The following is a 57,671-nucleotide window of genomic DNA, read 5'->3' as shown; positions in this document are numbered from 1 at the left end:
TTAATTCTATTTCATTGCCATTGTCATCATAGTATTTTGTAGCTCCATTGTCAGAGGTTTTTTTCCAATTAACATGAATTGCTTTTCCTTCTGTGATGAAGTATCCATCATACTCATCGTCAACACATCCAAAAGCAAGATAGCCTTTTGCATCTCTTGTTTCGTGATAAGTAAACTGTACAATTACATTTTCAAACTTTAATTGCTCACCAGTTGCACCATCTTTTTGTGCTGAACCATATAAAGTCTTATAGTAAATTCCCTCTGTCGCATTGTATTCTAATGCAGACTGGGTATATGGAAATGCTGGTGTTAAATCAACTTTAGTAGCTTCTAGCGCACCCGTTGCAGATGCGAGAGTGTTTGGTTCATCCTCTTTTGCAAATTTAAAGTGATCTTCATCAAAGTACTCACTTCTATGCTCTAATGAATACTTAAGGGAATTCGCATATTCTACAATCTTAGGTCCTGATATATATGCATTATGAGGTGCTTGTTTATCTGTTGTACGATAAAAAGCTCCTGCTCCTGGTGCTGCTGTCATACTATTAACAGCACATCCTGTGATATTATCTACATAATCTCTAGATACAATATCTGCAAGATAATATGGACCACCAAAATGTACTAAAATAGAATCCCATTCCAATGCCCAGTAAACATAGTAATCACGGCAACTTCTTACATTACCTAGCTGAGATATATTCTGCCAATCTTCAATGATTGCCATCTGACGGGACATATTTCCTTCTTCCATACATTCATATAAAATCCCTGCATTACCAATACCATATTGAGGCTGTGCTGCTTTATCAGTTGGAAGCATAATAGCAATAGGGCGACTATCTACAACTGCTTTATCTAAAATTTCATTTGTTAAAGCACTTCGTTTCTTTCCCTCTGGAAGTACTTCTTCCTTTGATTCTTCCACGACAGGCTCTTCTGGCTCCTTAACCTCTTCCACTGGTTTTTCAACCGTTGCTGGTTCAACAGGTTCTTGCGTTGCTTTTGAACCACATCCAGCAAACATTAAGGTAGCAGTCATTGCTGCTAAAAAAACTATTTGTAATTTTTTCATAGTTCTCTCTCTTTCTCAATCGTATTCCAGTTTATATTCTGGTTATAAACTGCTATGAAATTATTAAAATAAGTATTAGTAAATTACTCTTACTTGCATGTGCGAAATATTGAATCAAAACAACTTACTAATATTCATTTGATAAAATAATACCAAAAGAAATTTAAAAATTCAATATTTTTTCATTACTTTCTATTTTTGTAAGATTTTCTTAAAATACTTATATTTTCATAATATGTGTAATTGTGTAAAAAGTGAATCCATAAATATCCTTTTGTTCTAATATCAAATAATAAAATTTAATAATAATATGTAAACAGCAAGGCTTTTCACCTTGCTGTTAGCTCCATACATTCATCTGTTTATATGAAACAAATGATTTTATTTTTGAACAATATTTACAATGCGTCCAGGAACATAGATTTCTTTTACAATTGTACCTGTAAGTTTATCTGCGATTTCTTCTTTTGCTTTCGCAATTACATCCTCTTTTGCTTCTTCTCTATTGATTGCAATGGTTCCTTTTGTCTTTCCATTTATTTGAACTGCAATTTCAATGGTGTTTTCCACTGTCTTTTCTTCATCAAATTCTGGCCAGGTTGCTTGATAAATCTTACCTTCAAAGCCTAATATAGACCATAATTCTTCCGTTATATGAGGAGCAACTGGATTAAGCAATGTGATAAACGTTTTAAATTCACCTTTGGTTACTTGGTTCTTTTTATAGAACTCATTAATCAATGCCATCATAGAAGCTATTGCAGTATTGTATTTTAAGCTTTCAAAATCTGCACTCACTTTCTTTATTGTTTGATGCATTTTTGTCTCTAAGTCAGAGGAATATTCCAAATCATCTGTTATCATATCTTGAAGCTTCCACACTCTATCTAAGAAACGTCTGCATCCTTTTACTCCGTCTTCTGACCATGATGCACTTAGTTCAAAAGCTCCAATAAACATTTCGTAGGTACGAAGCGTATCTGCGCCATATTCCGTAATGATGTCATCTGGATTTACTACATTTCCACGTGACTTTGACATCTTCTCACCGTTTTCTCCTAAAATCATACCATGGGATGTTCTCTTTTGGTATGGCTCAGATGTCGGAACAATCTTGTTATCGTATAAGAATTTATGCCAAAAACGTGAATATAATAAATGAAGTGTGGTATGTTCCATTCCTCCATTGTACCAATCAACTGGTAACCAATAATTTAATGCTTCTTTGCTTGCAAGCGCTTCGTTATTATCTGGATCTGTATATCTTAAGAAATACCAAGAGGATCCTGCCCATTGAGGCATAGTATCGGTTTCTCTTTTTGCAGGTCCGCCACAACATGGGCAAGTTGTGTTCACCCAATCGGTCATAGCAGCAATTGGTGACTCGCCATTATCGGTTGGCATATAACTATCCACTTCTGGAAGTTCTAAAGGAAGTTCACTTTCTTCTAGTGGTACATATCCACATTTATCACATGCAATGATTGGAATTGGTTCTCCCCAATATCTTTGTCTTGAGAATACCCAGTCTCTTAATTTAAAGTTAACTTTCTTTTCTCCAATACCTTTTTCACTTAAGAACTCAATGATTTTCTTTTTGGCATCCGCTACTTCTAAGCCATTTAAGAAATCAGAATTTACTATCGTTCCAGTTGCAACATTGGTAAATGCTTCATTTTGAACATCTCCACCTGCTACTACCTCTATGATTGGAAGCCCGAATTTTTTTGCAAATTCCCAGTCTCTTTCATCATGAGCTGGAACCGCCATAATCGCTCCTGTTCCATAAGTCATTAATACATAATCAGAGATCCAGATTGGTATTTCCTTTCCGTTAACTGGATTAATTGCAGTAAGTCCATCCAGCACAACTCCTGTTTTTTCTTTCGCAAGCTCTGCACGTTCAAAATCGGATTTTTTGGCTGCCATTTCTTTATATTCAACAACAGCATTCCAATTTTTTATATCCTCTTTATATTTTTCAATCATTGGATGTTCTGGTGATACAACCATATAGGTAACACCAAATAAAGTATCTGGTCTTGTGGTGTAGATTCTTAACTTTTCTTCTTTTCCCTTAACGATAAAGTCAACTTCAGCACCTTCTGATTTTCCGATCCAGTTTTTCTGTGACACTTTAACTTTTTCCACATAATCAACGCTGTCTAAGCCTTCAATCAGTTTATCTGCATATTCGGTAATTTTAAGCATCCACTGACTCTTAACTTTTCGAACCACTTCAGAACCACAACGCTCACATACACCATTTACTACTTCTTCGTTTGCAAGTCCAACTTTACAAGAGGTACACCAATTAATTGGCATTTCTGATTTGTATGCTAGTCCTGCCTTAAATAGCTTTAGAAAAATCCATTGCGTCCAGTGATAATAATTTGGATCTGTTGTATTGATTTCTCTGTCCCAGTCAAAGGAATATCCAAGTGCGTGTAATTGTTCTTTAAATCTTTGTACATTATTCTTTGTAACAACCTTTGGATGAATTTTATTTTTAATTGCATAGTTTTCCGTAGGAAGTCCAAATGCATCCCAACCCATTGGATATAAAACATTATATCCTTGCATTCTTCTTTTTCGTGCTACAATATCAAGTGCCGTATACGGTCTTGGATGACCTACATGAAGTCCTTGTCCTGATGGATAAGGAAATTCGACTAAAGCATAGTACTTTGGCTTTGAGTAATCATTTTCTACCTTAAATGCTTTCTCATCATCCCAAACTTTTTGCCATTTTTTTTCTACAATCTTGTGGTTATAAACTTCTGACATAAAACTTCTCCTCTCAACTAAAAAAATCCCTCTCATCTCATCAATAGAGACGAAAGGGAATATTCGCGGTACCACTCTAATTCATTTTACATAGTAAAATGCACTCTGTATTCTATAACGGGAACAACCGCCCTAATCTACTACCTTCAATTAAGGAACTCCGAGGCGAGTTGGGAGCTTTCAGGTACTATCTCACACCAACCGATAGTTCTCTGTAACCTTATTTCTCTTAATACTCCTCATCACAGTCTGTATCTATATCTTTACAATATTGATATTTTATCATATGCAATTCATTTGTCAAGAGTCTTTCACATATATTCGTGTTATCGAAAAAATTATTTATTTCTCTTCTTTAAATCTTCCATTAATTTTTTAACACTTCTTCTTTTTTCCTCTGTTTCTTCCTTCTTTACTACAAAAAATCCATTTTCCAATGCTAGGCAATCTCCGTCTTTCGCTTCAATCGGAAGCTTATACCTTGGAATATTAATTATCTTATCCTCCTGTATACAGACAGCAAACTTGCCTTCAAATCTATCAATTATCAATCTCATTCATTATCTCCTCGTACATTTAACTCTTATTACAAGAATACACAAAAAAACTTTATTTGTAAATCGCTAAATAGTACCAATCGATTGAACCTCCTATTTCACAACATGGTTAGTCGCTTCTACAAATTCCAATAGTTTATCATAAGCCTTCTTTGAATCAATTATCTCTGCTGCCATTTCTACTCCTTGTTTTAGTGTAATTTTGTCAATCCCAAGATATAAACACATGCCAGCATTCATAAGAATAACATCTCTTTTTGCTCCTAGTTCTTTTCCTAACAAAATATCTTGACTTATTTTGGCATTTTCTTCTGGAGTTCCCCCTATAAGTTCTGATAATTCGCAAGACTTTAACCCAAAATCTTCTGGTTTAATGGTGTAATTGGTTATATTTCCCTCTCGAATTTCATACACCATTGTCTCTCCTGTTAATGTTATTTCATCAAGTCCATCTTTTCCGCATACAACTACTCCTCTTGTGACTCCTAGATTAGCAAGCACAGATGCCAAGGGTTTTGCAAGCTTTGGGTCATATACGCCTAATAGTTGCATCGTAGCAGCCGCTGGGTTAGACAGCGGACCTAGAATATTAAACACCGTCCGAATACCTAATTCTTTTCTGACTGGAGCGGCATACTTCATGGAGGAATGATACACTGGGGCAAACATAAAGCAAATCCCAATATCATTTAATATCTGTTCATTTTGTGTTGGGGTGAGCATTAAATTAACTCCCAACTTTTCAAGTACATCTGCGGCTCCGCTTTTACTTGATACACTTCTATTTCCATGTTTTGCAACTGGTACTTTTCCTGCTGCAACTACAAATGCACTTGTAGTTGAGATATTAAAGGTGCCTACCTCGTCTCCGCCTGTTCCTACAATGTCTATAACTTCTCTTTGTGGTGTAATTTTGATCCCTTTTTCTCTCATAACCGTTGCAAATGCCGTAATCTCTTCAATGGTTTCGCCCTGCATCCTTAAACCCGTCAAAAATGCTCCCATTTGTGCCTGTGTGGCTGTTCCATCCATCATTTCTTCCATAACACTTTTTGCTTCTTCAAACGTTAAATCCTTGCCATTAATTAGTTGATAAATCGCTTCTTTAATCATAATATTAACTCCTTTCATCATGGGCATATTATGCATGGAGGGGTATATATTACATGGTACTTTTTTATATAATAAATAATTCGAAGAACTTTTCTATTATACAAAAAAAAGCTTCTGCCCCTATAATAGGGACAAAAGCTAAACTTCTGCGGTACCACCCAGTTTGATGTATAAACATCCACTCTTCCTTACGCACAAACATGCATACCTTGTTGTTAACGGATAAGGCTTCCGTCAGCGTCTACTTCCAATTGGTTTCAAGCTGCCCTCACAAGTCCATTCATCATACCATTGTTACTATCTTTCACCACACGATAGCTCTCTGAAAAACAACGCATATCATTACTACTCTTGCTCCACGGTTTAATCCTTTACTTTGCTACAGTATAGTATGATTTTTTCGTTTTGTCAACGATTATTAACTGATTATACATTGATTTTATTTGGTTTAAACGCAAACTTTATTCGATTCATTGCTTCCTCTAGCACTGACCTTGGACATGCTATATTAATCCTTTGAAACCCTTTTCCCTCTTCTCCAAACATCGTTCCATGATCAAGCCAAAGCTTTGCTTTATGGACAATCAGGTTTTCAATTACCTCATCTGGCAATAAAAGTCCTCGAAAGTCTAGCCAGATTAAATACGTTCCTTCTGGTTCTATTAATTTTACTTCTGGTAATTCATGTGTTAAAAACTCTTTCACGTAATTCAAATTATCCGTTAAGTACTCTTTCACGTGAATCAACCAGTCTTTTCCACCTTGATAGGCTGCCTGACATGCAATAATTCCTGTCAAAGAAGGCCAATCGTACCCTGTTTTTACAATTTCTCTTCGAATGCTTTTTCTAATCTGCAAATTGGGAATCCATATATTTGAGATTTGTAAGCCTGCCAGATTAAAAGTTTTTGTTGGTGCAGTACAAGTAATTGTAATTTCTTCATAGGCTTTATCTAATTTGCTTAAAACAGTATGTTTATGTCCTTGGTATACATAGTCACTATGTATCTCATCCGATACTATTGTCACATTCCGTTTCAAACAAATATCTGCAAGCTTTTTTATTTCTTCTTTTGTCCACACTCGCCCTACTGGGTTATGGGGATTGCAAAGCAAAAATATCTTTACATTATTTTGTACTATCTTATTTTCAAAATCCTCATAATCTATTTCATATCTTCCATTTACTAATCTAAGAGGACTATTTACCAATTTCCTGTTATTTCTTTCAATCACCGTGGTAAATGGATAGTACACTGGTCGTTGAATTAAAACACCCTCTCCTTCTTTTGTCAATGCCCGTATTGCCATTGCCATTGCAAAAACAATACCTGGAGTTACCAAAAGCCACTCTTGCTTCGGATTCCAATCATAATGATTAACATACCAGTTTTGCACTGCCTGATAATACTCCTGATTAATTAAAGAATATCCATATACGCCCCTCTCTGCTAGTTCTTTTAATTTGTCTGACACAATGGGAGGAGATAAAAAGTCCATATCTGCAATCCAAAGAGGTAGCAAATCGTCTGGTTTCTTAAATTTAGCTGCTCCGTCATACTTGATACTATATGTATTTTTTCTGTTAATTGGTTCATCAAAATTATATTGCATGGCTACCTCCTTTTTAACGAAATACATAAACGGCAATCTGATTTCACTCAAATTACCGTTTATTCGTATCTATTATGATATTAGAATCAAATTAATCAAACAATGGAGTGGACAAATATCTCTCCCCTGTATCTGGAAGAACTGCTACAATTGTCTTTCCTTTATTCTCTGGTCTTTTTGCTAATTGAATTGCTGCATAAAGAGCTGCACCAGAAGAGATACCAACCAAAATACCTTCTGTCACACCAATTAACTTTCCAGTAGCAAATGCATCATCATTTTCAACGGTTAAGACCTCATCATACACTTTTGTATTAAGAACTTTTGGTATAAAGCCTGCACCAATACCTTGAATCTTATGAGGTCCTGGTGTTCCTTTTGTCAATACTGGTGAACTTGCTGGTTCTACTGCAACCACTTTAATATCTGAGTTCTTACTCTTTAAATATTCACCTGCTCCTGTTACAGTTCCACCAGTTCCAATACCAGATACTAATATATCAACTTTACCATCGGTATCATTCCAGATTTCAGGTCCAGTTGTCTCAAAATGAATCTTTGGATTTGCTTCATTAATAAACTGTCCAAGAATAATTGCATCTGGAATCTCTTTTACCAACTCATCTGCTTTTGCTATTGCACCTGACATTCCTTTTGCACCTTCAGTTAGTACAATCTCAGCACCATATCCTTTTAAAAGTTTTCTTCTTTCAACACTCATAGTCTCTGGCATAACAAAGATTGCTTTATATCCTCTGGCTGCTGCAACAGATGCAAGACCAATACCAGTATTTCCACTAGTAGGTTCAATAATTGTTGATCCTTCTTTTATTAATCCTTTTTGTTCTGCATCGTCTATCATTGCTTTTGCAATTCTATCTTTAACACTTCCTGCTGGATTGAAATATTCAAGTTTACCAAGTATCCTTGCTTCCAAATTCTCTGAAGCTGCTATTTTTTTTAAATCAACTAAAGGTGTTCTACCAACTAATTCTGTAATATTACCATAAATATTTGCCATGATTAAAACCTCCTATTTTTTCCCGTTTTTATTCGATTTCTTTTTTCATACTTACTTAGTATGAATACTATGTTTAATTTATACAACATATTTGACAATAAGTCAATAGATATTTTGAATTTTTATAATATGTTTAAATATTGTTCACATTTGTAATACTAAGGCATATATTAAAACAACTTTATTATTGATAGAAGGTGATATTTTGGCTATCCGCATTTTTATTGATCAGGGTCACAACCCAATTGGTTACCACAATAGCGGAGCAGAAGGCAACGGAATTTATGAATCAGATATTAATTACATGGTAGGACGATATCTTGCTGATTTACTGGCAGCTGACCCACGTTTTGAAGTTCGTACTTCTAGAACTACTCCAACGGAAGTTCTTGGTACGGATAACTTATCAAGTCTAAATGAACGTGTAAATATGGCAAATGAATGGCCAGCAGATTACTTTATTAGCATACATGTAAATGCAAATGAAAATCCTAACATTAATGGTTCTGAAGTATATGTCGCATCCTTATATAGTGAAAGTTATTGGCTTGGAGATGATATTTTACGTGAAATAGTGAGAAGGTTAGGTACACAAAACAATGGTATCATTATCAATCCTACTCTTTATGTTCTAAGAAGAACAAATATGCCTGCGATATTAGTTGAACTTGCGTATATCACAAATGCTTCCGACGCTTGGAAACTTGCGAATCAGCAATATGCTTTTGCATATGCAATTTATAGTGGTCTACTCAATTATTTTGGTCTAAGCCCTCTATAATATTCATGTAATTTGCAAAAATTTAAAACTCAAATCTATATCTATTAGTATATTAATTTTTTAACATTATAGTATTCATTTCTGATTCATTTTATAGGTTCTTAAATGCTTGTATAGCCTAATATAATTGGCTTTCAAGCATTTTTACTGTGGACAATCGATTTGCTGTTTTATTAAATTCTTATAGACGAATACCGTTCTTTCAGTTACAATATTTAAATGAGTGTAAAAAATAAAATTGAAACATAATATTGTGTGATGTTGATAAAATTTAGGAGAAAGAACTATGGGATTTTTAGGTTATAAAAAGGGTGAGATAAGACAATATAATTTCAAGCGTAATTCAGGGTTATGGTTTATTATAGTTGGCATTGTAATTATTATATCTGCTTATTTTGGTGGAGAACAAAAAATAAATCCAGTCATTTTCACAGTTGGCTATATTGTCGGATTCTATATCTCAATCATTAATCGAAAAGTATCGAACAAATTATCAGTCGGAGCTTCCTCAAAATTTCAAGATAATATGGGAATTTTAGCAATTGTGATTTTATTTCCTCTCATGTTTGTATTCTCTGGCCCATTTTTCCCGATGCAAAATTGGAGAATGATTTGGTTAGGCACATTCCTTGCCGTAGGTCTGCATATTTTCCCGTTCTATTTTGTTCACGGTATCTCCATGGTAGGACTTGCTATATTATGTTCGGCAAACGCAATACTTGGAATGTTTCTGACATCTGTTCCATTTATAGTATTTGCGTTTATTGATGGAATTATAAAAATAGTATTTGGAATTTATCTTTTATTTTATTCAAAACAGACTTCAAGTAGAAAATAATTCAGATTTCACTGTAATCGTAGGATACACCTCTATCAAAAAAGGATATACTAAACATAGTACATCCTAAAAAACTACAAAATTGAATAAGCAATATTTCTTATTTTGCGAATCAATGCTGGATTTGTATAACCACTTCTTTGTAACATCATTACGATTGTTAAATTCTCCATAGGATTCACAGTTACATATGGACCAGTCCATCCGTCCCAACCAAATTCACCAATCGAGCCAAGTGTCTGCGCTTCTTTTGGTTCTTTATAGACTCTCATAAAATTTCCATAACCATAACCAATTGAGGTATCAAATGAAGCAGTAGATAATTGATCCTTTGAAAGGTGGTTTTGCTGAAATAATTCAATCGATTTTTTACTTAGTATTTTTGCATCTTTAAATGTTCCGTAATTTACAAGCATTTGGGCGAAATTATTATAGTCGTTCATCGTTGAAACCACTCCTGCACCTGCTGATTCAAAGCTTGGTGGTTTTAAGCAACTTGTTAAACATAAATGTCTGTCCTTATCAATTACGAGTTTATTGTCTTCATATTTATATAACTGGGCAAATCGTTCTTGTTTATCTGGTTCAACATAAAAACCTGTATCCTTCATGTCTAAAGGCTCAAATATATATGTTTGGTAAAAGTCTGAAAGACTCATTTGTGCTGTTTCTTCTATAACCGCTCCCATTACATCAACACTAAGACCATATCTCCATTGTTTACCTGGCTGAAAGGCTAATGGTTGCTCTGCTATTAATTTGCATAACTGCCTTGTTGAGATTGCTTCTCCATGTTCTAATCTTTCTTGTATCTCATCAAACAATCTTTGCATATAAGTTCCTGCATCGTCTTGATCTGGATATACAATTCCTGAAGTCATATGAAGCAAATCTTTTATTAAAATCTGTCGCTTCGCCTTTACTAGTCCATCATCTTTTAGAACCATCATATTCTTAAATTCAGGCAAATATTCTGATACTGGTGCTAAAATATCAATGAGTCCTCTTTCCACTTGTATCATGGTTGCAACCGCAGCAATCGGTTTACTCATAGAATAAATTCGAAAAATAGTATCCTCTGTAAAATGACGCTGATTTTCTATGTCCGCATATCCCAAACATTTATGAATCACTTTTTCCCCTTGATAAATGACGCTAATTCCTGCTCCTGCTAATTGACCATTGTTAATTTCCATGTTAAGGATATGTTCCATGGATTGTTCTGCATTTTTTATTCTACTACTCATGCATTTGTCTCCTCCCCCTGCATAATTTATATACTTAATAGAAATATACTTTGCTTAGTAATAAATTATAATAAAACGTTTATAGGAGAAATACTGCTATGCAATACTTCTCCTTGTAATTAATTTAGTTCTATTGTTGATGTCTTACCCGCTACTGTAACCGTTAACGAAACAGACGTAATATCTTTACCATAATCTTGTGGTATTTCAATTAATAACACTACATTTTTTGATGCATGTGCTTCCATTTCTTCGTATAGAGTAGATAAATCATTGCTCAAAAGCGATGCAAAAGAATTAATTGGTTCATTGCCATTAATAGAAACTTTTAAACTCGGACTCATTGACAAAACATCACAAATCTTGGTTTCATCCGTTGTATTTTCAACTCTAAAATTCATTATTAGAAATTCATTATTATCTAAGCTATTAGCGGTATAGCTATTCCCTGCACTAATATCTTCTAAATGTTGACTATAAAGAAAGCCCTCATATGTTATTTGAAATCCATCTAACTGCAGTAATTGTGAGATACTTTCCTCTTGAACCTTTACTTGTTCGTCTTGTGTTTCTTGTGTTGTTGCTTCCTGGTTAATTGCTTCGTTTGTCATCATGTCATTATCAAGATCATTTGCTTTTTCTTGGACGGCGTCTTCTTCTGATTTAACTAACTCAGCATCCGTATTCACTAATTTCTTTTTATAGTTCTTATCATACTTTAACGTAATATTTGCAGCATAAGCAGCAATTGCTTCGCTTTCTTGTTGGGTAAGGTTTGTCTGTTGTACACATCCACTCAAAACAATAACCGCCATTAATATAATACATATTTTCTTCATAAAACTTCCCCTTCTTCGTATCTTGCTATCAATTTTCTTTGGTAGGTACTTCTATTTATTTTAACACTTTTTGATATTTGAAACAATAGCTATCCTTCTAAATATTTTGTGGTTGATTGGAGTCTAATTCAAACCAAAATTCAACCCCATTATCATAATTGATAACGCCGCACTTTTTGTTGAGTGAGTCCATAATCGCCTTTACAATAGAAAGTCCAATTCCACTTCCTCCATATTCTCTCGTTCTTGCTTTATCTACTTTGTAAAATTTAATCCATATATTATCAATGTCTTTTTCTGGGATCTTTTCTCCTGTATTAAAAACAGATACTCGAATCGTATTTGTCTTTCTCGTAATTTTCACATCAATAATTTTTTCATTGGCTACATGATTTAGCGCATTACTAAAATAATTCGTAAATACTTCTTCTATCTTAAATTCATCCGCCCATACATAAATCGGATTTTGTTCTTTGAATATTACTTTTACTTCTTTTTGCTTTATTAAGATATCGGAAGACTGTATAATGCCTTTGATTAAGGTGGTGATATCAAATCGTTCTAATGTTATGACATCATTACCAAACTCGATCTGATTAAGCGTCAATAGTTTTTGTACCATCTTATTCATCTTATTTGCTTCATCCATGATTACATCACAATAAAACTCTCGGCTTTCTGCGTCATCATTGATACACTCTTTCAAACCTTCTGCATATCCTTGCACTAATGCAATTGGAGTTTTTAATTCATGAGAGACATTGGATAAAAATTCTTTTCGCATTTCATCAATTTGTTCCTTCTTTTCAATGTCAGTCTTTAACTCATTGTTAGCCGTTTTTAAATCTGATATCGTTTGCTCCAAAGTTTCTGACAGTTGATTGATGTGGTTACCAAGAATTGCTATTTCATCATTTCCACCACGCGTGTATTTTGCTTCAAAATCCAGATTTGTCATTCGCTTTGAAATATGTGCAAGCTCTAAGATTGGTTTCGATATTTGTTCTGATACATTCCATATGATTAGGGCACTTATCATAACTGCAAAAAGACCAATATAACCTAAAAAGCGATTTGCGATTTGCACACTTTCTCGAATACTTTCAAGTGCCGTTCTCATTATAAACCAGTTTCCATTTTCAAAGCTACCCCAAATCTCTAGGTAATCTGTATTTATCCGACTATCTCGTGTCTTTTGAATAATATAATTTTGTCCATTTCCTTCGCTTAATATGGATACAACATCTGAATTTTTCCCATAAATATTATTGAATAATTGTGTTTTTAATATATCTTTTTCGTTTACAGTCGTCATCCTAACCTGACCACTTGTATTCATTACTAATATAGAGATATTTCCAGTGGAAGCAATCTTTTGTAATTGAAGATAAAAATCTTCCGTTAACATACTTCCTTCATTACCAGCTTGATTAATGAAACGATATGCACTAAGAAGCACATTTTCTTTGTTTTCTATATAATATCGCTCTAAAAACGAATTATTTATAAACCAATTCAAGAAAATCGTACTCGTCATTAAAATAATAAATATGGATGCAATTTCTTGTTTCAACGACCATCTCATTATTCTACCTCGAACTTGTATCCCATTCCCCAAATGGTTTTGATATAGTTCCCTTTCTCACCAAGCTTGTTACGCAATTTTTTAACATGCGTGTCAATTGTTCTTGCATCTCCAAAATAATCATAATTCCATACGCTGTTTAAGATTTTTTCTCTGGATAATGCGATTCCTTGATTTTCAATAAAGTAAGTTAACAATTCAAATTCTTTAAAACTTAGTTCTACCGCCTCTTGATCAATATATACCATATGCGCTACTTTATTGACTTCTATACCACCAACTTTAATCACGTCTTCTTTATTTAATACATTTGCGCGTCGAAGAAGTGCTTCTACCCTGGCAACAAGTATTTTAGGGCTAAAAGGCTTGGAAATATATTCATCCACTCCAAGTTCAAAGCCTTGTAATTCATCACGCTCATCACCTTTTGCAGTTAACATTATTATTGGAACTTTTGAACTCTCTCTTACTTCTCTACATACCTGCCAACCATCAATTTTTGGCATCATAACATCTAATATAATAAGGGCAATGTCTTTTGCTGCGTAAAAATGTTCTAAGGCTTCGGCACCATCTGCTGCTTCAATCACTTCATAATCTTGCTTGACTAAGAAATCTTTCACCAATTTTCTCATTCTGCTTTCGTCGTCCACAACCAGAATCTTTAATTTCTCATGACTCATAATTTCGCCTCCAATTTATTTTTCTTTTAGCTTATTCTCTCTTTCCGTTAAATCCTGCTCCCAAGAAGCATATTTATCAATAAGCTTTTCTTCGTAATTAAGTATGTTTACCTGATTGGATGTCTTTGCAATAATGATCATCCCCACTATAACAAGAACTAAAATCACATTCGTTAATAACGCTATTTTTAATCGTTCACGATATGCTTTTTTTGAATTACTAAATACCATAGCGATTTTATCTACTATATTTTTTTTAGAAACTCCTTCATGCAAAGGTTCTACTGGAATTTGAGATACACTATTATTATCAATCTCTTTGTTTTCTAGCAGATATTTTTGTAACTCAATTAGATATTTCATCCCAATCGGGGTATGAAACAGCCCCTCTGCAACTATTTTATTGTATACTACTAAGACTGATTTTGGATTTTTCATATTTGTCTTTTTCTTAAGGTATTCTACACCTTTTAATTCATTTTCAGCCACTAACATATCTTGTTTGGAACAAAAAGCAAATCCCTCCAATTCAAACTCGTTTTTCCTCTCTGTCATAATATCTCTCCTACGTATCATCATTTCATTCTATTTGATATTTTAACAGATTTTATAACAAAATTCTATTTATTTACTATACTTTACTATAGAAATCTATTTGATATCAAGTTAGTTCACACATTCTTTAAACTTAAATCATCAATTTTTTATAATTAGAATTTACTTATTCTTACTGTTTAATTTTTATATATTAACAAACACTACTTAAGGAGGTGATGATATTATGATCAATAACGAAGAATTGCCAATTGGATTTACTATGGAACTTGTCATGCATAGTGATGTTTTAAATCAATTTTCTAAGCTACCAAAAAGTAAGCAAGATGAATTGGTAGAAGGTGCTAGAAATATAAAAACAAAGGAAGCCATGCAAAGCTATGTATCTAATATGAAGTTTTATTAAATAAGTACTTCGTCTCTCTCTTTTGCTTTAACAAGGTAAAACCGTCTCTTAATTAGCAGTTTTACCTTGTTATTTTAATATAAATAATTGTATATTTTTTCAAACAATATATTTAATATGGAATATTACTTCATACCGAATAATTGTTCCGACTGAAACATAACATAGTTAATGTGGCTTGTGACTTCTTTTCGTTTACTATTTACTCTGATATGTTCTATATATTTTGGGAATTCTAATAAATAAATATACATATTTTAAAAGTATCTGATAGTATCAAATGAATTATACATTTTAAACTAACATAACGAATAGAACAAGCTATTACATAGAGACATAATTGAATAAGCATTGTAGGAGGAATATATTATGGACGTAAAGGAATTGAATGTACTAATTAGTAAATCAAATCATATCGTGTGTTTAAGTGGAAGGGGCATGTCATATGATTGTGGTTATCCAGCATATTGGACACAGGACTATTCATATTATTTTGAGAATAAATATAAAAAATCTTTGGATGAAGTGTTTCACATTGGATTCTATTCAACACGAAACAAGGAATTCTTTTCAATATTTAAAGAAGAAATGCTTCAATACAAATGCAAACCAAGCCTTGCCTTTTACAAACTTTCAAGTCTTGAAAAGGAAGGAAAGTTAAAAGCCATTATAACAAAGGGTATCTTTGGTCTATCCAAGCGTGCAGGCTGTAAAAATGTTATTGATCTGTATGGTAATATTTATGAAAACTTTTGTCCAAAATGTGGTCAAAAATATTCATCAAAGTACATTATGCAAAGTAAGGGGATTCCTAAATGTCTAGAGTGCCAATCTCCCATTCGACCTGAGATTAAAATGTTTGGAGAAATTATTGATAACAACAAGCTTACTAAGGCACATGATGCAATTGCCACTGCTGATCTTCTTCTAATATTAGATACTGGTTTTAATGATGAATTTAGTGATTACTTGTGTCATTATCACGGTTCTAAATCTGTTCTTATCAAAGAGCATCCACATGAAAGTGATAGGAAAGCAAATCATATCATCTATGACAAGGCAAGAAATGTTCTCTCCAAGATTAAAGAGGATGAGAAATTACACATTATGTATGATAATCTAGATGTTGTTAATAAATAAACTAAAAAATGTAAAAAATGGATTATAAAATCAAGTTGACACAAAAATATTGTTCGTTTATAATAAACTTACGTTTGCATACCAACAACCTAGGGGGTTGTACTGGTTTCGACGGGGGTTTAGAAGTTTAGGTAGCCATTCGCGGTGCGGGACCGCGTCAATAATCCGTAAAATAAATATAAACGCAGACGAAAATTTAGCGTACGCTGCCTAGTGGCAGCAGTCGACCTTAAGCCACTCGCTGCTTAAGAGCTCGGCTTCGAACTTGCGAGGCACTTTGTTTCCAAAGCTTTGAGGAAATAAAAGATTTCATGAAGCTACTAAAATCCAAAGCCTGTCATTAGGCGGTGGATAGAGGGAATGTTAATATAATGACTGTAATGGGAGAAGCCTTAATGGAAGAACTTTCGGACAGGGGTTCGATTCCCCTCAGCTCCATATTTAAGTATCCACATCAGAGTACTTTATGCCAATTCGGGCTTCGTACTTCACAAGGATAAAATTTACGTTTTATAAAAAGATAAAAACCTCTACGATTATGTAGTAGGTTTTATTTTTTTCTGAAACTATATTAGAATACCCTCTTCAATGTAGTGCCTATTAGTTATCTTTCGCTCGCTTTGCCAGCTTAACAGGGCACGAGCATAAAAAGAGGGGCTGTGCACAATTGCTTAGTGCGAGCCCCTAAAACATTTAATTATCTTACCATCATTCTTTACTAAATTGTTGTAACAAACGAATAAAATGATTTGCTTCACGCAGTACATGATCGCCTAAAAGCGGTAAAATAATACTACGTATCTTACATTCTGCAATCCCCTCTGTGCCTGCTGCTTTAAAGTCACGATACTTCATAGTCTGTGCTAGTGTTACGTCCGTAATGCCTTCTATCGTCATATCCGTGGCATTTCGCGCACTTTGCAATAAGTCAGCATAATCCTGGGCAAAATCATTTGATGTATTAATAAGATCAATTTCCGTTGGATCAAGTAATCCCCTAATAAATAAAGCATGTTCTAACATAATTTGATCCCAAAATAGTTCAATATCTTTTATGTTATCATCGATACTTTCTCCATTCTCTAATGAACAAATGTGACTCAAATACATTTTTGCTTCACGTAAAATATGCTCTATCAGTAACGGATAATTCACCGTAAACATTTTACAAGATAAGACATTATTTAATACCTGTGTTTTAAAATCAATCAGCCCCTCTAGTAGTGGGATTGTCTGCGTATTGAGCTTTTTGACTTGTGCTACCAAGCTTGGGCTAATCATAGGGTTCATACTTCCTTGAAGCTCTCGTTCTAATCTGGTAATACTTTTATTAATGTCAATTCCGGTAAAGTTTTCTGTCATCTGTTCACTTCTTAGTGTGTAATCTGTAACTATTTCACCAGAGTTTACAACATCAGGTGAAATGACTCCGTTTCCTAAGATTACTGCATTATTTAAAACAATTTCAAATTGTTCCTTGTATTGATCGGCAACCTTTGAAAAATTTGGGTTTGCGGGTGTAAATCCGGCCTCTAGAAAAAAGAATGTTCTTTCATAATTCGGCCGAAAAATATATGCAATTCTAATGACCAAATTACATATTGTTCTTGATTAATCATATTAGATTTCCAATTTGTTTTTTTCTATTATATGATTAAAGTAATAATATTGTCACTAAGCTTATAGTAAATTTCTCATATTTGATTCTATTAAGAGCGTTTGCTTATCTTGCTTTTTCCATAGCATACATGATATTTCCTTGCTTTTTGTCAATGCGGCCAAATTCATTAATGGACTTAGCTGCAAATAACTCAAAGCCATGAATCATGGTTGGCTGATGATCATCCTTTCCTTCTAAAACAAGATCACAGCATTCTATTACATTATCAAGCAGTTCTTTTGGTGACCAAAACGTTCCATGATTTCGATAGATACGATCGTACTTCTCTTCATATTGTTTTAACTTTAGTAAGCTGTTTTTATATTCCGATACATTGGAGCTGTATTTATCAAATAAAAGAACACTAACACCACATGCATCACCAAAAATAATACTTCTATCTTCTACTAGTAAAGGGCACATAATTCCAGGTGTATGCCCTTTTACTTGAATCATTTTGATAGTAATTCCACCCAAATCAAATTCTTCGCCATCTCTAATATCTTTGATTTCACTTTCTCTTGTTGGAATCAGATCTTTTGAGGTAAAATGTTTTGTTTTTTCATGTTCTCTGGCATCTTGTAGCCGCCTTTGCATAACACCAAACTCTTTAAAAACAGGCATATCATCATGATTCATATATACTTCGTCAAACAATGCTGCCGCTCCCATATGATCATGGTGTCCGTGCGTTAGTATCACAAACACAGGTTTATCCGTTATGGTTTCAACATATTCTTTTAGGTTTCCATAACCACAACCGGTATCTAAAAGACATGCCTTATTCTCTCCGACTACCAGATAACAGCAAACATCTCCTATTTCTATAATTCGATATAATCTTTCACTTAATTTTTCTAACTGATAGTATGTCATTCTTACTCCTTTATTTTTCCTCTAATTTCATAAAGTACATCACAATAAAACCACTTGCCAAACCGACTAAAAGCGTAACTCCCAATGCTATATAATTAGAGGTTGACCCTCCTACAAAAGCAGGTATTAAATAAATACCATTACTTGTACTTAATATATATGCTGTTAAATTTAAGAATCCAGCTACTAATCCTGTAATAAACCCAGCTATTGCACTTGCATATAATGGCGTCTTATATGGAACATTTAAACCATATAATAACGGTTCTCCAACCCCTCCAATAAACCAAGTAATAATATAGCTTATAGTAAGTGTGCGGTTTTCACGCTTCTTGAATTTAAAGGCGCAGGCTATTGCAACACCAAGTGGTCCAGCAACACTATTCACACTAATTATCGCATTGCAAATATATGTTCCAAAAAACGCACCCGCTGGTGCCAACACACACAAGGAAAGAGGAAGCATTACTATTAAGGTACCAAACGGAACAAGAAAAACTTTTAGCACATCTGGTGAATATTTCTTAAAGAATTTTTCCACATAAGACATTGCCCATATAATTAAAATCATTGGTATTACTGTACTTGCATAATTATTAATCATGGCAGGGATTCCATATACATGTAGAGAACTCTCATTTGTTACCATATTAATAAGTGTTGGATGTATTAAGACTGCTCCTAATAACATACCAATTGGAATACTGCAATTTCTTTTCTTCGCAGCAGAATATCCGATAAATATTGGTAAAAAGTAAAATCCTGCATCTCCAACAAAGGTGAACAAAATATACAAACTACTTTCCTCTGAAATTGCACCAATTAATTGAGGTCCCAATACTGCTGCAACCGTTCTACATAAGGATGCTACTAGTAAGATTGGAATCAAAGGAGTCAAGCTACCAGATAAGTAATCAAACATAGCTCCAAGGATAGACTTTGGACTCAACTTTTCTTTCTTCTGGTCAATACTATCCTTTACTGCTTCTTGTTCTGCAAATCCACCGATTTGAATCAGTTCTGCATAAACTGGTTCTACTGTGGTTCCAATTATAACCTGATACTGACCTCCTGATTGAACAACGCCTGCAACTCCATCAATTTGCTTAATCTTTTCTTGATTAGGGATTTTGTCATCCTTTAGATTAAAGCGTAATCTTGTCATACAATGTGTTACCTGAATCACATTATCTTTGCCGCCAACTGCTTGTAATACTTCTTTTGCGGTTTTGTTATAGGTATCTTTCTTTCCCATACTTAAAATCCTCCTTTTGCCCTAGGCAATTCCTTTAGACAAGGCAACTATAACAATTATAGATTCAAAAGTAAATATTTTATGGGCGTTTTGACTAATCGTTTCATGGAATCCAAAGAAGAATACAGCATTTTGAAACATTGTTTCATATAAACACTTGATTAAAATTAAAGGCAACAAAAAATATCATTTTATTTACCACTTAAGCGAAATTCTTCTGCAAGAGCAATGTTTTCATGAATATGCTGTCGATTGCTTTCATACTTTTTTTGAAACACACAGGCATAAATTAAGTCCAAAAGAAAAATAAAGGAAATGGTTGAGCACATGGTTGAGATACCTCCTGTTGTGATTCGCCCTTCCATCCTTGCAATTGATAAGTGATATGTGGTTTGATACATTAACTGATTGGGTATCTCACTTGTAATGGACAATGATTTTAATTTGTGTTTATGAAACATTTTTGCAATTGATAAGCTAAAGGCGGATTCACCTGAATAAGATAAAAAAAGATTAAAGTGATCTGGAAATAGGTTTGTACTTCGATATTTTTGTCTGGCACTATCTTTTTCCATAAATATATTATAGCCAAGACGGTTCATATTGCTAATAAAGCAATCTGTAATCTCATAGGAAACTCCTTCTCCATAAATATCAATTGATTTACAATTTGCAATGTCATTTATTAATAGTTCCCACTTATCGTACTTAATAAGTTCCCGTGTTTCCTGAATCGCTTTTTTCTCAAGTTCTGCAATTCGATCAAAAATAGTTTCATATGGAGTATCCGCATCGAAAGGAAAATCTGCATCAATTGATGTATACTTATTACCATTACTAACCCATTCTGCATAGAGCTGTCTTTTGAATTGTTCAAAACTTTCAAAACCCATTTTCTTTGCAAAGCGAACAACGGTAGCTGATGATACATATGCTTCTGCTGATATCTCTCTGCTACTCATATTACAGACTCTTAGCGTATTCTCTAAAATAAAATCCGCTAATATTTGCTCACTGTTTGATAAGCCTTCCTTCTTTTGTAATTTATAAAGTAACATTCCTTTTCCGTCCTTTCAAATATAGAAAAGAGCGATACACTCGCCCTTTCATTCTTTGTTATTCATTTACTCATTAATCATTTACTCATTAATCAATTCCTAGTATTTCTGCCAATACTTCTATCATAATTTCATTGGTGCAAGATTTTACAAATCCCATCATATCAAGCATAATTTCATCTTGCTTTTGTTCTGCTGATAGTTGTTCATTCTTTTTGGTTTGCTCCAAAATCATAATAAGTTGAGGGGTTAGCTCCTCATATACTTCTCTCGTCGTCTGTGTTACCATTTTGGATAGTTCTTCTTTTGTTACTGGTACCATGTTTTTCTCCTTAATATAAATTCTTCACCTTAAAATCTTTTTCTGCTTCTCGCCTTTGATCTTTTTTTGCAATGTCTTGTCTCTTATCATATAACTTTTTACCTCGTGCAAGGCCAATTTCCACCTTAACAAGACTTCCTTTTAAATATACTTGAAGAGGAACTACCGTATACCCTTTGGCAGCTAACTGACCTGCTATCTTATTAATCTCATATTTGTGCAATAAAAGCTTCTTAATACGAAGAGGATCTTTATTAAAGATATTCCCTTTTTCGTATGGGCTAATATGCATGTTATACAAATAAACCTCTCCCTTTTCAATTCGAATAAATGCTTCTTTTACACTGCACTTTCCCATTCTAAGAGATTTTACCTCGGTTCCATGCAATGAAATACCTGCCTCAAATGTATCTTCTATAAAATAATCAAATCTAGCTTTTTTATTATTTGCAATTAATTTAAAACTATCTTTTGGCATGTTATTACTCCTCCAAGTCTACTTCTTCCTCATCTAAAACAATTTTAAAATCAATGGTTCTTAAAATTTTATCTGTTGCAAATACCTTTACTTTTACCTTTTGGCCAAGTTTATATCGATTACCAGTCTTATCTCCTACCATTTCATAAACACTTTCATCATAGTAATAATAATCATCTTCAAGAGATGTTACATGAACCAAGCCTTCCACTGTATTCGCAAGCTCCACATAAATTCCCCAAGTGGTTATACTAGAAATAACTCCATCAAAGACTTCGCCAATTCTCTCTTGCATATATTCCACTTTCTTTAATTTTTCTGTTTCACGCTCTGCCTCATCTGCACGTCTTTCCATTGCACTTGACTGCACTGCAACCTCAGGTAATATTTTATGATAATGTTCCATACGTTTTTCATTCATTCTTCCACGCAAATTATCTTTAATAATGCGATGAATTTGTAAATCTGGATAACGTCTGATTGGAGATGTAAAATGACAATAATATTTAGCAGCTAATCCAAAGTGTCCCGTACTTATCGTTGCATATTTTGCCTGCTTCATGGATCTTAAAGTCAATCTGCTAATGAGTGCCTCTTCTGGTGTATCCTCAATTTTTTGTAATAACTTTTGTAATTCCTTTGGATGAATTTCATCCTTTGTTGCTTTGATACCATAACCAAAATTATTAATAAAAAGCGCAAGTTTTTGAATCTTTTCTGGGTCTGGATTATCATGTACACGATAAACAAACGGTAACTCTTGCCAGAAATAATCCTGTGCCACCGTTTCATTTGCTGCAAGCATAAAATCTTCTATTATTTTCGTAGCAACATTTCTTTCATATGGTTTAATATCAAGTGGTTTTCCTTTTGCATCAAGTATAATTTTAGATTCTGGAAAATCAAAATCTATAGAGCCCCTTTTTCTTCTCTTTTCTCGTAATATTCCTGCCAATTCTTCCATTCTTAAAAACATTGGAACTAACTCTTTGTATTCTTCCATTTCAGCTTCGTCTTTATCTTCTAAAATCTTTTTTACACTTGTATATGTCATTCTGCGATCTACATTAATAACTGTTTCTGCAATCTTATGGTCAATCATGTTACCGTTTCCATCAATTGTCATAATACAGCTTAGAGCAAGTCGGTCTACTCCAGCGTTTAAGGAGCAAATTCCATTTGACAACTTATGAGGAAGCATTGGAATGACTCTGTCTACCAAATATACACTAGTTCCTCTCTTTAATGCTTCCACATCTAGAGCACTTCTTTCTTGTACATAGTTAGTTACGTCTGCAATGTGAACACCTAGTTTATATAAATCGCCTTCTTTTGTTAGTGTAATGGCATCATCTAAATCCTTTGCGTCTTCGCCGTCAATCGTAACGGTCTGCCAGCTTCTAATATCCATACGACCTGCCATATCTGCTCCTGTTACTTCACTCGAGACATTTTCTACTTGATTCATTACTCTTTCAGGAAAATCAACTGGTAATTCATACCCCTTTACAATGGACATGATATCGGTTCCTGGATCATTAATGTGTCCTATTATCTCTTTTACTTTTCCTTCTGGTTTTTTGGAATTGGAACCAAAATCTGTTATTTCAACCACTACTTTGTGTCCTGTTACTGCTCCTTTGGAGCGTTCTAACGGTACAAAAATATCTTTTGCAAACCTTGTATTATCCGTCACAACAAAACCAAAACTCTTACTTTTTTGAAAGGTGCCAACTAGTTCCTTCATTCCGTGTGACAACACTTTCACAACGGCTCCCTCTTTTCGCTTACCACCTTTTTCTTCTGTTAAAACCACTTGAACCGTATCCTTGTGGACTGCTCCATTTGCGGAACTCTCCGATATAAAAATATCCTCTTCCATTCCTTCAACGGTTACAAAACCAAATCCTTTTTGATGTCCTGTATATATCCCAGTCAAAAACTTTCCACTTGCCTTTGAAAACTTTCCCTTCTTTGATACTTCAATCTTTCCATCTGCTAAAAGTTCATCAAGAACAATCTTTAAATCTTCTCTGTCTTCTTTTGGAACTTGCAATAAGCTTGCAATCTCTTTCATTTTCATTGGTATATATAATTCATCACAAATCAGTTCATATATTACTTTTTTACGTTCTTCTAGTAATTCTTTCTCCATATTCTCAAACTCCTTATCGTAATGACAATTCTTTTTCTTATCATATGTAATATTGAATATTCTTAACCTTATTACTGCATTTTATATCATTTTATTATAGCATAATATTCCAAATAAGTATATTTGCTTTCTCTCTCTGAAGAACTTTCCTATTATATGAAAAAAACACCCTTATACAAGAGTGTTTATCTGCCTGATATTTACTTATAACAACTAAAAATTAATGTTTAATACTGCTGCTAAAATCATAAATAAAATCGCTAAAAATTTCGTGGATTTTTCTAAAGCACCTTCCATTGAACGTCCTTTGTTTTTGCTCCAGAATGTCTCTGTTGCTCCACCACCAATAGCTCCAAGTCCTGCTGATTTTCCTTCTTGCAATAATACAATAATAGTTAATGCGATACAATCTATAACAAAAATTATTGTTAAAATGATTCTTAAAATTTCCATAGTTACACCTCCTATAGTCAACGTAAACATTTTAACACAGCACTATCTATTTTTCAACCTTATTTTGCTAGTAAGAATTTTTATTTTCTTTCATTGATAACTGTAGTATAATTATTATATTTATTATACTACTATGGAGGAACTTAATGAATACTTTTTATGAATCCTTTCCTCAATCAGATATCACAAAGTCGGAACGTGTGCTTCATACACCTAGTGCCTTTGCAAAATCCTCTCTCTTTTATATGCAGGAAGCGGGTACATTAAAAAGCTTAAAAAGCCATAAATGTCAGCGAGCAAATTTAAACTCCTTTCTTTTTATTATTGTATTGTCTGGCAAAGGGATTTTGACTGTGAAAGATAAAACATATGCATTAAATACGTCGGATTGTGTATTAATTGATTGTAAACAACCCTACTCGCATCAAAGCAGTGAAGACGATCCATGGGAACTTATGTGGGTTCATTTTAATGGAGTTCACGCAAGAAGTTATTATAATTTATTTGTGGAACAAGTCCCGAATTTTGTTTTCCAAACCGATACACCCACTCAGTTTGTATCCATCATTCATAAAATAATGGAAGCCCATAATGAAAACAATACCTTAACAGAACTCATTATCTCTAAATTAATAACCGACATTTTAACCTTATGTTTTACGGAATCAAAGAAGATGTCAGAATATAGCAACCATAATATCTCATTAAAGCTTTCTTCCATCCGCTCGTTTATTGATGAGAACTATCAAAGCAAAATATCTTTGGATCAGTTGGCTGAACAATTTTATATCAGCAAATTTCATTTAGCAAGAGAATTCAAAGCTCAATATGGCGTAACTATTGGCAATTACATTCTTTTACAACGAATCAATTTGGCCAAGAAATTACTTCGCTTTACTGATAAAAGTATCGAGGCAATCGCCTGCGAATGTGGTATTCCTGATACTAGTTATTTTAACAAGGTATTTAAAAAATCTGAAAATATTACTGCATCTAGATATCGTAAGGATTGGGTACAGTGATAAGTTTAAGATAACTAAGAAATTCATTTTTTTAGCATTTTAAAAGGCAATGGATACGTTACGTCCATTGCCTTTTTATTTTTAATTATTTCTTAATTAATAATGATTTACCTGTCATTTCTGCTGGTTGAGTCATTCCCATCATTTCAATTAATGTAGGAGCAATATCTGCCAGACAACCATTTTCTCTTAATGTATATGCCTCATCATAATTTACTAAAATAAATGGTACTGGATTTGTTGTATGCGCGGTAAAGGCTCCACCGTTTTCATAATCTACTAATTGTTCTGCATTTCCATGGTCTGCACAAATAAACATCTGTCCGCCTACTTCTTTGATCGCTTCATATGTTTTTCCAACACAGCTATCCACTGCCTCGATTGCTTTAACCGCAGCATTTTCGATACCTGTATGACCAACCATATCTGGATTTGCAAAGTTTACTACAATGACATCATATTTTTCTGATTTGATTGCTTCTACAAGTTTGTCACATACTTCATAGGCACTCATCTCTGGTTGTAAATCATAAGTTGCTACTTTTGGTGATTTAACTAAAATTCTATCTTCACCTTTGTATGGTTCTTCTACTCCACCGTTAAAGAAAAAGGTTACATGGGCATATTTTTCTGTCTCAGCAATTCTTGCCTGTGTTTTGCCATTTTCTGCTAAAAATTCTCCAAAAGTTTTTGTAATCGCAACCTTATGAAATGCTACGTATTTGTTAGGAATTGTTATATCATATTCTGTAAAACATACAAAAGTTGTATCAAGTCTTTTTTCTCTTGCAAAGCCTTCAAATGTAGGATCACAGAATACTCTTGTAATCTCTCTTGCTCTATCTGGTCTAAAGTTAAAGAAAATGACAGAATCTTGATCTGCAATTGTTGCAACTGGCTTTCCATCTTTTGTAACTACAGTAGGTGTTACAAATTCATCGTTCTTACCCTCATCATAGGATGCTTGAACTCCTTTGATTGCACAATCTGTGTAAGCACCTTCTCCTTTTACAATCGCATTGTAAGCTAGTTCTACTCTATCCCATCTGTTATCACGGTCCATTGCATAGTAACGTCCCATAACAGATGCAATTTCACCAACTCCAATTTCTTTCATCTTCTCTGAAAGTGCTTCTACAAAACCTTTTCCAGATACAGGAGGAGTATCACGTCCATCTAAGAAGCAATGTACATAAACTTTTTCTAATCCATTTTGTTTTGCTAATTCTAATAAGCCGTAAAGATGAGTAATATGGCTATGAACACCACCATCTGATAACAAACCAAATAAATGTAGTGCTGAATTATTAGCTTTTACATTTTCTACTGCTTTTAGAAACGCTTCATTTTTAAAGAAATCACCATCATTGATTTCTTTTGTAATTCTGGTTAACTCTTGATAAATAATACGTCCAGCACCCATGTTCAAATGTCCAACTTCTGAGTTACCCATCTGCCCGTCTGGAAGTCCAACTGCCATACCACTTGCGTAACCTTTAACATATGGATATGTTGCCATAAGATTATCAATAACTGGTTTATTTGCAATCGCAACTGCGTTTCCATCTTTTCTTTCATTTAAACCAAATCCATCAAGTATCATTAAAACTGTAGGTTTTTTACTCATTTTATATCTCCTTTATAAAAATGTTAATTATTTGTCTATCTTACTTTCAAATTCTACTCTATTTCTTCCTATATTTCAACTATTTTTGCACAAGTAAAAACGTTCTACTCATCACTTTTTCTCAATTACTAACATCACTTATGAATGAAAGAACTCTTTTATTTCATCAAAGATATGAGAAACCCTTTCTTGATTCAACTTATAGTATATGCAATTGCATTAGCAATATCATAATTTCATAACGAATGAAACATTAAAACTAGATATGTATTATTCCGAAGTTAAAACAAGAAAAATAAGCATAAATAAACTCTCTTGCGCAAAACATACAAATATGCTATTCTTTATCTTGTGATTGTACATATGTATATACAGTTATAAACTTTGGTGTATGAATAAGAAAGGTAGAACATCTATGGATAAAATAAAAAAATTACTCAATCGAATTTTCATTGACGGACTTAGCGGAATGGCTCTTGGACTTTTTTCTACTCTGATTGTAGGAACCATTATCCAACAAATCGGCAATCTTATCGGGGGAAATATAGGAGACATCTTATATCTGATTGGAAAAGTTGCTGCGGCTTTGACAGGTGCAGGAATTGGGTGTGGAGTTGCCTTTAAATTAAAAACAAGCCCTCTTGTTTTATTATCTGCGGCTAGTGCTGGTATGGTAGGCGCTTTTGCAAGCAAAATATTAGCTGGAAGTGTACTTGTAAGTGGAAGTCTTGGAAGCTTAACTTTAAATGAAGCAATTTTATTCATTGGGCCTGGTGAGCCACTTGGTTCCTTTGTTGCCGCTTACATTGGTATTGAATTAGGTAACTTCGTATCTGGAAAAACCAAGATAGACATTCTTGTTACTCCTTTGGTTTCAATCTTAAGCGGTTCTTTTGCTGGTTTATTTATCGGAAAGCCTATTGCCGCTTTTATGATTAGACTTGGTGAATTAATCAACTGGGGCACCGTTCAACAACCTTTACTAATGGGCATCATCGTATCCGTCTTAATGGGCATTATTCTAACTCTGCCAATTAGCTCTGCTGCACTTGGTATCAGTCTTAGCTTGTCTGGACTTGCTGCAGGCGCTGCAACAATAGGGTGTTGTTGCAATATGGTAGGATTTGCCGTGGCTAGTTATAGAGAAAATAAGGTAAGCGGTCTTGTTGCACAAGGAATTGGAACCTCAATGCTTCAAGTCCCAAATATTGTAAAAAAGCCAATTATCTGGTTACCAGCGATTCTTTCAAGTGCTATTCTTGGCCCAATTGGAACATTAATTTTTCATATGGAAAATAACGCTACAGGCTCTGGAATGGGAACTGCTGGATTTGTTGGACAGATTATGACATGGAATACAATGCTTGCAATAGACGGTTCAACTCTTTTATTGATTAAAATTTTATTGATGCATTTTATTCTTCCAGCAATTATCACTCTTGTAATATCAGAATTTATGCGTAAAAAGGGACTCATTCTAGAAGGCGATATGAAGCTTGACTTATAATGAAAAGGTTGCCTACAAGTTAACACTTGATTCATTTATGTAAGAATTTTTTTCTTATGTACTTGTAGGTAGCCTTTTCTCCTTTTTTTGCAAGAATTCTTAATAATAGTTCAAGCTCATCACTTGTCTTTTGTGACATATTATAATGTCCTTTTCCCTGTAAGAAATATTCCAAAGGCTTGGTTTGATTATAATTTTCTTTTTCATATATTTTAGAAGCACTGACTCTATCAATAAACATTTCTGCCACATATTTTCTCGGCATTGATACAGGTACGATTCCTCTTCCATCCAAACTATAATCCGTCCAGTATTCATAATGGTGCTTATTTCTTCCTTTATGGTGCATCCACGCTTCTGAATAGGCTTTGCTCTCTCTTTCTGCGTTATTCGGGCTTCTCACCCCTTGGTAATACTTACAGCCAATTAAAAATTCTGCTGGAGTATATTTGGACAAATCATGCAAAATTCCTTGTTTATATAATCCAATCTGAAAACAGCCTTTCATGACAAATATTTTATGCTTTGTTATTGTTTTAAAGTGTTGTATTGCATTCATCTTAATTCCTCGGTCTAATAGTTACGTATTATAGATTTTATTTTCCTATTAATACTACTATACTTTTTTCTTTTACATTCAAGTTTCTTTGTATGGTAATTACTTTATCAATTGGTTCTTCTAGGGAGGTGTCAAACACAATCCTCCATTTTTTATTCGGCGGTAGACTTGGAAGGGAAAATTCCTTTGGCTCCCAATTCATATTAAATGCAATGTAGATAAAGTCATCTTCTTTTTTGTTCTCTTTTAATACATATTTCCCACAGTACATTACGCCAATTTGCTTACTTTCAAGTCCAAAATCAGGATACCATGCTTTTTCACCATGGTAAGATAAATCAGGATATCCACAACATAAGTAATCCATAATTTTTAACTCTTTAGACATATGAAGGATTGGATGCTCGTTTCTAAAACGAATTAAAGTTTTGATATAATCAAATAATTCCTTTTGTTTTTTTATATTATTCCAATCAATCCAAGTAATCTCATTGTCCTGACAATATGGATTATTGTTTCCTTGCTGTGTATGTCCAAATTCATCTCCGCTATTAATCATTGGAACGCCTTGACTAAATAAGAATAACAGATATGCATTTTTAATCTGTTTTTTACGAAGTTTTAAAACCGCTTTCTTTCTCGTCGTTCCTTCTACGCCGCAATTCCAACTATAATTATAATTTGTTCCGTCTTTGTTATTCTCTCCATTGGCTTCATTGTGTTTCACATCATAAGACACCAAATCCATAAGATTAAATCCGTTGTGGCTTGCTATATAATTGATTACACCACAATACCTTGGATTTTTTCTCATACGATTGGTAAAGTTATTTAAGATATCCTCATCACCTTTTAAAAACCTACGAGCATCTATTAAAAACCCGTCATTGTATTGTGCCAGATTTTTATTCAAAGGATAATTCTCTTCCTTATAAATTCTTGTAAAATCGAAATCCTCCGTCATAATTTTTGTATTGCTTAATCTTGGCATGGTTGCAAGTAAGGTAGTTGGCACACCATTGCTATTGATATGAACACCATCAATATGGTATTCTTCTACCCAGTATTTCACACAATCAACTATGGTATTTTGATTGACCTCTTCACCAAAATAAAACTCCATAATAACTTCGATTTTATTTTTATGAAGTTCTTTTACCATGGACTTAAATGCCTTTACACTATCTTTACCACTTGCATATGATGCTTTTGGAGCAAAATAATTAGCCTTTGTATATCCCCAATAGTTAATTGTATATTGACGATCCGGCAAATATTTTGTAAATTCCATATTATTTTCACGTCTGGGAATGATTTCATCAAATTCATATGAAGGCATTAATTCTATTTGATTGACTCCTAATTCCTTTAAATATGGAATTTTTTCAATTATTCCTTCAAATGTTCCTTTATGTTTTACTTTGGAGGTAGGATGCATGGTAAAGCCTCGAACATGGAGAGAATATAAAATCACTTGATGGTATGGAATCGTTAAAGGTCTATCCCCTTCCCAATCAAATTCTTCCAAATCAAAAGCACAGCGAAGGTCTGATTTTGCTACTACTTTCCCCCATTCCTCTCTGCCCGTAAGGATTCTTGCATAGGGGTCTAAGTAGATCTCATCGTCAAGTAAATAGACATATTCATACCTTAATAGGTCAAGATTCTTCACGAAAACGGTATGAATGTCGCCAACCTTCTTTGATTCATCAAACCTATAATCAAGAATTGGCTCACTTTTTCCATATGGATACAGAAGGAGTCGACAAGCAATTCCCTCTTTAACGGAAACAGCAAAATTAATCCCTTCTTGATATATCGTAACTCCAAGTGTAGTTGTAATTCCTTTGCTTACCAATACTTTTCTTTTTCCGTTACCATCCGTTATCATACAAAAGTACCCCTCTTATCCTTATATTTAATTAGCATCCCTTTGTGCTTCAATTTTCTCCGCCAACTCCGTTAAATACATCCAGCGTTCCATCTTTTCTTCCAAGTTTGCTTCTAATATCGCTTTTTGCTCCATTAATTTATTTAACTTTGGAAAATCGGTTGCATAAGTAGTGATATCTTTCTCTAGCTGCTCAATGCTTTCTTCCAATGCTGCCACATCCTCTTCGATTGTTTCATAGTCTTTTTGCTCTTGGTAAGAAAATTTTAACTTTTGTGTTCTTACCTTTTCTGTCTTTGTCTTTATCTCTACAGGCTTTGCACCTTCATTTTCACTGACTGGCTGATTAACTTCCTTATATTCACTGTAGCTTCCTTCAAATTGTCGTATCACACCATTTGGTTCAAAGGCAAACAATCGTTTTACAACACGGTCTAAGAAATAACGATCATGTGATACTGTTATTACAATGCCATCAAAACTATCTAAATAATCTTCCAAAACAGTCATGGTTTGAATATCCAAATCATTGGTTGGCTCATCCAAAATCAATACGTTTGGTGCTTCCATTAGAATTCGTAGTAAGTAAAGTCTTCTTTTTTCTCCACCAGATAATTTCTTAATCTGACTCCATTGAAGTGCACCTTCAAATAAAAATCGTTCCAGCATCTGTGATGCTGTAACCTTTCCCTCTACCGTTTCAATATATTCCGCACCTTCTCTTACATAATCAATGACTTTTAGATTTTCATCCATGTATTCATTTTCTTGTGAAAAGTAGCCAATCTTTACGGTAGCACCCATTTCTACATAACCGCTGTCTGGCTCTATGATACCATTTATTATTTTTAGTAATGTACTTTTTCCGCAACCATTCTGGCCGATAATACCAATGCGGTCACCTTTTAAGAAAATATAGTTAAAATCTTTTATTAGAGTCTTTTCTCCATAGCTTTTACATACATCATAGACTTCAATTGTCTTTTTCCCAAGCCTTGAAGAAAGAGAGCTGATTTCCACATTTTCTTCCTTTGTAGGAGCGTCGATTTGACGCATTTCTTCAAAGCGCTCAATTCTTGCTTTTTGCTTTGTGGAGCGTGCTCTTGCACCTCTACTAATCCAGGCAAGCTCATTTCTTAAAATAGATTGCCTCTTTCTTTCTGTCGCGTTTTCCATATCTTCTCTGACCGCTTTTAGTCGTAAGAATTCTGAATAACCTCCAACATAACTATAAATATTGCCCTTTTCTATCTCGATGATTCGATTGGAAACGCGGTCTAGAAAATATCGATCATGGGTAACCATTAAAACGGCACCTTTTCGTCTCTTTAGATATTCTTCTAACCACTCTGACATTTCATTGTCTAAATGATTCGTCGGCTCATCTAGTATCAATATATCAGCAGTTGCTAATAAGGTACTTGCCAGAGCAATTCTCTTTTTTTGACCACCTGACATATGCTTAATGAGGGCCGAATGATCTGTGATTCCTAGCTTATTTAACATGGATTTTGCTTCACTTTCTATGGACCATTCGTTTTCTTTGTTCGTGTTATCCTCTAGTACCGCTTGTAAAACAGTAACCTCTTCTTGAAATACTGGATTTTGTGCAAGATAACGAATATACACCTGATTTCCTTTTGTAACAGTACCAAGTTCGGTGTCTTCAAGCCCTGCTACGATTTTTAATAAAGTGGACTTTCCTGTACCATTTACGCCGATGACACCAATTTTTTCGCCTTCCTCAATACTAAAGTTTACATTGTTAAATAAGATTCTATCGGTATATGACTTTGTCATATTTTCTATTGTTAATAAATTCATGCGTACCTCTCATGTTCATTTCACTGAATTGTTCTATTTGTCTACTCTCGATTATAGCAATGTTTTGTGTTTCGTACAAGTATATTGAAAACACAATTAAAAAATTAAGGAGGCAGTATGATTAACCACCTCCTTCAATAAAGTATTCATAGAACCAATATAAAAATTAACACTATTATTTGTATTATCATGTATCATGTACAATCATTCGTCTTCTTCTTTATGAAATCATAAAAAAAGGAAACCATTGGGCCTAAGCAAATCGTAATAAAGATTGTCCCTATTCCGATTTCTCCCCCTAATATGAGCGCCAATAAAACACATATGATGTCCATACCAATCTTTACATTCCGTATTGGCAACCCTCTTTCTTTACAAGCTACTATGATATCGTCAGTCGGATTCGTTGGTAATTCAGACAACATATAGCTCGCTATTCCAAAACCAATTATTGTTATACCGATGAAAAGAAACGTAATTGAAAGAAAAAGGGACGCACTGCGTGTATTTGATAAAACACCCTTCCATAACTGTGTAGTAATGCCAACTAAAATAGCTGTAATAAATGTTGTAATTCTCGGGATTTTTTTTCTTATTAACGCACTGATTATCATTGCAATGAATGCTGTACCTATAATTGCATAAGAGCTCGAAACTCCAATACGCTCTCCCAGTATAAAGTTTAAAGCATCATATCCTCCCGCCCCCATATGAGAATTAATTGTAAATACTACTCCTAAAGGCATCATTATTATTCCCATTACGTACAGTATGATTTTTAACAGTAGTTTTTTATGACTTTGAATGTATTTCATCGAACTTCCTTAATATGAAATAATAACGATGAGAAATCACCATATTTCTTACCTTCTTTATTTCGATCTAGAGGCAATCCTGCATACATCAGTTCGCTTCCATACATGATACACTCTTTATCATTAAGTATTAATTGGTATTGTTTATTTGGGTCTAGTCCTTTTAACTTAAATCTAACAAAACCAGCATTTGCATAGTTTAACTTAAAATAATAAACTGCAATTGCTTCTGTTTTATTTTTAGAAACAACGCTCCAAGCTGTATCTTCTGATTCAAAAGGGCTTTGAATTCTAAAAAATGTTCCTTCATGTATTAATTTTCTATATTTTTTATATAACTCGATTTGATTTTTTACCTGTTCTTGTTCTTCTTTCGTTAGTTTATTTAAGTCAAGTTCATAACCAAATACTCCAAAAAAGGCTACATTTCCTCTTGTTTGAAGAGGGGTAAATCGATTAACCTGATGATTTGGAACTGCTGAAACATGAGCTCCCATAGTAGAAAGGGGATATACCATACTCGTTCCATATTGAATCTTTAAGCGTTCAATTGCATCGGTATTATCACTGCACCATATCTGTGGAGAAAAATATAACATTCCTGGGTCAAACCTAGCTCCACCACTTGCACACGATTCGAATAGAATCTCTGGATATTTAGTTGTTAGTCGACTGTACAATTCATAAACTCCAAGAATATGCTTATGCATCACTGTTCCTTGCTCTTTGGATGATGCACTTCTTGAATAACATTCGGTAATATATCGGTTCATATCCCACTTAATATAAGATATTTTTGAATCAGAAAGCAAACGATCAAGCATATTAAATATGGTGTCTATTACCTCGGGACGGGAATAATCAAGTACATGCTGATATCTACTAGGACTTTCAAATCTATCTGGTGTTGATAAAATCCAGTCAGGATGTGTTCTATATAAATCACTATTTTTATTTACCATCTCTGGCTCTATCCAAATACCAAATTTCATACCTAGTTTCTCTATCTTTTCTGAAAGGCCACTTATTCCGTCTGGTAACTTATTCTTATTCACATACCAGTCCCCAAGACCTTGTGTATCATCATTTCTAGTCCCGAACCATCCATCATCCAAAACAAATAACTCTACGCCAAGCTCCTTCGCTTTTTTTGCCAGTTGAATAATACTATCTTCGGTAAAATCCATGTATGTTGCTTCCCAATTATTCAGTAATACAGGACGCTCTCTATCTCTCCAATACCCTCTGACAAGTCTATTTCTATATAATGCATGATAAGTCTGACTCATACCATTTAAGCCCTCATCAGAATAAACCATTACAGCTTCTGGCGTTTGAAATTCATCGCCTTGATTTAATCTCCATGAAAAATTATCTGGATGAATACCAAGCATTATGCGGGTTGTATCATGAGAGCAAACTTCTATCTGCCCTAAAAAGCTTCCGCTATAGACAAGGCTAAATCCATATACTTCGCCGCAATCCTCCGTTGTATGAGACCTTTTTATCGCAACAAAAGGATTGTGCTCAGCACTACTAGCTCCTCTCATGCTATAGACAGACTGTATTCCTTGTTCTAATTTACGTATTTTAACTGCTCGTTCTCTTGCCCATGCTCCAGACAAATGTATCATTTCATAATCCTTATCTGGAATATCTACACTTACACTCATTGCATTTGCTAAAACAATTGGCTTCTCGCCTTTATGAATCAGTTTTGCACATCGTGTGATAACTGCTCTTTCTTCGTATATTGTATAGGTCAAAATAAGTTTTGTATCAATGATTTTATCATATAAATAAATCTCTATACTGGTTGCTTCTTCTTCATCTTCCACATAGGTTGAAGGCAGTGGATTTATACTCTTTTTCCCTGCATAAATGGAATGATTTACATATTCAAACTTTGATATGGTACTTCCATTTTCTTGTTCTATTTTATATGCTCCATACCTGTAATCTCCTCTTCCATAAGAAGGGTATTCTTGTCTGGTATACTGCAAACATAAATTTGACTGTGAATCGGTAGCCATAGCTGCTAATGACCGTTCTTTATCTTGATGAAGATAAGCAAAAGATTCTCTATCGTTTATTTTTTTGCCATAGTAAAGATTCCCTAACTCTCCATTTTCCATAATTTCAATAATATAACTAATATACTCATTGTAAATATGAAATTGTCTTGACTTTTCGTGAAATATAATTGGCATAAATTTCTCCTATTCTATAATTTGCCACCTGATGTGGCAATTCCTTCAATAAATTGTTTTTGAAATAATAAGTAAATAAGAATCATTGGAATACATGCAATTAAAGAGGCCGCCATTAATTCTGGAAACTTACTTGCGTACTGCCCCTGCATTTTGGCTAATGCGGATGCTAATGTAGCTTTATCATTGTTTGGATTAACTATCATTGGCCACATTAAGTCTTTATAAGCAAAAACCGTTGTAAATATACCAAGCGCTACCATTCCCGATTTTGTAAGCGGCGCCATGACAAATAAAAAGGTTTGCCCAATATTACATCCATCCAGTCTTGCCGCTTCTTCTAGATCTTTTGGAAGTCCCATATAAAACTGTCTTAGCAAAAATGTTCCAAATGCGGTTACAAATCCTGGAAATACTAACGCAAAGGTTGTATTTAACATTCCAATCTTACTCACCATTAAGTACTGTGGGATAATAAAAATCTGACCTGGAATCATCATTTGGAATAAAACGACTGAAAACGCAAGGTTTTTTCCTTTAAAATTGAGTCTACCAAATGCATACCCTGCCATAGTAGCAGTTAATACTGCTGCAATTACTCTTCCAGCAATCATAAGCAATGTATTCTTATAAAGCAATATAAAATTCATATTGTTGCTAACATTTATAAATGAATCTTTACGCCATATTTTTGGAAGAATAATGAATGGATTTATGCTTGTTGCTTCTGTAACCGATTTAAATGAAGTCAAAAACATCCATACAAAAGGAATCAGCATTGTTATTGAAAAAACAATTAAAACCAAATGAATCAATAAAGTAGTTACATTTCTTTTTATTTGCATATTTTCACCCTTCTTCCTAATTATAATGAACCCATTTTTTCTGTGCAAACAGTTGAAATCCTGTTAAAATCAATATAACGACTAAAAGAAGTACGATAATAGCTGAACCATAGCCTTTGTTTGCCTCAGTAAAGGAATATCTGTAAAACAAATAAACAAGTGACTGCGTTTTTATTAATGCTGGATTTGTTTTATCCATTACCATAAAAATAAGGTCAAATACCTGAAATGCACCGATTACTCTGGTAACTGCTACAAAGAAGATAGTAGGTGAAATCAATGGAACTGTTATTTTAAGTAATTGAAAGATTCCTGACGCCCCATCAATGGATGCTGCTTCATAATAATCTCTTGGTACCTCTTGTAATCCTGCTAAAAAAAGAACCATATTATACCCAACAATTGACCAGATTCCTATGACTGCGATTGCAAATATAGCAATGTCTGGATTTGAAATCCAATTTATTTTACGGCCTATCAAATGATTAATCAGACCGAATTCTGAGTTATAAAGCCATCTCCACACCATTGCAATAGCCGCTGGTGCTGCAACCATTGGTAAGAAAAATATAGTTCGATAAATTGCGCGTCCCGCCATTTTTCGATTTAAAAATACTGCAAGTATCAATGCGATAACGATTGAAAATGGAACTTCTACAATTGCATACTTTACAGTGTTCCAAAGTGCTTGCCATATTGCTTTATCCTGAAACATTCTAGTATAGTTACTAAACCCTACAAAGATATTTCCTTTTCCAAAATCCCCTGTCTTGAAAAAACTTTGATATATTGTTTGAAAAATCGGGATGATATTTAGAATAATCAACCCTAATAACGTTGGCAAAATAAAAAACCATCCCCAAATAAACTGATTTTTTTCCCAGGATGTTTTCTTTCCATAATCCTTTCTCATATACTCTCAGCCCTTCCTGCTATTGTCTATGCTGATTCAAGTTTTCAAAAGGCCGAAATAAAATATTTCTGCCTTTTGATTTACTTTTCTATTCTTCAGCCAGTGAAGCATTCATACTTTCCGCAATCTTTTTACATGCTTCTTCCATTGTCATTTCCCCTGTCCATGCTCCTTTAAATGTCTCAATAGCCATGTCTTCCCACACATTCGTATTTCTAGAGTATGGTCTGATTACGAGCTCAGCATCTAGCATATCAAGATGACCTTGCAGATTAAAACTATCTACACTATTTACCCATTCATCTGACGTTCCTATGTAAGCAGACATCGTTACACCTAACTGTGCTTGCTTTAGCTGTGCTTCCTTTGATCCTAAATATTCCAGTAAGCTCCATGCTGCTTCGGTATTCTTTCCATTTGCTGATGCTGCCCAGCCTAGTCCATTATATATAGAAACTCTTTTTCCATCTGGACCTTTTGGTAATACAGCAACATCACAATTTTTATTGGTGTACTCATTATCTCTAAATCCAGCTACCATCCATGATCCTTGTGTTACCATTGCTACTTTTCCAGATTGGAATAACACATCTGCTCCGTTTTCCGAAATAACCTCAAGCTCAGGGCACAAACCTTCGCGAAGCATTTTTTCAACGAATTCCATCGCCTGTATGGTTTTTGGATCATCGTATCCAGATTTTGTTTTATCATCATTGATCACATATCCGCCATAATCATAAATCATATTGTAATAGCTATCTTGGTTGTTACCTGTATTAATCGCATATCCCCATTGGCTTCCATCGTCTTTTGTTAATTTTTTTGCTGCTTCATAAAAATCATCCCATGTCCAATTTTCATTTGGATATTCTACACCTACTTCGTCAAACATGGTTTTGTTATACCATAATGCTATTGTATCAATATCTTTTGGAATCGCAAATTGCTTACCATCAGATTCATACAACTTAACAATATCATTATAATAATTATTTAGATCAATCTTATCACTTTGATTAATTTTATCGGTCAAATCAAGCAATAAGCCATTTTCCGAATATCGTTGACTTTGATTTGAATGCATCCAAAACACGTCTGGTAAAGCTCCTCCTGAAGCCCCTGCTTCTAACAATGTCCAATATTCATTCCAGGTAATAACCTGCACTTCTGCCTTGATTTCAGATTCTTTGTTCCATTCATCAAGAATTTTTTGAATTCCAGGCTGTTGATTGTTATCCCATATCGCAACGGTTAACTTATCGCCTTTACTATTAAATCCTTCTATCGTATCTTGTTGTTGCTTTTTCGTATCCCCACATCCAATCATACTAACTGTTAAAATTGATGCAAGCAAAATAGATACAATTTTTTTAACCTTCATATTTTTCCTCCCTTATATTCGGTTTTGTTATTTGCCACAAAAAAATTATATACTACATCATACAAGTTTAATATGGATTAATGTTGTATCTACATTTCTTTTTGTTATATTTTACTAAAAATAATTTAAGTTTTGTATTTTTGTTGTTATTATATCTATACTATTATTTTTTATGTTATACTTGATTTATCAAAAACCTTGTTTTAAGCTTTTTGTATAATTAAGGAAAGGAGTGCAATTCATATGCTTTTCACGCAGATGAATGGATGTAAAATATGAGTAAACCAACAAGTTACAGAAATGTTGCTGGTTTTCGCTGTCTCCTTAATATTGAAAAACAGACAAGCGACTTATACTTAGTACATTGTGGACAGCAGCAATGTACACCTGGATATACTTATAATCATAAAATTCCTAATGAATATCATTTGCATTTTGTTCTAAATGGAAAAGGGACGCTTAAAGTGTCTCAGCGTATTTATCATATCAAAAAAGATGATATTTTTTTAATACCAAAGGATGCGCATATCCATTATTATGCAGATATGGAAAACCCTTGGGAATACATGTGGATTACATTTGATGGTGAAAAGAGTGTACCCTATTTACAGCATGCAGGGCTATCAGAGGATAATCCCGTAATTCAATCAACAATTCCTAATAATGCATATCAGCCTATGATACAAAAAATACTAGACGCTAATGAGCTCACTTTTGCAAATGAAATTAAACGTGTCGGTTATCTATATGAAATTCTTTCAACACTAATTGAAGTTCAAAGCAGTATCAAAGCAAAGCAAAATAAGTATGATTATCCAAGCAATACATATGTAGACTATGCAATTCAATTTGTCAAACACAACTATAATCATATTCGTGTACAAGATATTGCTGAGTATATAGGAATTAATCGTTCTTATCTTACTTCTATTTTCAAAAAACAATTGGGCATATCGCCACAAGAATATCTTGTTAGTTTTAGACTTAAAAAGTCTGCTGAACTTTTGATAAACACCAATTTATCTATCAGTGAAATATCTAATAGCATCGGATATGAAAATCCATTGACTTTTTCAAAAATTTTTAAACAGACCTATGGTATGTGTCCTAAAATATATCGTGAAAATAATCTTTAAATATGGCAATCTAGATTGAAAAAGCTGCCGTATCTGTTCTTATAACAAAGACGGCAGCTTTCTATTAATCGTTTTGGTTATTCTTACTGTATAGTCTAATTCCTACCAGCAAACATCCTTCTATATAGGAATAGTTCTTTTCTTCTAGATAGGCAAGTAATTCTTCGCTTTCTGCACCTGGCTGAATGACTATGGATTTGAATTCTTTTTTACATTCTTGCATCAGCTTTAATCCCTTTACTGGATGAATGCATAAATCAATGATATCAATTGTATCTTCCACATCGTTGATGGATGCCAATTCCTTTCCTACACAATAGACTTTATAACCTTCTTTTAGTAGCTCGTTCTTAATACGGTACGCATACTTTTCTTCATTTAAGGTATCACCTACCACTACATATACTTCTTGTTGCATAATCTCTTTTAAATCCATACGTTACTCCTTTCAAATTGAGGAAAGGCAAGCCTTCAAAAGTGCTTGACAGCCTTCCAATACATCATCATATGTTTTGTCAAAATCGCCAGTATACCAAGGATCTGCAATATCTCTTGGTCGGTCTGAAAAATCAAGTAGTCGACAAACCTTTGCTTCTTTATCTTCTCCTATGATTCTAAAAATATTAGTTATATTTCTTTGTTCCATACCTATGATATAATCATATTGTTCATAATCTTTCTTTGTCATTTGAATTGCACACTTACCATCGACCGATATACCATATGTATGAAGTTTGTTTTTCGTTCCATAATGAACGGGGTTACCGATTTCTTCTCTGCTGGTTGCAGCTGAAGCGATGTAAAATTCATCTTGTAGTCCTTGTTTTTTTACTAAGTCTTTCATTACAAATTCTGCCATTGGGGAGCGGCAGATGTTGCCGTGGCAAACGAATAGGATTTTTATCATGTCTTATAACTCCTTGCAAATGCTGATTTTACTTGACTTTACAGTGTTTTATCCATACATAACTGTTAATACTTATTGGCATAAATATGTGTCACTAAAAGTGTCATAAATTCAAAATTCATATGACACATACTTTCTTTGAAACATATACAGCAATTTCTACCTATACCTATTACTTATTACTATTTGATACGTCCTATAATGTGCATCATCTGTATGAATACTATTTGTGGAAATCTTATCATAACCTGATAAGTAACTTCCAAGCCCAATTGAGATTGCGTCCAAAACAGAAGATTTACCTGCTCCATTTATACCAAGCAATACCGTATAATTATCTTTGAGGTCTATCTCTAATTTTTCAAAACATCGAAAATTAGCTATTTTGATATTAATTTTCTATTATTTTATATTATACCTAGTTATTACAAAGAAAACAATATAAAAAGAGGTAGCAATAGCTTCAAAACATTTAACTATTGCTACCTCTTTTACAACTAACTAGTTTATATACGAATTTACTAATTTTAGAAATTCATCAAGACTTGTAGTTGAAACGTTTTCTGCTTCATACGAGGAAGAAATACTATATTTTTCTTCAATTACATCGGCAGAAATACTATTTATTTTATTTGATGGAATTTCATTTATCGCTTTATCCTGTAGAACGACTTGGTCATCTATAACAGGATAAACACTTTGGCTTCCCCATCCATATCCCTCTTCATTTAAAAATAGTACAACTTCCATTCCTTGTGACATTTGATATCCCTGAGCCTTTTGAATATATGTGTCTGTTACACCACTTTCCTCAAAATAGATTATTTTACTTAACTCATCCCCTTTAATAGAATCTTTTATACTTATAGTAACTGGTGTAACAGGATAATACAATACATCTTCTACTTTGGTCGGATCTAGAGTTGTAGATACACGTACCTCATGCATCTGTGTTGGAGCTATTGAAACAACTTTTCCATAAACTATATTCTCCGACTCAATGGCAAGTTCTTTTACACTGTAGTCTGGATAAGTTGACGTACAGTAAACAACAGGTAGCGGTTTATACTCATTATATGCCCATATCACTATTGCTGATAAAGCTATGGCAACTAGAGTAACTATTTTTTTCTTTTTCATCATAATCCCCCTCGAATTAATTATAATATTCTACTTGCTTACTCTCTTTATCATAACTGGTTAATCCTCGTCTAATATTATTAACTTTTGAAGTTGGCTGCATTATATTTTGGGAACATGATGAACTAGAACATTTCTTTCCTATTTCATGGCAATGTGCTAAACCAATTGCATGACCAAATTCATGTACGGCTATTGATTGTATGTCGTACTTATTAGCAGCTGCTCCCACCGAAAAAGTATAATCACCATTATTAAAAGCAACATCGGCTTTACTAAGATTAGAACCAGAATAAGTTGGAATCATTTTGGCTATCCACGTTTGGTTGCTGGTTGTATATATTTTATTCTTAGAACTACTTGTTGTAACATACATTGGTACAATGGTCTTAGATGTTGAAATTTCCTTAACAGAATTCCATGAATTCATACCTGCCTGAATAGCATTCGTCCATACGGAATTAAAGCCACAGTAAAAATAGATTGTTGAATACTTATTACTCCAACGATAACCCAGTGATTTTGCACTTGCTGTTGAAGTAAACACTATAGCTACCATTACAGCAAGTATGAAAAACCTTTTTCTTACTCTCATACTCTTCCCCCTTATCGTGTGTCATTACAGTTAATCAGTTAGTATCTTTTGATTTTACTTCTTATTTTTTTATAATATCACACTTGCATATGTAATTCTTTACTATTTTATTACATTTTATTTTTATAGACATATAAATTATACGGGACCCAAGTATAGTTGGATTAACTAATTAAATCAACATCTAAAATCCTGTATTTTTATTCCATAACTTAACAACTTTTTGTATAATTAAATAAGCACGTACACTTATGTTTGAGTGTACGTGCTATAATCCACTATACTAATGCTTATGCTTGTCTCTATATTCTGTCATAAAAGTGTCATAAAACACATCATCTTATCTTCTTAAACACCGCAAATTCAATCTTTCTTACAACTTACTTCATCTACTGCCGTGGCAGACGAATAATATTTTTATCATTGTTATCAAACTACTTAAACAGACGCAAAGTGCCCAGTTTTCAATGAATTCTGTCTTTTTGATATTTTTCTTTTCTAAGCAAATTATAGCATAATTTATTAAGTCGTGACTACCTGTTACTGTCTTAAATCTTTCACCAATTCCATATATTACTGATTTATAATTATTACATATTTATTCGTATCTTATCAACCAGAGTAATATCCGCCGGCAACCATTCCACAGAATCCAATTCATCTTTAGTTAACCACATAGCCGCTTCATGCTCCTTTAGAACTAAATCACCAGACACAATCTTTGCCCAAAAACAATCCATTGAAAGATGGAACGTTGGATAATCATAATCAATCGTGTCAATCAATTCCTTAACTGCTATCTCTATTTCAAGCTCTTCCTTTATCTCACGCACAAGCGCCTCTTCTGGGGTTTCTCCTTTCTCAATTTTGCCACCAGGAAACTCCCAACCACCTTTAAAATCTCCAAATCTTCTCTGCGTCGCAAGTATAATAGTTTCACCATTTTCATTTATTTTCTTAATTATTGCTGCCACTACCCTTATAGTTTTCATGTTGCACCTCTACTTATTTACAATATATTCATATAAATCTTCTCTTACCGGAACATCTAACAACCATTCAATTTCAACAGCGGTCTTATTCGTATTTGGCATAACAAACTCTCTAATCTTACCACTTGCCCGCATTTGTCCTAAATAATAGAATTCCTTTGAAATCTTATCATCTTTATTTTTACGCACAAACAAATGTACTGAGATTCCACGCTCTTCTGCATGCAAAAAGTTCTGCATGTCCTCAGACAAAATACTTCTTCCAGACTTCGATATCGCAATCAAACTACTGCTGCTTGTAAAGTGGTCTTCGTATTTCGTCGTATCACTGATATCCTCTGATTTGTCATAGTTAATAAAAACAGGAAAAGTCTTTGTCTTCTTATCGTACTTATAACCACCAATATTCAATGGCACCTCGTTTGTTTCCCAATTAAGCAATCGGCAAACATCTTCATACGTATACTTTTGATATAAAACAAAATCCGTTTCCCTATATGTGTCAGAAAAATCTCGCTCATAGCGACTAATGCCAAATTCAATAAGCTCCTTCAAAATCTCATTAAAATCCCTATTAGCTAACATTTTCTCAAAAGATCTTGAAACATGATAGTCTGCTCCTACCACGTCATCTTTTTCAATAAAAACACACTCTGCATATGAATTTTTACTAGCTCCTGCCGGAAACTGATTTGTCATAATATTAATTATATTTTCCCTCTGTTCCTCGCTCATCTTAATACCATATCTATCTTTGAGTTCCTCTTTTAGACCTGCAAACAGCGAAAACCTAAGAGCATCTGAAAACATTCTATTCAAAAGCCTTAACTCCTGAATTCGTTTTCCATTAGCGAGCTTTTTGGATACAAATTCGATGACTTTTTCTTCTTTTAGTGTCAATCTTATTTCATATTCCTTTTCATACTTTACAAGGAATTTATAATAAGAGCATAGACTATTATTATCAAAGATACGTAGAACATCCATCTCACCGTAATCATCAAAATCTCTTAATCTCGGAATTCTACCTAGCTTGTTTTTAAGATTCCAATAATTCTCTTTGATTAGTTTAATATCGCTAAAATTTGCATTATCCACAGATACAAAAATACGTTTTCTACTTATCTCATCAAAGTGAATGGTACTTGCCCCCGGGATTACGCGCCCACCTTCCATCAGATATCTTCGAATATTATCTTTATTATAGCTACGATCTCCTGATAGAGCAATCGGAATCATAAAGTTGTTCTTGTAATTTCCGATAAAATCAAGAATTACTACATACTCCTTCTCAGATGCTTTTCTGAGACCTCTCCCTAATTGCTGAATAAATACAATCGGTGATTGTGTTGGACGAAGCATGATAACCTGATTCACTTCGACAATATCCGTTCCTTCGGAGAAGATGTCCACGGTTATAATATAATCTAAATAATCATCTTCTTTAGACTGGACCTCCATAGTCAAACGCTCAATTGCATCTGCTCTAACTTCTTCTGAATCGGCGCCACTTAATGCAATTGTTCTTAAACCATGCTCGTTAAATTTGCTAGAAAGTTCTCTTGCTTCATCTACTCTACTACAAAAAATTAAACCTTTTACACGTTTTCCTGAATATCCAAAGTATGCAGCCTGCTTCATAACATATTTCACACGGTCATCACTTGTAAGATATCTGAAATTTTCCAGCTGTTCTTCTCTTGAATTGCCTTCATCAGAAATCATTGCCAAATCTGTGATACCAAAATAGTGAAACGGACACAACAAATCTTCCTCCAGCGCCTGCTGCAATCGAATTTCATAGGCAATATTATGGTCAAAGATTTCATAGATGTTGCATCCTTCTTAATTATCATCTCGCTTGTCCGGTGTAGCAGTCATTCCCAAAGTGAATTCCGGTGTAAAGTAATCCATTATCTTCTTGTAACTTCCTGCACTTGTATGATGTGCCTCGTCATAAATACATGCGTTAAAATAATCCCTTGGAAATCTCTCCAAGTTTTCCTGTTTGCTTAATGTCTGCACCGTTGCAAACACAAAATCCGCCTCATAATCATGATTAATTCCTGATACTAAACCAGTTTTAATTCTGCTTCCAAATACTCTTTCAAAAGATACTTTTGCCTGCTTCGTTATTTGATTTCTATGTACCAGAAATAGAACTCGTTTAAAGCCGAGCTCTCTCATGGCAAAAGCAGAAGCATAGGTTTTTCCTGTTCCGGTAGCAGAAATCAATAACGCTTTATCTAAACCTTTATTCCTTAATTCTAGTAAATTATAAATAAATGCTCTTTGCATTGAATTTGGACGCAGTGTATATCCCTCTGCTGATGGAATCGACTCACTCTTAGCTATTTTTTTCTGCTCTGCAACCATTTTATTAAACAGCCGCTTTTCTTCATATTTTCTTCTGTATTCCTCGATAAATTCAGAGTATGATTTCGAATATTTCGTCGCATTCCAAAGCTTTTCAAATTCACCAAGAACTGAATTTACCAACTCTCCTTGACTTGTGGATACCAGTTTTGTATTCCACTCCATATTTCTCGTTAATGCATCCTGCGTCAAGTTAGAACTGCCAATAATAAAACGATACTCTTCACTCTTCTGAAAGATATATCCTTTAGTATGAAATCCATACCCTGCTCGCTCCGTCTGATACATACGAAGCTCAATGTTAGAGAGACTCGCAATTGTATCTAAAGCAACCGGATCACTGAAGCTAAGGTAATCGGTAGTTAATATTCTCCCTGGTACACCTCTTCGCTCTAACTCCTGCAAGGTTTGTAAAAGTGGCGTAATTCCACCTCTTGTTATAAACGCAACGCTTATAGCAAAGTTATCACATCTCAGCAATTCCTCTTCAATCGCAGAGAAAACCTTCTGACCGTTCTTATTGTCGTTGTAAATAAACTGTGGTCTATATGCTAAATTAGAGTTAAATGCACCATCGATAAATGCCGTATTAAAACCACTTTTCATTTCCACAATTTTTTCATCCGTCATCCTAACTGCTCCTTCTCTTTTAAATACCTTACGACGCAAGCTTTTATCCTATCCCATTATACTTCGGCTCATCAATCAGCTCATCTGTGAATACATTCACTATACTATGTAACCTCATATGCTATCCCACAACTTGCGCACATGCTCTACACTCATCATGTTAAAGCTTTAATCGATTTTCGATATCTAGCGTCATAGATTAAAATGCTTATTTGTATTTTCCAATTATCCCTAATCCAAATACTCAACATACAACGTAATAATTATATTCCTAAAAGCGAACACTTTCAACAATCTTCTACATTGATATAACTTACTAAAATTTTTATTGTTTACTTCCTTCCTATTTTCAATATACTTATAAGTCGGTATGGAAAATAACTTAGTAACGAATCAAGTATTTCTATTTTTCGTCCGAGTCAAAATCTTTAATCATCATCAATCTGTCAGCCTTTAGATAGTGATAAAAACTCAAAAACAAGTAATTTCATCAAATGAATAAATTCCTTTACCGAAAGTTTTTATACTCCATCACATTCATTCTATCATTACCCTTTACAGATTTTGCATCAAGTTAGTTGATAATAATACCATAATGCTTATAAAGGCTTTTGTCTACTTAAAACATACTACATGCATGTTGCAATTTTTACATCAGCTTTCCTTTCCCTTTGATGAAAATACCTCTTCTCCCTGCATTGCCTTTACTTTTTTCAACAACTTATCTTGTCTTAAAACCTCATAATACAAAGACATATAATATACAAACGCTCCTATAAAATAAGGTACGCTAAAGTTCCCCAGTGATTTTAAAAGACCTTGACTCGTAGCAATACCCAATATCTTTGTCTCAAAAAATATCTCCGCTGTAATCAAGAGCACCGCAAGGATATACTGTATGAATATCGTCGCCAAAGGAGAAAATCTTGTAAATAGTCTATAGGAATATAACACAACAACTGCTATCAACGACCAAACAAAGATACGAATCTGGTTATGTGCAGATACCATACCATTCCTACATAATATACTATAGCTAGCATTTATGATTGATATAATGAGGTATGAAATACTAATAGCCTCCAAAATTTGCGTTAATATTGTTCCTATCCTTTTCATTATCTCGTAATCCTTTCTTTCAGAAACTTTTCAAACTGACGCTTATATGTGCGATTGATGAACAAGAATTCTTTGTTGTCAAGAATCGCTTTTACTCTCATATTTAACTCAGGTCTTATTGTTTCTATATGATAAATATTAATAACCGTAGATTTATTAATTCTAACAAATCCATGAGATTTAAAATGGTGTTCTATTTCAGATAAACTATAATGTACTTGATATACCTCACTTTTCAAATAAGCAAATACTCGTTTATCTACGGCTTCAAAATATAAAATCTCAGATATTTTAATAGGAACCTTTTCTGCCTTATCGTTACTTCCTTCTAAACGTTCAATATCCTCTGCCTCCACCAATTCAACAATTCTTTGAATAAGAGAAGATTGTTCCTTGTAGTATATTTGTATCTTTTCATCCTTTTTTTTCGCAATACGAATCAATTCTAATTTCATCAATAAACTCCAGCACCCTCTTCTTATATTCTTTTGGATGTTTAACAAATCCTTCAATATGTCCGCATTCTTGTTCTACATATTCTTTTTGTATCGCCGCTGAATGCTCATATAAGTTCTTGCCTCTATCAGGAGTCGTTAGGTCGTCGTTCATTCCTTGAAAAAATAATACAGGAATTTTACAACGCTCAAATGCTTTTATAACATTGACATCATCAAAGGAGTATCCAAATTTTGTCTTTAAGAATATATTACCACAAAAAACAGCATAAGAACTAGGTAAACCTGTATCCATTCCCTCCCAAACTTTAGCAAATATATACTGCATACTCTCATAAGAAGAATCCAAAACCATTAATAATATTGATTCTTTTTCTCCTACCATCTCGCCATACAAGGCTACAGTAGCCGCTCCCATTGAAAATCCGTGAAGAATTATTTTTTGTTGCGGTAGCATTTCTGTTATAAAATCAACCATATCCTTCAAATCATATTTTTCATAATATCCAAACGATACGATGTTATCTTTTGATAAGCCACTTGCTCTTTGATCAATTGCAACAACATTATATCCTTGTTGTACATAGAATTCTGCATGAGGATAAACACTTCGATAGTCCCCCCCTGCTCCATGTACCAAGATAACCGTATCTTTCTCTTTTAGTTTTGTATCTCCTATAATGGTATAAGGGATTTGATAACCTTTTTCATTTTCTAAAAACATAGTTTTGTGTTCATAGTTTTCTTCATAATAATCAATCGTTTTTCCCCAACTCTTTAACTGCATAATACTTGCTTCTATCGTGTTTTTTGATACATTTTGATAGGATAGTTGATTTGCCACTTGATAGCCCAATACCCCGCTTATTCCTATAAATCCAGTTACAATCGCGATTAACACAATAATAAATACTATTTTTAATCTTTTCTTTAATTTCATCCGTGCTTCCCCTTTTGTGATTCATCGTTACTATTAAGATATAAGATATTTTAATCTTTATCTACTCACATTTCCTTAGTTACAATATAAAGGGATAAGTTACATAGAATAAGGCATATACTTGTACTTTCAAGTATATGCCTTTAAAATTGCAAAATCTTAGAATACTTCATCTGTTATATTAAATTCATAATCTATATTATAAGTTCTAATATATATAGTATTTTCCTATTTTTCTACTTCGTTTTGTATTCCCTTATTATTAAGGGTGTCATGTTCTAGTTTTAATTCTTTATACAAAGTAAGTGCATCCCAATATTGATTCGTCTCAGTTAACACTGCTTTACATTTTACTTTTGGGATTCCATTTTTTCGAAATGCCATTATTAAGCCGTCAATTTGAGCACTTGTCATACCGACCATAATTAACATTTCATCTTCTAATTCTTCACCCACATGAGTTTCATTTAGTGGTTCTATTCCCTTTACCCCAGCTATATAACCGATTGGTTGATTATAATTCTCTTTTTCAACTTTCCTTAAGCGAAAACCAAGAGGCATCAAAGCTAAGGTTATTTTTCTATTACGAACGCTATCTTTAAAATTATATAATAATACAGTTGGCTTCATACCCCATTCCTTTCTTTTTTAACAATTAAGTTTAAAAACACCAGAAAATATTATTTTCTGGTGTTAGAATCAAACTATTTATAATTAACAATCTTACCAAATTCTGGTTTCAAAGATGCTCCACCTACTAAACCACCATCGATATCTGGTTGTGTAAATAATTCAGGAGCACTTGCAGCAGTAACGCTTCCACCATACTGAATACGAATTGCATCCGCTGTTGCTTGATCGTAAATTTCTGCAATGCAAACACGGATTGCAGCACAAACTTCTTGTGCTTGCTCAGTTGTTGCAACTTTTCCTGTTCCAATTGCCCAGATTGGTTCATAAGCAATTACTGCAGTTTTTGCTTGTTCTGCTGTTATATCAAGGAATGCAATTTTAATCTGTTGACGAATAAAATCTATAGTCACACCTTGCTCTCTTTGTTCTAATGATTCTCCACAGCAAATGATAGGTGTAATACCATGCTCAAATGCTTTTTTCACTTTTTTATTTACTGTAATATCAGTTTCAGCAAAGTATTCTCTTCTTTCAGAATGTCCGATTACTACATACTTTACTCCAACATCAGTTAACATATTTGGTGCAATTTCACCAGTAAACGCACCGCTTTCTTCAAAATACATGTTTTCCGCACCAATATTGATATTACTTCCTTTTGCCGCCTCAATACATGGAATAATGCTGATTGCAGGTACACAAAAAACTACATCTACTTCATCATTTGCAACTAATGGTTTTAATTCATTAATAAGTGCAACTGCCTCGCTTGGAGTTTTGTTCATTTTCCAGTTGCCTGCGATTATTTTTTTTCTAGACATTTTATCTTCTCCTTAAGGGTAATTCATATTTGTACTTACTCAGTGTTTATTTATCGTTAGCCGCTACTACACCTGGAAGGTCTTTTCCTTCAAGGAATTCTAAGGATGCTCCACCACCTGTTGAGATGTGAGTCATTTTATCGCCGTATCCTAGTATGTTAACTGCTGCTGCAGAATCTCCACCACCGATGATTGTTGTTGCATTGATTTCAGCCAAAGCTTTTGCAACTGCTACTGTTCCTTGTGCAAAGTTAGACATTTCAAATACACCCATTGGTCCATTCCATACAACTGTTTTTGCATCTTTTAATGCATCTGCATAGATAGCTTGTGTCTTTGGTCCAATGTCTAGTCCCATTTCATCTGAAGCTAAGCTTCCTTCTACCACACGGAATTGTGCATCGTTTGAGAATTCTTTTGCTGCTACTGTATCAACTGGAAGTAGTAATTTAACACCTTTTGCTTTAGCCTTTTCAATCATCTCTTTTGAATATTCTAAGAAATCTTCTTCTACTAATGATTTTCCAATTTCTTCACCTTGCGCTTTTGCAAATGTAAAGCTCATTCCTCCACCGATGATTAATGTATCTACTTTATCTAACAAGTTGTTGATAACAGAAATTTTTGATGATACTTTTGATCCTCCAAGAATTGCTACGAATGGTCTTTCTGGGTTATTTACTGCGTTTCCTAAGAAATCGATTTCTTTTTGCATCAAATATCCAACTACTGCTGTATCAACAAACTGTGTTACACCAACATTGGAACAATGAGCTCTGTGAGCTGTTCCGAATGCATCATTTACAAATACATCAGCTAAAGAAGCCAATTCTTTGCTGAATGCTTCACCATTCTTTGTTTCTTCTGCTCTGTAACGTGTATTCTCAATTAAAACGATATCGCCGTCTTTCATAGCTTCAACAGCTGCTTTTGCATTCGCTCCAACTACTTCTGGATCTGCTGCAAATTTAACTTCTTGTCCTAATAATTCAGTTAATCTCTTAGCAACAGGAGCCAATGATAATTCTGGTTTCGCTTCTCCCTTTGGTTTACCAAGGTGAGAGCAAAGAATTACCTTTCCACCATCTGCAACTAATTTTTTAATAGTTGGAAGAGCCGCTACAAGACGATTTTCATCTGTAATTCTTCCTTCCTGTAATGGTACGTTAAAATCACATCTAACAAGAACTCTTTTTCCACTAACATTAATATCATCTACTGATTTTTTGTTTAACATAACTATACCTGCTTTCTCAAATTTATTGATTTTTATGCTACTTTGCGGACTCTCTTAAGCCACTTGGCTGCGTAGTAAATTCATTTCCTATTATATAAAAAGAGCCCGGCCCAAAAGACCGGACCCATGTTGAGTCTTTTTATAAAACTATAATACTTATTATGCTAATTCAGCGAAGTATTTGATTGTTCTAACCATCTGGCTAGTATATGAATTTTCATTATCATACCAAGCAACAACTTGAACCTGGCTTGTGCCGTTTTCAAGATTTGTAACCATAGTCTGAGTAGAATCAAATAATGATCCTTCTGAAATACCGATGATATCAGATGATACTAATTCTTCTTCTGTGTAACCAAATGATTCATTTGCTGCTTTCTTCATAGCTGCATTGATTTCATCTTTTGTTACTTTACCTTCAACAACAGCTACTAAAATAGTAGTAGATCCTGTAGGGGTTGGTACACGTTGAGCTGAACCGATTAATTTTCCGTTTAATTCTGGAATAACTAAACCGATTGCTTTTGCTGCACCAGTTGAGTTAGGAACGATTGAGCAAGCAGCTGCTCTAGCTCTTCTTAAATCTCCCTTTGGATGTGGTCCATCAAGAGTCATCTGATCTCCTGTGTAAGCATGAACTGTAGTCATGATACCGCTCTGGATAGTAGCAAAATCATTAAGAGCTTTTGCCATAGGAGCAAGACAGTTAGTAGTACAAGAAGCTGCTGAAATAACAGTATCTTCTTTTGTTAATGCTGTATGATTTACATTGTATACGATTGTAGGAAGGTCGTTTCCAGCTGGAGCTGAAATAACAACTTTCTTAGCACCTGCTGTAATATGTGCAGAAGCTTTGTCTTTTGATGTAAAGAATCCAGTACATTCTAATACAACATCAACGTCTAATTCTCCCCAAGGAAGATCTTTAGGATCTCTTTGAGCGTAGATTTTGATTTCTTTTCCATTTACTACGATTGAATCTTCTTTTGCTTCTACTTTATCAGCTAATGCATATCTACCTTGAGCTGAGTCATATTTTAATAAATGAGCTAACATTGTAGGATTTGTTAAATCGTTAATTGCTACAACTTCATATCCTTCTGCTCCGAACATCTGTCTAAATGCAAGACGTCCAATACGTCCAAAACCATTAATTGCTACTTTTACTGCCATGTTTAAATTCCTCCTAAAGTTAAAATGTTTTATAATATGCTGTAGTTTTACAGCAATTAAACAATGGGTTGCAGAGATTGTTAATAAAAACACAACCTAAAGATATAATACCTAATTTATGCCAATAATTCAAGTATTATTTTTTCCAATTTATCAGCATGATATCCTTAAAAAATATCGATTTTATACGATAAATCATTTATTCTATTTCATCCTTAACATATCCTGCAATATTATAAGCATGATCAGAGATTCTTTCTAGATTACTGATAATATCAAGAAAAACAATACCGGCTTCAGGTTTACAAAGATTGTTTGATAAACGCTCTATATGCTTTTCCCTAAGTTCTTCTTCCATATTATCTACCATATCTTCATATTTTACAACTTTTCTTACATATTCTATGTTATTTTCTTTAACTGCCAAAATAGCATTTTCAATCGCTTTTAATCCAACTTCCATAATCTTGGTAATTTCTTCTTGTGCATTTTCAGAAAATACAATGTTGTTTTTGCATTTGAACTCTGCTAATTCAGCTATATTTTCAGCGTGATCTCCAACTCTTTCAATGTCGTTTATCATGTAAAATAAATTATTAATTACCATATGTTGTTTTTCAGTTAATGAAAGATTACTTATTTTTACTAAATATTCCATAATAAGTTTTTGTAAATTATTTATTGTTTTTTCATTTTCAAAAACTAAATTTACCTTATCAATATCATTTTCTATTGCAGCTTCAAAAGCAAGTTTTATATTTGCAAGTGCTACTTCTCCCATATGTCCAACTTCTAAAATAGCATTTTCTACTGAAAATGATGGAGATTCTAATATTCTCTCATCTAAATGTCGTAAAGTAATAACCTCATCCTTTTCTACTTCACTCTCTACTTGTTCTGAATTTTTGATAATAACTCCAGATAACTTAACAAGTTGATTAGCAAAAGGCAATAATATAATTGTATTACTTATATTAAATACAGTATGAAAAATTGATATTTGTACACTATCTATATTACTTGTTGCTAATTCAGGAAGTATAGCAAATATCACATACATAATGACTCCAAAAACAATTGCACCTATTGTATTAAATAGTAAGTGTATTACAGCCGCCCTTTTTGCCATTTTCTGTGCACCTGCACTAGATAATAATGCTGTTACGCATGTACCAATATTTTGTCCTAAAGTGATAAAAATAGCAGACTTCCAATTGACAATTCCGTTTATTGCAAGTGTTTGTAAAATACCTACCGAAGCAGATGAACTTTGTATGATTCCTGTTACAACAGCACCAGCTAGTATTGCTAAAAAGGGATTATTTCCTAAAATAGCAAAGGCTTGTTGAAATATAGGTGCATCCCTATAAGGTATAATTGAGTCTGACATAAAACTAAGTCCAATAAATAAGATTCCAAAACCAACAGCGATTTCACCAATCATTTTTTTCTTTGAACTCTTACTAAATAATATCATAAATGAGCCCAATCCCACAACAAGAGGAGAAAAAAATTCAGGTTTAAAAAAAGCACCCCATTCGCTCATTGAAACAATCCATGCAGTAACAGTCGTTCCAATATTAGCACCCATAATTACACCAACAGCCTGTGTAAGATTAAGTATACCTGCATTAACAAAACCAACCACCATAACAGTAGTCGCCGAAGAACTTTGTATGATTGCTGTTATTAAGGTTCCAACTACAATCGCCAGAAATCGATTATTTGTTAAAAATCCCAGCAATTGCTTCATCTTATTACCAGCAGACTTTTGTAAACCATCTGCCATAACGTTCATTCCATAAAGAAACAGTCCAAGTCCCCCTATAAAACTAAATAGCATTCCAATGTCACTTATTGACATACTTTGTTTCCTCCTAGTGTTAAACTTACGAATGTATTTTACATATTTTTTACATTCAATTTAGAATATCATACTATGAAGCTTTATATCAATAGATTTTAAAATTCAAGTATATATTTAACATGAATTTAACACAGATTTAACATTCGTTGTTATCATCTATGTTGATTTTTGTCGCCATCAATATTCTTTCTTAATCAATACTCTTTAGTATTGTTCCACCGCCAATCACTAAGTCGTTGTCATAAAAAACAACTGCTTGTCCTGGCGTGATTGCTCGTTGTGGTTTATCAAAGGTACATAAAATGTTATTGTTCTCCATTTTTTCAATTGTACACAAATCTCCGCTGTGACTATAACGAATTTTAGCTACAACCTCCAACTTACCTTCTAAATCTTCAATCGACATAAAATTTACATTAGTTGCAATTAATTTGTTTGCATAAACATCATCGGCATTACCAATCACAACTTCATTGGTATCAGGGCGAATCTCTGTTACAAATACAGGATGTCCCATTGATAAGTTCAATCCTTTTCGTTGTCCAATTGTGTAATGTGCAATCCCTTTATGTTTTCCAATGATGTTTCCATCTAAATCAACAAAATTTCCTTCAACTAGATTCACATTCGTATTATCTTCAATAAACTTTGCATAATTGTTATCTGGAACAAAACAAATCTCTTGGCTATCAGGTTTATTTGCTACCTTTAAATTAATTTCTTTTGCAATTGCTCTAATTTCATCTTTTGTATATTCTCCTACTGGCATTAGAGTATGTGACAATTGAAATTGTGTCAAATTATATAATGCGTAGGTCTGATCTTTTGCTGTTGTAACTGACTTTTTAAGAGTGAACCTTCCATTCTCTAATTGTACAACCTGTGCATAGTGCCCTGTTGCAATATAATCAGCTCCAATCTCTAAGCTACGATCCAATAAGGACTCCCATTTTACATATCGGTTACAAGCAATACAAGGATTTGGTGTTTTGCCTTGTAAATATTCATCAATAAAATAATCAATCACGTTTTCTTTAAACTCTTTTTTAAAATTCATAACGTAATAAGGAATATCCAGATCATTTGCTACTCTTCTTGCGTCATCTACTGCACTAAGGCCACAACAGCCTCCTGTTTCTTCTTGCACATCTATTGATTCATCCTGCCATATTTGCATGGTTGCACCTATGACATCATATCCTTGTTTTTTTAAAAGATAGGCTGCAACTGAAGAGTCGACTCCTCCCGACATTCCAATTACTACTTTTTTCTTTTCCATATGTTCCTCCACTACTTTTCTTACAATTTTACAAGTAAAATTTTACCTGTAACATATATCTATTACCTTTTTACTATAACAGTTATTAAAAAAAATAACTAGTACTTACCACAAAATTCTTGGTACTCACTATTTTTTTCTCTTAATTCTTTCACAATTTGTTTCAAGGTATCTACTACATAATCTAATTCATCTATGGTGTTATGTTCGCTTAAAGTTAGACGCAACGTTCCATAAGCAATCTCATCTGGGAGCCCTATTGCACTTAATACGTGAGATGGGGAGCTTGCACCCGATGAACAAGCGGAGGCAACCGATGCACAAATTCCAGCCATATCAAGTAATACAAGCAAATTTTCTCCTTCTACAAATTGAAAACTTATATTTACGTTGTTTGGAAGTCTGTTTTGAGTACTACCATTTAATCTCGTATATGGAATTTCATTCAAAATTCTTTTGATTAAGTAGTCTCGCAATTTTATTTCTCTTTTATACCTTTGATCGATTCTTTCGATTGCAAGTCTTGTTGCTTCTCCTAATCCAACAATTCCAGGTACGTTTTCTGTTCCTGCCCTTTTTCCCTTTTCTTGGCCTCCCCCAAAAATCATAGGGGATATCTCTATTCCTTTTCTTATATATAAGAACCCAACTCCTTTTGGGCCATTTAATTTATGTGCACTTGCACTCATCATATCTATATAGAATTCATCTACATCAATTGGTACATGCCCAAATGCCTGTACGGCGTCAGTATGAAAAATAATATTTCTTTCTCGTGCTATTTTGCCGATTTCTTTGATCGGCTCAATTGTTCCAATCTCATTATTTGCAAACATAATAGAAATTAATTTCGTATATGGTGTAATACTCCTTTTTAATTGTTCAATATTAACCATACCAGTTTCATCAACATTTAGATAAGTAACACCTACGTTTTGTTTTTCTAGATTTTTACATGTATTTAGTATTGCATGATGTTCGATTTTAGTCGTAATCATATGCCTTTTTTCTGATTTATTTTTGTTAACTGCAATTTGTAAGGCCCAATTATCTGCTTCACTCCCACCCGATGTAAAAAATATTTCTTCTGTACTTGCATGAATTGATTTTGCTATAATTTCTCTACTTTTTATAATTGCTTTTTTATTTTTTTCTCCGAAATCATAAATTGATGAAGGATTCCCATAGCTCCTAGCATAAAAAGGAAGCATTGCTTTTAACACTCTTTCTGAAGTCTGTGTTGTAGCTGCATTATCAAGATATATGAATTTTCCCA

Annotated in this window: 53 protein-coding genes, 1 other RNA gene and 2 other annotated features (2 of these 56 cut by a window edge); of the genes, 8 read left to right on the top strand and 46 right to left on the bottom strand. The window is 33.7% G+C overall.

What is annotated here, in order from left to right:
* The 6 genes from F7O84_RS03135 to cysK all read right to left on the bottom strand — a co-directional run.
* Positions 1 to 1,078, bottom strand: partial view of a DUF3048 domain-containing protein gene (locus F7O84_RS03135; protein ID WP_151141869.1) — the 5' portion only. 98 nt of this gene lie to the left of the window's left edge; 1,078 of the gene's 1,176 nt are visible here — the first part of the coding sequence; it begins with the start codon at positions 1,076 to 1,078; the stop codon falls past the left edge of the window.
* A gap of 381 nt (positions 1,079 to 1,459) precedes the next feature.
* Positions 1,460 to 3,865, bottom strand: a complete 2,406-nt coding sequence (gene leuS, locus F7O84_RS03130; protein WP_151141867.1) for a leucine--tRNA ligase — start codon at positions 3,863 to 3,865, stop codon at positions 1,460 to 1,462.
* Between the two features lie 42 nt (positions 3,866 to 3,907).
* Positions 3,908 to 4,120, bottom strand: a binding site (T-box leader).
* A gap of 83 nt (positions 4,121 to 4,203) precedes the next feature.
* Positions 4,204 to 4,422 (bottom strand): DUF3006 domain-containing protein, encoded by a 219-nt coding sequence (locus F7O84_RS03125; protein ID WP_151141865.1) that lies wholly within the window; start codon positions 4,420 to 4,422, stop codon positions 4,204 to 4,206.
* 93 nt (positions 4,423 to 4,515) lie between these two features.
* Positions 4,516 to 5,535, bottom strand: coding sequence for an anthranilate phosphoribosyltransferase (gene trpD, locus F7O84_RS03120; RefSeq protein ID WP_151141863.1), 1,020 nt, complete (start codon positions 5,533 to 5,535; stop codon positions 4,516 to 4,518).
* 124 nt (positions 5,536 to 5,659) lie between these two features.
* Positions 5,660 to 5,903: a binding site (T-box leader), on the bottom strand.
* Positions 5,904 to 5,961: 58 nt separating this feature from the next.
* Entirely contained in the window at positions 5,962 to 7,149 is a 1,188-nt protein-coding gene (locus tag F7O84_RS03115; protein ID WP_151141861.1) for a MalY/PatB family protein, read from the bottom strand.
* A 91-nt stretch (positions 7,150 to 7,240) separates the two neighbouring features.
* Positions 7,241 to 8,170 carry a cysteine synthase A gene (gene cysK / locus F7O84_RS03110; protein WP_151141859.1) on the bottom strand — a complete coding sequence of 310 codons (930 nt, stop codon included), beginning with the start codon at positions 8,168 to 8,170 and terminating at the stop codon, positions 7,241 to 7,243.
* Between the two features lie 205 nt (positions 8,171 to 8,375).
* Between cysK and F7O84_RS03105 the strand changes: the two genes are divergently transcribed.
* Positions 8,376 to 8,951, top strand: a complete 576-nt coding sequence (locus tag F7O84_RS03105; RefSeq protein ID WP_151141857.1) for an N-acetylmuramoyl-L-alanine amidase family protein — start codon at positions 8,376 to 8,378, stop codon at positions 8,949 to 8,951.
* Between the two features lie 286 nt (positions 8,952 to 9,237).
* Positions 9,238 to 9,789, top strand: a complete 552-nt coding sequence (locus tag F7O84_RS03100) for a DUF6609 family protein (protein ID WP_151141855.1) — start codon at positions 9,238 to 9,240, stop codon at positions 9,787 to 9,789.
* Positions 9,790 to 9,863: 74 nt separating this feature from the next.
* On the opposite strand, the gene F7O84_RS03095 is transcribed toward F7O84_RS03100, so the two are convergent.
* The 5 genes from F7O84_RS03095 to F7O84_RS03075 all read right to left on the bottom strand — a co-directional run bounded on the left by F7O84_RS03095 (position 9,864) and on the right by F7O84_RS03075 (position 14,698).
* Positions 9,864 to 11,036, bottom strand: a complete 1,173-nt coding sequence (locus F7O84_RS03095; protein WP_151141853.1) for a serine hydrolase domain-containing protein — start codon at positions 11,034 to 11,036, stop codon at positions 9,864 to 9,866.
* 119 nt (positions 11,037 to 11,155) lie between these two features.
* Entirely contained in the window at positions 11,156 to 11,875 is a 720-nt protein-coding gene (locus tag F7O84_RS03090; RefSeq protein WP_151141851.1) for a hypothetical protein, read from the bottom strand.
* Between the two features lie 97 nt (positions 11,876 to 11,972).
* Positions 11,973 to 13,460, bottom strand: a complete 1,488-nt coding sequence (locus F7O84_RS03085) for a sensor histidine kinase (protein ID WP_151141849.1) — start codon at positions 13,458 to 13,460, stop codon at positions 11,973 to 11,975.
* Positions 13,460 to 14,143: a response regulator transcription factor gene (locus tag F7O84_RS03080; RefSeq protein WP_151141847.1), complete on the bottom strand. Its 684-nt coding sequence runs from the start codon at positions 14,141 to 14,143 to the stop codon at positions 13,460 to 13,462. The genes F7O84_RS03085 and F7O84_RS03080 overlap by 1 nt, the downstream gene beginning before the upstream one ends.
* Before the next feature lie 15 nt (positions 14,144 to 14,158).
* A complete protein-coding gene (locus F7O84_RS03075) occupies positions 14,159 to 14,698 on the bottom strand; it encodes a hypothetical protein (RefSeq protein WP_151141845.1) in 540 nt (179 codons plus the stop codon).
* 226 nt (positions 14,699 to 14,924) lie between these two features.
* On the opposite strand from F7O84_RS03075, the gene F7O84_RS03070 reads away from it, so the two are divergent.
* The 3 genes from F7O84_RS03070 (at position 14,925) to ssrA (ending at position 16,685) form a co-directional block, all read left to right on the top strand.
* A complete protein-coding gene (locus F7O84_RS03070; protein ID WP_151141843.1) occupies positions 14,925 to 15,104 on the top strand; it encodes a hypothetical protein in 180 nt (59 codons plus the stop codon).
* A gap of 369 nt (positions 15,105 to 15,473) precedes the next feature.
* The gene (locus F7O84_RS03065; RefSeq protein WP_151141841.1) at positions 15,474 to 16,244 is read left to right on the top strand and encodes a Sir2 family NAD-dependent protein deacetylase; all 771 of its coding nucleotides are present in this window, start codon (positions 15,474 to 15,476) and stop codon (positions 16,242 to 16,244) included.
* 93 nt (positions 16,245 to 16,337) lie between these two features.
* Positions 16,338 to 16,685: a transfer-messenger RNA gene (ssrA, locus tag F7O84_RS03060) on the top strand.
* A 267-nt stretch (positions 16,686 to 16,952) separates the two neighbouring features.
* On the opposite strand, the gene F7O84_RS03055 is transcribed toward ssrA, so the two are convergent.
* The 8 genes from F7O84_RS03055 to secG form a co-directional block, all read right to left on the bottom strand.
* Positions 16,953 to 17,837, bottom strand: a complete 885-nt coding sequence (locus tag F7O84_RS03055; protein WP_330578713.1) for a DUF2935 domain-containing protein — start codon at positions 17,835 to 17,837, stop codon at positions 16,953 to 16,955.
* Between the two features lie 130 nt (positions 17,838 to 17,967).
* Complete coding sequence (locus F7O84_RS03050) at positions 17,968 to 18,780, bottom strand: MBL fold metallo-hydrolase (protein ID WP_151141839.1); 813 nt, start codon at positions 18,778 to 18,780, stop codon at positions 17,968 to 17,970.
* Positions 18,781 to 18,790: 10 nt separating this feature from the next.
* A complete protein-coding gene (locus F7O84_RS03045; protein ID WP_151141837.1) occupies positions 18,791 to 20,035 on the bottom strand; it encodes a PTS transporter subunit EIIB in 1,245 nt (414 codons plus the stop codon).
* A gap of 191 nt (positions 20,036 to 20,226) precedes the next feature.
* The gene (locus F7O84_RS03040) at positions 20,227 to 21,093 is read right to left on the bottom strand and encodes a MurR/RpiR family transcriptional regulator (protein ID WP_151141835.1); all 867 of its coding nucleotides are present in this window, start codon (positions 21,091 to 21,093) and stop codon (positions 20,227 to 20,229) included.
* An 88-nt stretch (positions 21,094 to 21,181) separates the two neighbouring features.
* Positions 21,182 to 21,415 carry a hypothetical protein gene (locus F7O84_RS03035; protein ID WP_151141833.1) on the bottom strand — a complete coding sequence of 78 codons (234 nt, stop codon included), beginning with the start codon at positions 21,413 to 21,415 and terminating at the stop codon, positions 21,182 to 21,184.
* A 10-nt stretch (positions 21,416 to 21,425) separates the two neighbouring features.
* On the bottom strand, positions 21,426 to 21,893 hold the full coding sequence (gene smpB / locus F7O84_RS03030; protein ID WP_151141831.1) for an SsrA-binding protein SmpB: 468 nt from the start codon (positions 21,891 to 21,893) through the stop codon (positions 21,426 to 21,428).
* 4 nt (positions 21,894 to 21,897) lie between these two features.
* A complete protein-coding gene (rnr, locus tag F7O84_RS03025; RefSeq protein WP_151141829.1) occupies positions 21,898 to 24,048 on the bottom strand; it encodes a ribonuclease R in 2,151 nt (716 codons plus the stop codon).
* Between the two features lie 213 nt (positions 24,049 to 24,261).
* Positions 24,262 to 24,501 carry a preprotein translocase subunit SecG gene (gene secG / locus F7O84_RS03020; protein WP_151141827.1) on the bottom strand — a complete coding sequence of 80 codons (240 nt, stop codon included), beginning with the start codon at positions 24,499 to 24,501 and terminating at the stop codon, positions 24,262 to 24,264.
* A gap of 146 nt (positions 24,502 to 24,647) precedes the next feature.
* Here secG and F7O84_RS03015 point away from each other — a divergent pair, with 146 nt between their 5' ends.
* Complete coding sequence (locus F7O84_RS03015; protein ID WP_151141825.1) at positions 24,648 to 25,523, top strand: AraC family transcriptional regulator; 876 nt, start codon at positions 24,648 to 24,650, stop codon at positions 25,521 to 25,523.
* Positions 25,524 to 25,608: 85 nt separating this feature from the next.
* Here the strand turns inward: F7O84_RS03015 and gpmI are convergent, their stop codons facing one another.
* The gene (gene gpmI, locus F7O84_RS03010; RefSeq protein ID WP_151141823.1) at positions 25,609 to 27,150 is read right to left on the bottom strand and encodes a 2,3-bisphosphoglycerate-independent phosphoglycerate mutase; all 1,542 of its coding nucleotides are present in this window, start codon (positions 27,148 to 27,150) and stop codon (positions 25,609 to 25,611) included.
* 415 nt (positions 27,151 to 27,565) lie between these two features.
* On the opposite strand from gpmI, the gene F7O84_RS03005 reads away from it, so the two are divergent.
* The gene (locus F7O84_RS03005) at positions 27,566 to 28,657 is read left to right on the top strand and encodes a PTS sugar transporter subunit IIC (RefSeq protein ID WP_151141821.1); all 1,092 of its coding nucleotides are present in this window, start codon (positions 27,566 to 27,568) and stop codon (positions 28,655 to 28,657) included.
* Positions 28,658 to 28,688: 31 nt separating this feature from the next.
* Here F7O84_RS03005 and F7O84_RS03000 read toward each other — a convergent pair whose 3' ends face one another.
* The 8 genes from F7O84_RS03000 to F7O84_RS02965 all read right to left on the bottom strand — a co-directional run bounded on the left by F7O84_RS03000 (position 28,689) and on the right by F7O84_RS02965 (position 39,095).
* The gene (locus tag F7O84_RS03000; RefSeq protein ID WP_151141819.1) at positions 28,689 to 29,216 is read right to left on the bottom strand and encodes a DUF5662 family protein; all 528 of its coding nucleotides are present in this window, start codon (positions 29,214 to 29,216) and stop codon (positions 28,689 to 28,691) included.
* 37 nt (positions 29,217 to 29,253) lie between these two features.
* Positions 29,254 to 31,107, bottom strand: a complete 1,854-nt coding sequence (locus F7O84_RS02995) for an alpha-amylase family glycosyl hydrolase (protein WP_151141817.1) — start codon at positions 31,105 to 31,107, stop codon at positions 29,254 to 29,256.
* Between the two features lie 27 nt (positions 31,108 to 31,134).
* The gene (locus F7O84_RS02990) at positions 31,135 to 32,931 is read right to left on the bottom strand and encodes an ABC-F family ATP-binding cassette domain-containing protein (protein ID WP_151141815.1); all 1,797 of its coding nucleotides are present in this window, start codon (positions 32,929 to 32,931) and stop codon (positions 31,135 to 31,137) included.
* A 194-nt stretch (positions 32,932 to 33,125) separates the two neighbouring features.
* Entirely contained in the window at positions 33,126 to 33,746 is a 621-nt protein-coding gene (locus tag F7O84_RS02985; protein WP_151141813.1) for a YczE/YyaS/YitT family protein, read from the bottom strand.
* Complete coding sequence (locus tag F7O84_RS02980) at positions 33,743 to 35,956, bottom strand: alpha-galactosidase (protein ID WP_151141811.1); 2,214 nt, start codon at positions 35,954 to 35,956, stop codon at positions 33,743 to 33,745. Before F7O84_RS02980 ends, F7O84_RS02985 begins: the two co-directional genes overlap by 4 nt.
* Before the next feature lie 14 nt (positions 35,957 to 35,970).
* Positions 35,971 to 36,801, bottom strand: coding sequence for a carbohydrate ABC transporter permease (locus F7O84_RS02975; RefSeq protein WP_151141809.1), 831 nt, complete (start codon positions 36,799 to 36,801; stop codon positions 35,971 to 35,973).
* A 16-nt stretch (positions 36,802 to 36,817) separates the two neighbouring features.
* The gene (locus tag F7O84_RS02970; protein WP_151141807.1) at positions 36,818 to 37,714 is read right to left on the bottom strand and encodes a carbohydrate ABC transporter permease; all 897 of its coding nucleotides are present in this window, start codon (positions 37,712 to 37,714) and stop codon (positions 36,818 to 36,820) included.
* 88 nt (positions 37,715 to 37,802) lie between these two features.
* Positions 37,803 to 39,095 carry an ABC transporter substrate-binding protein gene (locus tag F7O84_RS02965; RefSeq protein ID WP_151141805.1) on the bottom strand — a complete coding sequence of 431 codons (1,293 nt, stop codon included), beginning with the start codon at positions 39,093 to 39,095 and terminating at the stop codon, positions 37,803 to 37,805.
* Between the two features lie 275 nt (positions 39,096 to 39,370).
* Between F7O84_RS02965 and F7O84_RS02960 the strand changes: the two genes are divergently transcribed.
* Entirely contained in the window at positions 39,371 to 40,231 is an 861-nt protein-coding gene (locus F7O84_RS02960; protein ID WP_151141803.1) for an AraC family transcriptional regulator, read from the top strand.
* 64 nt (positions 40,232 to 40,295) lie between these two features.
* Here the strand turns inward: F7O84_RS02960 and F7O84_RS02955 are convergent, their stop codons facing one another.
* From F7O84_RS02955 to nifS, 18 genes are all read right to left on the bottom strand, one after another.
* Positions 40,296 to 40,667, bottom strand: coding sequence for a CoA-binding protein (locus F7O84_RS02955; RefSeq protein ID WP_151141801.1), 372 nt, complete (start codon positions 40,665 to 40,667; stop codon positions 40,296 to 40,298).
* A gap of 12 nt (positions 40,668 to 40,679) precedes the next feature.
* Positions 40,680 to 41,138: a low molecular weight protein-tyrosine-phosphatase gene (locus F7O84_RS02950; protein ID WP_151141799.1), complete on the bottom strand. Its 459-nt coding sequence runs from the start codon at positions 41,136 to 41,138 to the stop codon at positions 40,680 to 40,682.
* Between the two features lie 159 nt (positions 41,139 to 41,297).
* Positions 41,298 to 41,522, bottom strand: coding sequence for an AAA family ATPase (locus tag F7O84_RS19560; protein WP_420886630.1), 225 nt, complete (start codon positions 41,520 to 41,522; stop codon positions 41,298 to 41,300).
* 117 nt (positions 41,523 to 41,639) lie between these two features.
* A complete protein-coding gene (locus F7O84_RS02940; protein WP_151141797.1) occupies positions 41,640 to 42,278 on the bottom strand; it encodes a hypothetical protein in 639 nt (212 codons plus the stop codon).
* Positions 42,279 to 42,294: 16 nt separating this feature from the next.
* Positions 42,295 to 42,873, bottom strand: a complete 579-nt coding sequence (locus tag F7O84_RS02935; RefSeq protein ID WP_151141795.1) for a matrixin family metalloprotease — start codon at positions 42,871 to 42,873, stop codon at positions 42,295 to 42,297.
* A gap of 590 nt (positions 42,874 to 43,463) precedes the next feature.
* Complete coding sequence (gene mutT, locus F7O84_RS02930; RefSeq protein WP_151141793.1) at positions 43,464 to 43,865, bottom strand: 8-oxo-dGTP diphosphatase MutT; 402 nt, start codon at positions 43,863 to 43,865, stop codon at positions 43,464 to 43,466.
* A gap of 9 nt (positions 43,866 to 43,874) precedes the next feature.
* Positions 43,875 to 45,656: a DUF3427 domain-containing protein gene (locus F7O84_RS19650; RefSeq protein ID WP_330578712.1), complete on the bottom strand. Its 1,782-nt coding sequence runs from the start codon at positions 45,654 to 45,656 to the stop codon at positions 43,875 to 43,877.
* 54 nt (positions 45,657 to 45,710) lie between these two features.
* Positions 45,711 to 46,871, bottom strand: coding sequence for a DEAD/DEAH box helicase family protein (locus F7O84_RS19645; protein ID WP_330578711.1), 1,161 nt, complete (start codon positions 46,869 to 46,871; stop codon positions 45,711 to 45,713).
* Between the two features lie 654 nt (positions 46,872 to 47,525).
* The gene (locus F7O84_RS02920) at positions 47,526 to 47,990 is read right to left on the bottom strand and encodes a hypothetical protein (protein ID WP_151141791.1); all 465 of its coding nucleotides are present in this window, start codon (positions 47,988 to 47,990) and stop codon (positions 47,526 to 47,528) included.
* A complete protein-coding gene (locus tag F7O84_RS02915; RefSeq protein ID WP_151141789.1) occupies positions 47,990 to 48,445 on the bottom strand; it encodes a LytTR family DNA-binding domain-containing protein in 456 nt (151 codons plus the stop codon). The genes F7O84_RS02920 and F7O84_RS02915 overlap by 1 nt, the downstream gene beginning before the upstream one ends.
* The gene (locus F7O84_RS02910; RefSeq protein ID WP_151141787.1) at positions 48,405 to 49,385 is read right to left on the bottom strand and encodes an alpha/beta hydrolase; all 981 of its coding nucleotides are present in this window, start codon (positions 49,383 to 49,385) and stop codon (positions 48,405 to 48,407) included. The genes F7O84_RS02915 and F7O84_RS02910 overlap by 41 nt, the downstream gene beginning before the upstream one ends.
* A 228-nt stretch (positions 49,386 to 49,613) precedes the next feature.
* On the bottom strand, positions 49,614 to 50,015 hold the full coding sequence (locus F7O84_RS02905; RefSeq protein ID WP_151141785.1) for a DUF3783 domain-containing protein: 402 nt from the start codon (positions 50,013 to 50,015) through the stop codon (positions 49,614 to 49,616).
* A gap of 74 nt (positions 50,016 to 50,089) precedes the next feature.
* A complete protein-coding gene (gene tpiA / locus F7O84_RS02900; protein ID WP_151141783.1) occupies positions 50,090 to 50,839 on the bottom strand; it encodes a triose-phosphate isomerase in 750 nt (249 codons plus the stop codon).
* 46 nt (positions 50,840 to 50,885) lie between these two features.
* On the bottom strand, positions 50,886 to 52,076 hold the full coding sequence (locus tag F7O84_RS02895) for a phosphoglycerate kinase (RefSeq protein ID WP_151141781.1): 1,191 nt from the start codon (positions 52,074 to 52,076) through the stop codon (positions 50,886 to 50,888).
* Positions 52,077 to 52,235: 159 nt separating this feature from the next.
* Entirely contained in the window at positions 52,236 to 53,249 is a 1,014-nt protein-coding gene (gap, locus tag F7O84_RS02890; RefSeq protein WP_151141779.1) for a type I glyceraldehyde-3-phosphate dehydrogenase, read from the bottom strand.
* A gap of 199 nt (positions 53,250 to 53,448) precedes the next feature.
* Positions 53,449 to 55,113 (bottom strand): Na/Pi cotransporter family protein, encoded by a 1,665-nt coding sequence (locus tag F7O84_RS02885; protein ID WP_151141777.1) that lies wholly within the window; start codon positions 55,111 to 55,113, stop codon positions 53,449 to 53,451.
* Between the two features lie 193 nt (positions 55,114 to 55,306).
* Positions 55,307 to 56,395, bottom strand: coding sequence for a tRNA 2-thiouridine(34) synthase MnmA (mnmA, locus tag F7O84_RS02880; RefSeq protein ID WP_151143650.1), 1,089 nt, complete (start codon positions 56,393 to 56,395; stop codon positions 55,307 to 55,309).
* Between the two features lie 98 nt (positions 56,396 to 56,493).
* Positions 56,494 to 57,671, bottom strand: the 3' portion of a protein-coding gene (nifS, locus tag F7O84_RS02875; protein WP_151141775.1) for a cysteine desulfurase NifS. The gene runs 1 nt beyond the window's last position; the window shows 1,178 of its 1,179 coding nt (coding positions 2-1,179); only part of the start codon is in view: it crosses the right edge, with 2 bases visible at positions 57,670 to 57,671; it ends in the stop codon at positions 56,494 to 56,496.

The organism is Candidatus Galacturonatibacter soehngenii (assembly GCF_008830185.1).
Classification (GTDB): domain Bacteria; phylum Bacillota; class Clostridia; order Lachnospirales; family Lachnospiraceae; genus Lachnotalea; species Lachnotalea soehngenii.
The sequence above is the reverse complement of the archived record's forward strand: the minus strand, read 5'-3'. Positions and strand labels throughout refer to the sequence as shown.

Excerpts from the sequence above, each read along its gene's own strand:
- leuS (WP_151141867.1), bottom strand. The coding sequence starts at position 3,865 with ATGTCAGAAGTTTATAACCACAAGATTGTAGAAAAAAAATGGCAAAAA.
- F7O84_RS03125 (WP_151141865.1), bottom strand. The coding sequence starts at position 4,422 with ATGAGATTGATAATTGATAGATTTGAAGGCAAGTTTGCTGTCTGTATA.
- trpD (WP_151141863.1), bottom strand. The coding sequence starts at position 5,535 with ATGATTAAAGAAGCGATTTATCAACTAATTAATGGCAAGGATTTAACG.
- F7O84_RS03115 (WP_151141861.1), bottom strand. The coding sequence starts at position 7,149 with ATGCAATATAATTTTGATGAACCAATTAACAGAAAAAATACATATAGT.
- cysK (WP_151141859.1), bottom strand. The coding sequence starts at position 8,170 with ATGGCAAATATTTATGGTAATATTACAGAATTAGTTGGTAGAACACCT.
- F7O84_RS03100 (WP_151141855.1), top strand. The coding sequence starts at position 9,238 with ATGGGATTTTTAGGTTATAAAAAGGGTGAGATAAGACAATATAATTTC.
- F7O84_RS03095 (WP_151141853.1), bottom strand. The coding sequence starts at position 11,036 with ATGAGTAGTAGAATAAAAAATGCAGAACAATCCATGGAACATATCCTT.
- F7O84_RS03090 (WP_151141851.1), bottom strand. The coding sequence starts at position 11,875 with ATGAAGAAAATATGTATTATATTAATGGCGGTTATTGTTTTGAGTGGA.
- F7O84_RS03085 (WP_151141849.1), bottom strand. The coding sequence starts at position 13,460 with ATGAGATGGTCGTTGAAACAAGAAATTGCATCCATATTTATTATTTTA.
- F7O84_RS03080 (WP_151141847.1), bottom strand. The coding sequence starts at position 14,143 with ATGAGTCATGAGAAATTAAAGATTCTGGTTGTGGACGACGAAAGCAGA.
- F7O84_RS03075 (WP_151141845.1), bottom strand. The coding sequence starts at position 14,698 with ATGACAGAGAGGAAAAACGAGTTTGAATTGGAGGGATTTGCTTTTTGT.
- F7O84_RS03070 (WP_151141843.1), top strand. The coding sequence starts at position 14,925 with ATGATCAATAACGAAGAATTGCCAATTGGATTTACTATGGAACTTGTC.
- F7O84_RS03065 (WP_151141841.1), top strand. The coding sequence starts at position 15,474 with ATGGACGTAAAGGAATTGAATGTACTAATTAGTAAATCAAATCATATC.
- F7O84_RS03050 (WP_151141839.1), bottom strand. The coding sequence starts at position 18,780 with ATGACATACTATCAGTTAGAAAAATTAAGTGAAAGATTATATCGAATT.
- F7O84_RS03045 (WP_151141837.1), bottom strand. The coding sequence starts at position 20,035 with ATGGGAAAGAAAGATACCTATAACAAAACCGCAAAAGAAGTATTACAA.
- F7O84_RS03040 (WP_151141835.1), bottom strand. The coding sequence starts at position 21,093 with ATGTTACTTTATAAATTACAAAAGAAGGAAGGCTTATCAAACAGTGAG.
- F7O84_RS03035 (WP_151141833.1), bottom strand. The coding sequence starts at position 21,415 with ATGGTACCAGTAACAAAAGAAGAACTATCCAAAATGGTAACACAGACG.
- smpB (WP_151141831.1), bottom strand. The coding sequence starts at position 21,893 with ATGCCAAAAGATAGTTTTAAATTAATTGCAAATAATAAAAAAGCTAGA.
- rnr (WP_151141829.1), bottom strand. The coding sequence starts at position 24,048 with ATGGAGAAAGAATTACTAGAAGAACGTAAAAAAGTAATATATGAACTG.
- secG (WP_151141827.1), bottom strand. The coding sequence starts at position 24,501 with ATGGAAATTTTAAGAATCATTTTAACAATAATTTTTGTTATAGATTGT.
- F7O84_RS03015 (WP_151141825.1), top strand. The coding sequence starts at position 24,648 with ATGAATACTTTTTATGAATCCTTTCCTCAATCAGATATCACAAAGTCG.
- gpmI (WP_151141823.1), bottom strand. The coding sequence starts at position 27,150 with ATGAGTAAAAAACCTACAGTTTTAATGATACTTGATGGATTTGGTTTA.
- F7O84_RS03005 (WP_151141821.1), top strand. The coding sequence starts at position 27,566 with ATGGATAAAATAAAAAAATTACTCAATCGAATTTTCATTGACGGACTT.
- F7O84_RS03000 (WP_151141819.1), bottom strand. The coding sequence starts at position 29,216 with ATGAATGCAATACAACACTTTAAAACAATAACAAAGCATAAAATATTT.
- F7O84_RS02995 (WP_151141817.1), bottom strand. The coding sequence starts at position 31,107 with ATGATAACGGATGGTAACGGAAAAAGAAAAGTATTGGTAAGCAAAGGA.
- F7O84_RS02990 (WP_151141815.1), bottom strand. The coding sequence starts at position 32,931 with ATGAATTTATTAACAATAGAAAATATGACAAAGTCATATACCGATAGA.
- F7O84_RS02985 (WP_151141813.1), bottom strand. The coding sequence starts at position 33,746 with ATGAAATACATTCAAAGTCATAAAAAACTACTGTTAAAAATCATACTG.
- F7O84_RS02980 (WP_151141811.1), bottom strand. The coding sequence starts at position 35,956 with ATGCCAATTATATTTCACGAAAAGTCAAGACAATTTCATATTTACAAT.
- F7O84_RS02975 (WP_151141809.1), bottom strand. The coding sequence starts at position 36,801 with ATGCAAATAAAAAGAAATGTAACTACTTTATTGATTCATTTGGTTTTA.
- F7O84_RS02970 (WP_151141807.1), bottom strand. The coding sequence starts at position 37,714 with ATGAGAAAGGATTATGGAAAGAAAACATCCTGGGAAAAAAATCAGTTT.
- F7O84_RS02965 (WP_151141805.1), bottom strand. The coding sequence starts at position 39,095 with ATGAAGGTTAAAAAAATTGTATCTATTTTGCTTGCATCAATTTTAACA.
- F7O84_RS02960 (WP_151141803.1), top strand. The coding sequence starts at position 39,371 with ATGAGTAAACCAACAAGTTACAGAAATGTTGCTGGTTTTCGCTGTCTC.
- F7O84_RS02955 (WP_151141801.1), bottom strand. The coding sequence starts at position 40,667 with ATGGATTTAAAAGAGATTATGCAACAAGAAGTATATGTAGTGGTAGGT.
- F7O84_RS02950 (WP_151141799.1), bottom strand. The coding sequence starts at position 41,138 with ATGATAAAAATCCTATTCGTTTGCCACGGCAACATCTGCCGCTCCCCA.
- F7O84_RS02940 (WP_151141797.1), bottom strand. The coding sequence starts at position 42,278 with ATGAAAAAGAAAAAAATAGTTACTCTAGTTGCCATAGCTTTATCAGCA.
- F7O84_RS02935 (WP_151141795.1), bottom strand. The coding sequence starts at position 42,873 with ATGAGAGTAAGAAAAAGGTTTTTCATACTTGCTGTAATGGTAGCTATA.
- mutT (WP_151141793.1), bottom strand. The coding sequence starts at position 43,865 with ATGAAAACTATAAGGGTAGTGGCAGCAATAATTAAGAAAATAAATGAA.
- F7O84_RS19645 (WP_330578711.1), bottom strand. The coding sequence starts at position 46,871 with ATGACGGATGAAAAAATTGTGGAAATGAAAAGTGGTTTTAATACGGCA.
- F7O84_RS02920 (WP_151141791.1), bottom strand. The coding sequence starts at position 47,990 with ATGAAAAGGATAGGAACAATATTAACGCAAATTTTGGAGGCTATTAGT.
- F7O84_RS02915 (WP_151141789.1), bottom strand. The coding sequence starts at position 48,445 with ATGAAATTAGAATTGATTCGTATTGCGAAAAAAAAGGATGAAAAGATA.
- F7O84_RS02910 (WP_151141787.1), bottom strand. The coding sequence starts at position 49,385 with ATGAAATTAAAGAAAAGATTAAAAATAGTATTTATTATTGTGTTAATC.
- F7O84_RS02905 (WP_151141785.1), bottom strand. The coding sequence starts at position 50,015 with ATGAAGCCAACTGTATTATTATATAATTTTAAAGATAGCGTTCGTAAT.
- tpiA (WP_151141783.1), bottom strand. The coding sequence starts at position 50,839 with ATGTCTAGAAAAAAAATAATCGCAGGCAACTGGAAAATGAACAAAACT.
- F7O84_RS02895 (WP_151141781.1), bottom strand. The coding sequence starts at position 52,076 with ATGTTAAACAAAAAATCAGTAGATGATATTAATGTTAGTGGAAAAAGA.
- gap (WP_151141779.1), bottom strand. The coding sequence starts at position 53,249 with ATGGCAGTAAAAGTAGCAATTAATGGTTTTGGACGTATTGGACGTCTT.
- F7O84_RS02885 (WP_151141777.1), bottom strand. The coding sequence starts at position 55,113 with ATGTCAATAAGTGACATTGGAATGCTATTTAGTTTTATAGGGGGACTT.
- mnmA (WP_151143650.1), bottom strand. The coding sequence starts at position 56,395 with ATGGAAAAGAAAAAAGTAGTAATTGGAATGTCGGGAGGAGTCGACTCT.